The following is a 57,671-nucleotide window of genomic DNA, read 5'->3' as shown; positions in this document are numbered from 1 at the left end:
CGGACCTTGTCCCAGCCGACCAGGCGTTTCGGCGGTTCATCCTTGGACGGCACGCCGAGGTAGACCTGCGGCGTTTCCGTGCCGGCGACGCGCCCGTCGTTGCGCACGGTGAACGCGACGTTGAGCGAGCCGTCCGGCTGCCGCGACACCGACAGCCCCGAGTATGCAAAGTGCGTGTACGACAGCCCGTGGCCGAACTCGAACAACGGCGCGATGTTGTGCGCGTCGTACCAGCGATAGCCCATGTTCAGCCGTTCCGCGTACAAGGGATCGTTGTCGAACCCGCCGTTTTGCACCCACGCCGGCGAGTCCTGATCGCGCGCCGGGAACGTCACGGGCAGCTTGCCGGACGGATTCACCGCGCCGAACAGCACGTTCGCGATCGCATTGCCGCCGCCTTCGCCCGGATACCACGCTTCGACGATCGCCGACACGCGATCCTTCCACGGCATCAACACCGGATTGCCGCTCTCGACCACGACGATCGTGTGCGGATTCGCGCGCGCGACCGCTTCGACGAGCGCATCCTGATTCGACGGATTCGCGAGGCGCAGACTCTGCAGATCGCCGAAGTCCTCGCCGGCCGGCTGCGCGACCACGACGATCGCCACGTCGGAATGGCCCGCGAGCGTCGCGGCCTGATCGATTTCCTGCTGCGTGTAGGCGCGGAACGGCGACTGCTGATCGCTGTTGCCCGCGAACGTCACGCGTGCGGACGGCGCGAGCGCGCGGATCGCCGCGACGATCGGCACGTCGACCTTCAGCCACGGATTGCGCCACCAGCTGCAACCGGTCGAGGATCCGAACACCAGCCCGCCGCAGCCGGCGAACGAACCGGTGACGGGGTCGCGCGTGTTGCCCGAGCCGCCGCCGGACAGCACGGCCGCATCGGCGTGCCCGCCGATCACCGCGATGCGCGACAGCGCGGACGCCACCAGCGGCAACTGGTTGCCGTCGTTCTTCAGCAGCACGATCGACTGCTCGGCGACCCGTTGCGCGAAGCGGTTCGCGGCCGCGAAATCGATCGTGCCGCCGGCCTTCGCTGGGTCATCCATCACGCCGACGCGGATCATCACGGCCAGCTTGCGGCGCACCATGTCGTCGAGGCGCGCGGTCGATACCGAGCCGTTCGCGATCGCCTGCTTGACGGCCTCGGGCGTCAGGTAGACGGTCGGCCCGACGTCCTCTTCCTCGTCGAGCCCGGCGTTGATCGCGGCGGCGGTGCTGTGCGCCGCGCCCCAGTCCGATTGCACCTGCCCCTGGAAGCCCCATTCGTTCTTCAGCACGTCGTTGAGCAAATGGTTGTTCTCGCACGCATACGTGCCGTTCAGGCGGTTGTAGCTGCACATCACGCTGCCGGGTTGTCCGCGTTTCGCGGCGATTTCGAACGGCAGCAGATAGAGCTCGCGCAGCGTGCGCTCATCCATCTGCGTGTTGCCGCCCATCCGGCCATGCTCCTGTTCGTTGCCTGCGTAGTGCTTGATCGTCGCGATCACCTTGTGCTGCTGCGTCGCGATCGTGCGTTCCGCGAGCAGCTCGCCGGCAAGCATCGGGTCTTCGCCGAGATACTCGAAGAGCCGGCCGCCGCGCGGCTCGCGGGCGAGATTCGTGCCGCCGCCGAGGCCCATGCCGAACCCTTGCGCGCGCAACTGAATCGCGACCTGCTTGCCGAAGTCGTACGACAGCCGGCGGTCCCAGCTCGCGGCGAGCGCGATCGTCGCGGGGAACGTCGTGCTCGGCTGCGACGTGCTGCCGGAGCCCGTTGCCGAGTCGACCATGTTCAGGTCGGGAATGCCGAGCCGCGGCACGCCCTGGATATAACCGGCGCCGCCGCCCGGCACCTTCGACATCTCGTACTGGGAATGGATGAACTGCAGCTTTTCGTCGAGCGTCATCTTGCGCACGAGCAGGTCGGCGCGCTGCTGCGCGGCCGACGACGCGAACGCGTCGGCTGCACTGCCCGGTGAATCGAAATCGGCGTTGGCCGCATAGACGCTGGTGCAGAGGGTCGCTGCCAGCACGGCGGCCGGCCAGAGTTTGTCCCGCATGTTGCTCTCCATGATCGTATTGCCGGTTGTTCGGATGATGTCTGGAGCTGCACACGTTCGATCGATTCGCATCGAACGCCTTCGGCCGGCGATGCACGGTGATTGCGCGTCGGCACGCCACGCCGGGCGGGGAATCGTTACGGCCGGTTGGGCGCGAACGGCACCGACGACGGCGACGCGGACCGTCGAACGCTGCCGAATCGTATGTAGCGATTCTCTGCAGCGACCAATCCTACGAATGTAGTTTGGCTACAGCATCGGTGTTTGTACCGATACGTACGATCTTTTTTTGACGCGGTCGTGCGGGGTCGCGAAAACGCGGTCATCGTTCCCGAGTGCCGCGATGCAGCGTCGTAACAACTACCTGCATTCCGGCGGTTGCGTCGAAAACGCTGCACATTGCCGCGCACTGAACCGGCCGCCGAAACGCCGTTGGTGCACTGCGACGAACGTAAGTGAGGTGGCTCACATACGCATCGCGCGGGACGGTATTCAATCGCGTGATGCCGCATCGCCGGGTGCGCGCCGGAGGGCGTGTTTTGAAAATGTAATGTGCCGTACCGAATGCGGCGGCATCGAATGGCCTAATCGCCGCGTGGGAGCAGGCCGAGTGCCAGGCCTGCGACGCCGATTCCGCGAGCGCGTAACGGCCAGGTGGCGCAGCACGAATCAAACAATTGCAAAGACCAAGCTCAACCCAGAGGCGCCTGCACGTCAGGTGATGCTCGACAGACACGCGCGGCCCGCTCGGGCATGCGGGTGTTTTCATATACGGGTGTATTCGTGGGAACCCAAATCGATACGCAAGGACGGAGCCGGCTACGGGGATACGGCTCAACGCGTCGCAACGTCAGTCGTTCCCGATCCGTCGAATGCGGCCGCCCGGGCATGCGTGTGCGCTGCGCGCGCACGCTGCGGCTGCGCCCGCCGATGTACGTGCAATGCTTTTCGCAGTCCGGCTGCTCGCCCCGAGGCGGAGCGCCGGCGCATCGGGCGTTCAGCGCGAGGACCGCATCATGATGCCGATTCAGTTCGACGGTTGTGTCGGCTGGCTTCACGCGGGCGATCGGTCGCATGGGATCGTGATCTGCGAGCCGCTCGGCCACGAGGCGTTGTGGCTTCACAAGCTCGTGCGCTCGCTCGCCGAGCGCCTCGCGGAGCGCGGCTTTCCGGTGCTGCGATTCCATTACCCGGCGAGCGGCGACTCGCTCGGCGACGAACACGATGCCGAACGCTTCGACCGCATGCTCGCGAGCGTCCGGCATGCGGTCGACGCACTGCGCGAGCGCGTCGCCGTCGATACGCTGTCCGTCGTCGGCATGCGCGCCGGTGCCACGTTGGCGTTGCTGGCCGCGGACGGCATTCCCGAATTGACCCGCTTCGTCGCGCTGGCGCCGGTGGTGCGCGGACGCGGCTATCTGCGCGAGCTGTCGCTCGTCGCACAAAGCTGGCTCGACAACGTATCGCCCGCGGTGCGCGACGCGGTTCGCGACGAACGGCCGCTGCGCGTGCTCGGCCATGTGTATCCCGAAGATCTCGTCGAGCGCCTGCGCAGCATCAATCTGAGCGAGTGCGTCGCAAGCGCGCGCGTGTTGCCCGCGCGCGCGTTACTCGTCGATGCGCCCTACGGCGACGGCTCCGCGCTCGCGGATGCGTTTGAGGCGCGCGGCGTGTCGGTGGAGATGCGCACCTGCGCCGACTGGGGCGGCATGATGCGCGAGCCGGTGTGGTCGCGGCTGCCCGCCGGCTTGCTCGACACGGTCGTGAACTGGATCGACGACGGCACCGACGGTGGCGTACGCGGGCCGCTACCCGGCGCCGGGCTGGGCGTGACGTTGACGGCGCAGAGCAGCGTCGAACGTATCGTCGCCGTCGAGCCGGCTCGAATGATCGGCGTGCTGTGCGAGCCGGCCGGCATGGTCCGGCGCGCTGCCGCACCGACGCTGCTGATCGCCAATACGGCGACCAATCCGCGTGTCGCCGACGGTCGCTTCGCGGTCCGGCTTGCGCGCTCGCTCGCGGCGGCGGGGATCAGCAGCCTGCGCATCGATTCGACCGGCGTCGGCGACAGCGGCCCGCGCGCGACGGACGATCAGTCGAACATTCCGTATTCGGATCAGGCGATCGCGGATGTCGTCACGGCGGCGCGCTGGCTGAACGCGCACGGGCATCGCGAGATCGTCGCGTTCGGCATCTGCTCCGGCGCGTATGCGTCGCTTCATGCGGCCGCGCGCGAGCAACTGGCCGGCGTGATCGCGGTGAATCTGCCGGCGTTCGTCTGGCCGCGCGGGCAAACGCTCGCCGATGCATTGAACAACCAGACGAATTCGATGCGCGGCTACTGGGCGTCGCTACGTTGCGGTCGCAAGCTGCGCCGGCTGCTGACCGAAGGACGCGACCTGCGGCCGGTGCTGCGTGCGATGTTCCGGTTCGCCGCGGGGGTCGCGACGGGGCCGCTCAAGCGTGTCGGCGAACATCTCGGCTGGCGGCCCGGCAAGGACACGCCGCGCGGCATGCTGCGCGACATGTCGGCGCGCGGCATCCGCACGCATCTGGTCTACGGCACTTTCGACCCGGGCGTCGACGTGCTCGTCCGCCACTTCGGTCCTGCGGCGCATGCGTTCGCGCATCTGCCGAACGTGTCCGTCGACATGAAGGACGCGCTCGATCATTCGTTGCACGGCGATGTCGCCGCGCAGTACGTCGTGACGCGCTGCGCGACGCTGCTGTCCGGCTGGGATGCGCCGGCCGAACTCGCCATGCCCGCGCAGCCCGAGCACGCACCGCTGTAGCGCGCTTACGGCACGTTCGCGCGGCATGCGGCGATCGCATCGTCGCAGCCGCCCGTACGCTTCGCGAGCCGCATCGCCGCAGCACGGCGCCTGCCGCCAACGTAACCGGACGAACAGATCGCGCGCGTCGGCGGCCGTATCCTGACGCTGTCGAATTTTCATGCGAGCCTGTTCGCAGGCGCAGCCGCGACCCCGCCCAGGAATGACAATGAAGCAAGCGTGCCGGAAACATCGGAAGTGGAAAGGCCGTCACGGCGAGCGCGCGATGCGCGCGCGCTTCGACGCGTCGGCGCACGACGCGGCCTCGCGCGCCCGGCATTGCGGCGGCCGGGGGCGAGCGTGATGCGCGTGCTGGTGATCAACGACTTCGCGCGCAAGGGCGGCGCGGAGGAGGTGTACCGGCTGTCCGCCGACGTGCTGCGCGCACGCGACGGCGTCGCAGTCGAGACGTTCGATCAGCAGGCGGTGCCCGAGCTGGCCGGCAGCGCGCGCGCGCATGCGTGGTCGCCTGCCGCCGCCCGCGCGCTCGACGCGCTGCTCGACCGGTTTCGCCCGCAACGCATCCTCGTGCACAACTACCACAACCTGTTGTCGAGCGCGATCCTGCCCGTGCTCGCGCGCTACAAGCGCCACGCAGATTGCGGCCTGTTCATGACCGCGCACGACTACCACCTGCTGTTCTACAACCCGAGCCTGCTCGTCTACTCGCGCGGCCGCGCGCAGCCGTTGTCGATCGAACGATTGCGCAGCCGCCGGCGCATCGCGATGACGGCCAGCCCGCGCGGCTTCGTCCACGACGTCGTGAAGAAGCTGCACTGGCATGCGGTCGATACGCTGTTCGATCCGCTTGGGCTGTTCGACGAGATTCTGTGTCCGAGTCCGTTCATGCGCGATCTGATCGCGCAGCGCGGTCGCGCCCGCGCGACGCTCGTGCGCAACCCGATCGATTCGACGCTGGTGCCGCGTCCGCCGAAACCGCCGCGCGGCGAGCGGCTCGATCTCGCCTTCGTCGGCCGCGTGGACTGGGACAAGGGCCTCGCGCCGTTCCTCGCGCTGATGAGCGGGCCGGCCGGCGATGCGATCGCGTCGCTGACCGTCTACGGCGACGGAACGGAGCGCGGCGAGCTGGAGCGGCAATACGCGGCGCTCGTCGAATCGGGGCGGTTGCGTTTCGCCGGCCGCGTCGACCATGCCACGCTGTTTGCCGCGCTCCCGCTCCATGACGCGCTGATCTTGCCGTCGATCTGGGCCGAGAATGCGCCGCTCGTGATCGTCGAGGCTGCGATGCTCGGCTTGCCGGCGCTCGTCCACGACATCGGCAGCCTGTCGACGTTCGGCGACGAGATCGGCCACAAGATTCTCTACCGCAACACGCCCGACGGCTTCGCGCGTGCGCTCGCCGAATTGCGCACGCATCTCGCTATCGCCGATCGTCGCTACGACTGGTCGCCTTACTCGGTCGAGTGCTACGCCGCGTCGCTGTGTGCGGTGCTCGGCATCGACGCGCACGCACCGCGCGCGTGTGCGCCTTGACGGTCGGCACACCGTTCTCTCACCGCCTGAAAGCCCGATGACCGCTGTTCGAAAAAACTTTGCGTTGTTGTTCGCGCTGCAAATCTCGACGTATGTCGTGCCGCTCGTGACGCTGCCGCTGCTGACGCGCGTGCTCGGGCCGCAGCAGTATGGGCGGCTGTCGTTCGTCCTCGCGGTCACCACGTATTTCATCAATCTGGCCAATTACAGCTTCGACCTGACGGCGACGCCGCGCGTCGCGCTCGCGAACGGCAAGCTGGAGCGCTCGCGCATCTTCTGGGCGACCGTCAGCGCGCAATGGGCGATCACGGTCGCCGGGTTCGCGGTGCTGCTCGCGTTGACGCTGCTCGTCCCGCATTTCGCGGCGGAACGCACGGCGCTGCTGATCGGGTTCGGGATGGCGGTCGGCGCGGCGCTGACGCCCGGCTGGTACTTTCAGGGCATCCAGAAGTTGAGCGTCTACAGCGTCACGGTGGTCGTGTACCGCGCATGCAGCGTCGTCGCGTTCTTCGCCTGGGTGCGCACGCCGGACGATCTGCTGCACGCGGTCGCGATCAATGCGGCGGTGCCGGTGCTGTGCGGCGTGACGTTGCTCGCGTACCTGTTCCTGCGGCGCGAGGTCGACAGCGTGCGCGTCGGCGTGGCCGATATCGCCGCCGCGCTGAAAGGCGGCTCGCAGGTGTTTCTCGCATCGACGTCGATCTCGTTCTACGCGTCGACCAACACCGTGTTGCTGAGCATCGTCTCGGGCAGTGTCGCGGCCGGCTATTTTGCCGCCGGCGACAAGCTGATCCGCGCCGCGGTCGGGCTGCTGCAACCGCTGAGGGCCGCCACCTATCCGCACGTCACGTACTTGATGCACCACGCGCGCGACGACGCGTTCGCGTTCCTGCGCAAGCTGATCGTGCTGCAGGGCGCGCTGGTGCTGGCGATGTCGGCGACGATCTACGTATGCGCGCCGTTCGTCGTCAGGATGCTGTACGGCGATGCGTTCGCGCCGACGGTCGGCGTGCTGCGCTGCCTCGCGCTGGTGCCGTTCATGGCCTGCATGACCGACCTGTTCGGCGTTCAGACGATGCTGCCGATGGGCATGAAGCGCACTTTCAGCATCATCCTGATTTCGTCCGGCGCGCTGAACGTGACGCTGCTGCCGCCGCTCGCGATGCTGTTCGCGGAACGCGGTGCGGCCATCGCGGTGCTGATCGCCGAATCGGCCGTGGCGGTCGCGCTCGCATACGTGCTGTGCCGCGAACGCGTGGGCCTGCTGAACCTGTCGGCGCGTTCGGGATGACGCGATCATGCGCGGGGTGGGGTGGTAGGGAGAGCGGTGAGGGTGTGACGCGCCGGATCTCCACGCGGCCTCGGTGCTGCGCCGGAAAGGCGGCGCGCACTGCCGCCGCCTTCCCGCGAACCGCCGCCTACTTCGTGATGAGCGCGCCGGTCAACCCGGCGCTGATGGCCGGCAGCAGCAGGTTCAGCACGCGGCTCGCGCGGACCAGTCCGGTATTGTCGACGTAGACGATGTCCTTCGACGCGAGCGGAAACTGGTTCGCGAGCAGCATCGAAACGGGTGATTCGAGGTCGAGGTGATAGATGACCGGCGGGCTGTCGGCATCCTTGCGCAGCACGAATACCTGTCCGGCGTTCGACGTCTGCTGATTCAACTGGCCGGCCTCGGACAGCGCCGCGCTCAACGTGAGCGTGCCGTCGCGCTGCGGCGGCACGGCCAGCGGCTTGTTCACTTCGCCCATCACGTACACGGGATTGTCGTCGCGCGCGGCCACGTGCAGCAGGTCGCCCGGCTGCAGCATGATCGCGGCGGGGCTGCGGCCGGTCTTCGTCATCTGCGCGACGTTGACCGGATAAATCGTGTCGTTGCGCGTGATCGTCACGCGGCTCTGGTCGGCGCTCGGCGCAAAGCCGCCCGCGCGATTGACGGCTTCGACGAGCGTCATCGGGATGTCGTTGATCGCCTGCGAGCCCGGCGCGCGCACTTCGCCGTCCACATAGATCTGCTCCGCGCGGAACGACGCGACGCGCACGGTCACCTGCGGCTTGATGAACACCTTGCGGAGTTCGGCGTCGAGCTCGCGCTGCACCTGCGCGGCCGTCTTGCCGGCCGCGTGAATCGGCTGCGGCACGAAGGGAAACTGCACGTTGCCGTCGCTGTCGACGACGAAGCCGGGCGCTGCGTCAGACGGCCTGGTATTCGGCGTCGGCTGGCCGACCGCGGCCGCGAATTCGGGGTGATCCCAGACGGTGATCTGCAGCACGTCGCCGGGGCCGAGCTTGTAGCCGCTCGGCTTGCCGAGCAGATTGCCGGGGATCGGCGCGGCGGTATGACCTTTCTGGGCCGCATGGATCTGGCCGATCAGCGTCAGATCGATCTGCTTGACCGCGACCTTCATGTCGCTCGTCACGTCGCCGTTGTCGGCCGTCGTGACCGGCAACGCGGCCGGCGCGATCATGTGCTGGCCCGGCGCCATTGCGCAGGCGGACAGCAGCGCGGCAAGCGCCACGGCGAGCGCGACGCGCGTCTGTCGCAGCGGCGCATCGTTGCGCGTCGGCGCGAGCGTATCGGATAGCGAGTGGTTGTTCATGTCGTCATTCGCGATGGTAGACAGAAGAGCATTGCGCGACGTCTCTCAAGTGCTGCGTCGCTTCGGTTCGAAGCGACGCAGCACGGACGCCGACGCGACACGATGTTGCCCGGCGCGCGATCGGCCATTCGGCTTGCCGGCCGGCCATGACCCGGATTCGAATCAAGCGGGCGATTGCACGTCGTTTGATAAAGACCGTTAAATCGAGGTGAAGCGACGGACGAACGAGATGGAATCGCGCGCTCGTGAAACGGCACCGGTTCTTGATGTCATCGCTTGCGCGCACGTTTAACAACAGGCCACCCAACATAGCATGAGACCGGTCGGCGACCCAGTGGTCGGCGCACTGAGTGGCCATTAATGTAAGCCATCGCACTTAGTGGGCGGCGGGTTTAACGCATAGTGGCTCGGGTAAACAGAATCAATGGCGTTTCGTGGGCGGTGGCCGGCGCGTGCATGCTTCGCCGGCCCGCCATCCGGTGCGGCGCAGGCGCGCCGGCGGGCCGTGCCCGGACGAGCCGCGCGGCACGGACGGCCATGCGCGTACCGTCGCCACCCGCCTGTGTGGGCAGCAATTTGGGAGCATATGCATGACATTGGATAGAGCCGCATCTAATGAATACCGGGACGGAGCGGGCAGTATTTCCCGCGACGCGCCGCGGTTTGCGCTGACCGAATTGCTGGAGAACGTGCTCGATTATCGTTATGCATTTATTTCGGTCTTTCTGGGCTGTTTTTTATTGGCATTGATTTATGCCGTTTCGGCTGCGCCGGTTTACTCCGTCGATACGCTGATTCAGGTTCAGGAAAACAAACATAGCGCGTTGGGCGCGCTTTCCGAAATATCGAACGCACTCGACATTCAGAACTCTGCGGTAATCGGCGAAATCGACGTCGCGCGTTCGCGCACGGTCGTCACGCAAGCCATCGAAGAAACTGTCGCGCAGGCCGAGGCGACCGTCGGCAACCGGATTCCGCTCGTCGGCGGGTTCGTCGAATCGGTGTTGCCGAAGGACGCGGACGGGCTCGTCATCGCGCCGTTCAGTACGCCGTTCTTCGCCTGGGGCGGTGAGCGCATCGAATTCCACAGGTTCGACGTACCGGAATCGCAGATCGACAAGAAGCTGGAGCTCGATTATCTGGCCGGCAACCGGTTCTCGCTGAAGGACAGCGACGGACAGGAAGTGCTGAAGGGCGTAATCGGCAAGCCGAGCGAAGCGAACGGCTATCGCGTCGACATCGCGCGCATCGTCGCGCGCGCCGGTACGGAATTCCGCGTACGGCGGGTGACGACAGCCGAGCGCCTCGATTCGGTCCTGACGAAGCTGGCGGGCGCGGAAACGAAGCGGCAGTCGGGGGTCATGCAGCTCAGCCTCGAAAGCCGTGACCCGGTGTCCGCCGCGCGGCTGCTCAATGCGATCGCCGCCGCTTATCTCGACGTGAACGCAAGGCGGCGTTCCGAGGACGCCGAGCACAGCCTCGCGTTCCTCGAGACGCAACTGCCGGTGGTGAAGGCCCGCCTGGAGCAGGCGGAGCAGGCGCTGAATTCGTTTCGCAACGCGCAGGGCTCGATCGATTCGCAGGGCGACGTGAGGTTGCTGATCGATCAACTGGCGCTCGTCGACAAGGCGCGGCTCGAGGCCAAGCTCGAGTATCAGGACTTGTCGTCGAAGTACGTGGCCGGGCAGCCTCAGCTGACCGCCGTCGTCAACAAGCTGAAGACGCTCGATCAGCAGTCGGCCGAGTTGAAAGACAAGGTCGCGCATCTGCCTTCTCAGCAGCAGACCTATCTGCGGCTCGCCCGCGATGTCGAGGTCAACAACCAGCTGTACGTGGGCTTGCTGAACAACACCCAGCAGCTGCAGATCGCGAAAGCAGGCACGGTCGGCAATGCGTCGATCGTCGACAAGGCGGTTCCGACCGACAAGCCGATTCGCCCGAAGCGGATGCTCGTGCTCGCACTGGGCGCCGCGGTGGGCCTGATCCTGGGCGCCGCGGCCGCGCAAGGCTACGCGTGGTTCTTCCGGCGCGTGCGCGATCCGAAGCATCTCGAGGCGGCGGTCGGCGTCCCGATGCTCGGCATACTGCCGTCGTTGCCGCAGCCGGTCGATGGCGATGCACTCGGTCGCCCGGCGTCGGTCGCCGTCAGGGACGACCCCGACACGCCGCTCGCCGAAGCGCTCGCCAATCTCGCGTTGCTGCTGCGTTGCAAGACGGGCGTCGAGCACGGCCGCTCGAAGACGGTGCTGATCACGTCCCCGGAGCCGGGGCAGGGCAAGTCGATGATCGCCGCGAACCTGGCGTGCCTGTTCGCGGAAGACGGCCTCAAGACGTTGCTGCTGCGCGCCGACGCGCGGCAATCCGGCATCGAGCACGCGCTGCGGGTGAAGGCGGACCGAGGCTTGTCGGACGTACTGAAGCAATCGCTGGATCCCGAGCGGGCGATTCGCCGCGTCGACGAGAACCTCGACGTGCTGCCGGCCGGAACCCACGCGCAGCCCGCGCGCAATTTGTACGGCGCCGACAAGCTCGACGCGCTGCTCGCACGACTGCGCAGTCAATACGACATGATCGTCGTCGACGCGCCGCTGACCCGTCCGGCCGCCAACGTCGCCATGTTGGCGCGGTTCGCCGACATCACGCTGATGGTCGCGCGGCAGGGCTCGATCGGCAGCGCCGACGTTGCGGAAGCGGTCGAGAACCTGCAACGGATCGGCGCGAAGGTCGACGGCCTCGTATTCAACGGTTTCGATCCTTCGCCGCTTCGCTACGGTTATTACGCGAACGCGTATCGCGATGCGAAGGGGCCGCGCGCGCAGCCGGACCGTCGCGACGTTGCGGCCGAGACGTTCCTGTTCAGGGCATGGACGCGCGTAAGAAAGGAACTGCTCGGCAAGGCTGCGTGACGGCGATCGCCACGGAGCGTGACACATGACCGATCGCAACGGGATGGACCGCGCGCGGCAGCCGGGCGCGCCTTACCGGCCGCAACGCGCGGCGCCGACGGTCGAACGCAACTTCGGGTTGCAGCAGCATGAATCAGCATGAGCCATGCATGAGCCAGCATGAATAGAACCACGGGAACGATGGGCGGCGGCCGCGGCGTCGCTTCTGCGAGCGGCGTGATGTTGCTGACGCTGTTCGCGCTCGCGCTGCTGTTCAATGCGGCGATGCCGGCGCTCGGCCTGAAAGAATCGAGCGCGCTGTGCACGCTGCTGTTGGCGACGGCGGCGCTGGTCGGCCTGGTCAGGTCGCGGCCGGTGTTCGCGGTGTCGATGCTGTACGTGCTCGCGATCGGCATGACCGCGTTCCTCGCCGGCGTGGGGCTCGAGAACGGCGGCTATCTGACGGAAACGGACGTGATCGGCGACACGACCGGCGCGTTCAGCCGGCTGCTGTCGTTCTATGTGATTTTCGTGGTCTGTGCGCTCGTTGCGTTCGACCGGTTCCTGGACGAGCGTCCGGTGCGCGTACCGATCAAGGCGCGGATCACGTTGCAGCCGCACAGCATCGCGATCGGATTCGTGCTCGCGTCGACGATCATCGCGATCGGCGTGCTCGCCGGGCTGACGTCCGGGTTCTCGCTGTTTTCCGGCATCAACCGCTATGCGCTGCGCAACGACTCGTCGAACGGGACGATGTTCAACCTGTTCCTGAACAACCAGTCGTTCATGGGCTTCCTGCTGGGCACGATCGCGACTAGCCCCGACAAGCGCATCCGGGCGGCCGCGATCCTGACGATGGCGGTCGATCTCGCGCTCAACGTGATGCACGGCGAGCAGTTCATGGCCGTGCTGCACATCGGGCTGTGCTCGCTCGCGCCGTTCATCGCGATCCATGCGATGAACGGCAAGCCGGTCGTGCGTTATCTGGGCATCGGCGCGGGCCTCGCGCTGTTGCTCGGCGCCGTGTCGATCATCTACTCGTATCGCGGTCAAGGGCTGGAAGTGGCTGACATGCTGTCGTCGCGCTTCCTGCTGCAAGGGCAGCCGTGGTACGTGGTCGACAACGACGCCCATATGTTCACCGCGCCACGGCTCGGCGGCACCGATGCGTTCTGGCGTTTCGTGAGTTCGCTGCGCTCGTGGACCATGCCGACCTTCTTCGACGAATCCGAGCCGAGCGGCTTGCGCGATCTGATGATGTCGTACACCGAGCCGAGCGTGCTGCGCGCGTACATGTTCGACGACGTCACGTTCACGATGGGGAACATGGCCGTGCCCGTGTACTGGTTCGGCTATGCGGGCGGCGCGCTGTTCGTCGCGATGACGGGGCTGGTGTATGGCGCGCTCGGCGCGCTGCAGATCCTCGTCGCGATGCGCGGCGGCGTCGTGATGCTGTGGCTCATCGCCAAGGTGTTCTCCTATGCGACGTTCGCGGTTCAGCAGGGCGAGTACTGGATGATGTTCGGCTCGCGCACGGCGTTTTACGCGTTGCTCGCGCTGATCTGGTGGTATTGCGTCGACGCGAGACATGCGCACGCCAGGTGAAGCACGGCGGGCGATGCCGGACGTCGCCGCCGCGCTCGTGTCGTCGTCGTCGCCACGCGGCGTGGCGCGACGAAGTTTTCAAAGCACGCTCGGCCGTGGCACGCAGGTGATCCGCCTGCGAACGGGGCGGGCGATTCCGTCTGCGTTGTCGGTGATCGGCGCCGGATGTTCCGATTCCCGTACGGGCAGCCCCGTGTGTTGAGCCGTCACCATTCCAGTCATGTCAACAGCGAAAGATCCGGAGCGATTTCAGCATATCGACGCGATGCGCGCGATTGCGGTGATCCTCGTCATATGGACGCATTACGCGGAGCGGTTCGTCGAGCTGGCCGGCTCGCAGCGGGCGCTCGACGCGCTGCAGCGGTCGGTGAACTTCGGCCGGATCGGCGTCGTGATCTTCTTCGCGATCAGCGGCATGCTGATTCCGACCAGCCTGCACGGCGACCTCGGCCCGGGCACGAAGCGGTTCGTCATTCGGCGCTTCTTCCGGCTGTATCCCGCGTATTGGCTCGCATTGCCGGCCGGCTACTTCGTTCACTGGGTACTGTTCGACAAGACCATGGACGCGCACGGGATGCTGGCGAACGTGACGATGATCCCGGCTGCGTTCGGCGCGAGCCTGATCCTGCCGCATGGCTGGACGCTCGAGACCGAGCTGTATTTCTATGTCGTGTGCCTGCTTCTGTTCTGGTGCGGCTGGCTGCATCGGATGCTGCATTTGTGTGTCGTCACGGTCGCGCTGTGTGCGCTGTTCGCGTCGACGGTCGCGCTGCACGTGTTCCCGGCGGAGATGCTCAGTCAGTACAAGACGATGCCGTATCACCTCGGCATCATGTTCTGGGGCGCCTGTTTCCGCCAGGCCTATGACGCTCCGTCGAAACTGCTGCGTCTGCGGCTGGCCGCAAGCGGGCCGTTGTCCCGGCTGTCGATGACGTACCGGGCGGCGCTCGCGTACGTGACGATAGCGGTGGTCGGCGTCGCGCTCGCGGGCGCGATCGACGACTGGCGGCATCACAACGCGTTTCATCTGCCGATCTCGCTCGCATACATGATCGGCATCGCGGCGTTCGCGATGCTGGCGACTGTGCTCAAACTGCGCAACCGTCCGCTCGCGTGGATCGGCAAGATCAGTTACTCGGTCTATCTGTTGCACAGCCTTCCGCTGTTTGCGGCGTTCTGGTTGTGCCAGCGCTTTCATCTGGTCGGATGGCCGCTCGGCGTTTACATGATCGTGCCGCTGCTGCCGTTGATTCCGTTGTCGTGGGCCGGTTACCTGCTGTGCGAAGCGCCGTTCGTGAAGCTCGCGCATGCACTCACGTCGCGGCGCGCGAGCGGTGTGCTCGCGACCGGCGAAGCGAATGGCTGAGCGGATCGAATGGCGGATTCGTTGAGGCGTCGGTTGAGCGGCGCTCGATCGTCTCGCCGACCGCCACGCGCGGCCGCTATGGAGAAACGTTTCGATATGCGCAGACCGGGATGCTTGTCTCGCGTGCTGGCCGGCATGACGCTGGCCGGCGCGCTCGGTGCACCGGCGCACGCGGACGATGTGTCGCGCGCGCCGGCACGCAGCGCGCGTCCCGCCGACAGCGCCAACGTTTACGTTCGTCCCGCGCCGAATGCGACCGACCAGGCGGACGAGCTGCAACGCGCGCTGGACGCGCTGCGGCCCGGTCAGCGATTGACGTTCGTGCCGGGGCGTTATGTCGTCGGCCGTTCGCTCGTCGTGCGGCAGCCGCACGTCCTGGTATCGGGTTACGGCGCGACGCTGAGCGCAACCGATGCCGCCGATCAGACGATCGAGCTGCGCGGCGACGGCACGACGCTCGCCGGCTTCCGCCTGAGCGGAACGGGCGCGACGCGCCTCGATACACCGGCGTCGACCAAGGTCGAAGTCACCGGGCGCGACGTGCAGGTGCTCGACAACGTGATCGACGGCGGCGCCAGCGCGGGCATCTTCGTGTTCGGCGGCGCGGACGTCGCGATCGTCGACAATCGCGTACTGTCCACGCTCGCGGACGGCATCCACATCACGCACGGCGCGCGCAACGTGCTGGTGCGGCACAACGTCGTGCGCGACACCGGCGACGACATGATCGCCGTGGTCAGCTACGCCGCCGACGGCGCGTTGAGCCGCAACGTGCTCATCACCGGCAACGTCCTTGAAGGCAACGCCTGGGGCCGCGGGATCACGGTGGTCGGCGGCGCCGACGTGACGATCTCGGACAACGTCGTGCACGACGTGCAGGTGAGCGCCGGCATCCTCGTCGCGCAGGAGGACAGTTACCACACCTATGGCGCGTCCAACGTCCGCATCGAGCGCAACGTGATCGCATCGATCCAGACCGCGAGCGGGCGCAGCGATCCGCGGCCGCTCACGCAGCAGGCGGCGATCGACGTCAGCACGTGGTCGGGCACGGTGACGCGCGTGGCCGTGATCGGCAACCGCGTGTCGCACGCGCGGTTCGACGGCATTCGGCTGTGGGGCAACGTGTCGGGTGTTCAGCTTGCCGACAACCGCTTGTCGGAGATCGGCGGGATGCCGGTGCGGGTCGGTCCGGGACGCGATTGCACGGCCGCCGACGCGACGGCCGCACCGTGTGCGGGCGCACTGCGATCACGAGCGATCGCGCCTGACGTGGTTGGCGCGAACGTCGCGCTGCTGCCGCATGTGCGCACAGTCGCCAAGCGCAACTGACGGCGGCAAGCACGGGTCGAGCGCCAGCGCGTAAGCACCGCTCGACCGCGCGCCGCTCACGGCGCGCGGTATCGCCGCCGCGCTATGCCTGCTCCGCAGGCAGCGCGTCGACCGGCCGGCCGTACTGATCGTCGAACCGCACGATATCGTCCTCGCCGAGATAGTCGCCCGATTGCACCTCGATGATCTCGAGCGGAATCCTGCCGGGATTCTCCAGGCGATGCACTTCGCCGACTGCGATGTACGTCGATTCGTTCTCGCTGAGCAGAAACGTCTCGCTGCCGCGCGTGACGCGTGCGGTGCCGCGCACGACGATCCAGTGTTCGGCGCGGTGATAGTGCATCTGCAGCGACAGGCGCTTGCCCGGCTCGACGACGATCCGCTTCACCTGGAACCGTTCGCCGAGGTCGATCGAATCGTAGTGTCCCCACGGCCGCTGCACCTTGCGGTGCTCGATCGCCTGCGGCCGCCGGTCGTTCTTCAGCCGCGCGACGATGTTCTTCACGCGCTGCACGTCGTGCTTGTTCGCGACCAGCACGGCGTCGGGCGTTTCGATCACGACCACGTCCCTCATGCCGACGCACGCGACGAGCCGCCCTTCGGAGCGCACGAAACTGTCCTGCGTGTCCTCGAACACGATCGGGCCGCGCGCGACGTTGCCGTGATCGTCCTTCGGCATGATTTCCCAGATCGCGTCCCAGGTGCCGACGTCCGACCAGCCGGCCGCGAGCGGCACGACGATCCCTTCGATGCCGAGCTCGCCGTGTTCGGGCAAGCGCTCCATGACCGCATAGTCGATCGAATCGGACGGGCATGCGTCGAACGCGGCCGCATCGATCCGGAAGAACGGATCTTCGGCGATACCCGCGCGCCATGCCGCCTCGCAAGACGCATGAATCGCGGGCGCGAGCGCGCGGATCGCCTTCAACCAGACCGACGCGCGCGTGACGAAGATCCCGCTGTTCCACCAGTAATCGCCCGATTGCAGATAGCGCTCGGCGAGCGCCTCGTCGGGCTTCTCGACGAAACGCCCGATCGAATAGCCGCCCTGGCTACCGTGGCAGCCGTTGCGCGGCGCGCCGACCTGGATGTAGCCGTAGCCCGTTTCCGCGCGGCGCGGCAACACGCCGAGCGTGACGATCGCGCCTTCCTCTGCGTAACGCGCCGCGCGTGCGATCGCGTCCTGGAACGCGCCGACGTCGACGATCACGTGATCGGCCGGCATCACCGCGAGCACCGGATCGTCCGCGAACGCGCTCGCGTCGAGCGCGGCGAGCGTGAGCGCGGGCGCCGTGTTGCGCGGCGCCGGCTCGAGCAGGATGCGCGCCGGCGCGGCACGGTCGGTCACCTGCGCAGCGCTGAGCGTCCGATGCTGTTCGCTACAGACGAGCAGCAGCGTGTCGTCGAGCGACGCGTTCGCGATGCCGTTCAGGCGACGCGCGGTCGCCGACAGCGGCGATTCGTTCGACGTCAGCTCGATCAGCTGCTTCGGAAACTGCTCGCGCGACAGCGGCCAGAGGCGCGTGCCGGAGCCGCCGGCGAGGATCACGGGAAGGATGCGCGGCAGCGCGGGATCGGGGACTTGGCGAAGGGTGCGGATCATCGGTTGGCTCCGGAATCGGCGGCCAGTCGGCCATGAGCGCGGCCGTCGGCGCGCGCCTCTTCGTTGCGGTCGCGCTGCACCGACACCGCGCGAGACAGCAGCTGACGCAGCGCGCCGGCAGCGCGTTGCGCCGGGCGGATCATGCCGACGAACGGCGCGCCCTGATGGAGAAACGGACCGTAAGCCTTGCGGAATCCGAACTGCTTGTAGAACGCCTGCCGCGCGGCGGGCACGTGCGTGCGCAGCGCGGCATCGGGCCACGCGGCGTGCGCGGCGGTCAGCGCGCGTTCGAGCAGATGCTCGAGCGTATCGTCGTCGCGACACGCCTCGCTCGTCAGCACCTTGTCGATCACGACGTCGGGATCGATGTCGTCGCCGGGCAGGATGCGCGCGTAGGCCGCGACTTCGGCCGCGTCGCCGTGGCGCTGCGTCGCGTAGACGTGCAGTGCGCCGGCGTCCTTGCCGTCGATGTCCAGATGCGTATGCGCATCCTCGACCACCAGCACGGCGTTGCGCGCGCGCAGGATTGCGTAGAGATCGACGGCGCTCAGATGTTCGAATTCACAACAATGCCATTCCATGATGCGGTCCTCGCGTGAAGCATTCAACACGCAGTGCCGCACGGGCCGTGCGGCGCGTGCGGTGCGGCAACGTCGATGATCCGGATGCGCCGTATGCCGGTCTGTTCGAAAGCGTACTGACGCTACGTATACGTGCAGGAGCGCGCAGCGCGAACGGCGCAGTGTGCGGCAGCACACATCGGCCGCGCTGCTCCCTTCGGATAATTGCTGCAGACGGCCGGCGCACGAACCGTGTGGCCGGCTCATGGCGAACGTGAAGGAAGAACCAGGGGCCGCACTTGAAGATAGCGATCGTTCACGACTGGCTGGTGTCGCCCGGCGGCGCCGAGCGCGTGCTGGCACATATGATCGACTGCTTTCCGCAGGCCGACCTCTATAGCCTCGTCGACTTCCTCGACGATCGCGAGTGCCTGCGCGGCCGCGCGGTACGCACGTCGTTCATCCAGAAGCTGCCGTTCGCGCGCACGCGCTATCGCAGCTATCTGCCGTTGTTTCCGCTGGCGATCGAACAGTTCGACCTGTCTGACTACGACGTCGTGCTGTCGAGCTCGTATGCGGTCGCGAAGGGCGTGCTGAGCGGCCCCGACCAGTTCCATGCGAGCTACGTGCATTCGCCGGTGCGCTACGCGTGGGATCTGCAGCATCAGTATCTGAACGAAGCCGGCCTCGCGCACGGCGCGAAGTCGGCGCTCGCGCGCGCGTTGCTGCACTACATCCGCAACTGGGATGCGCGCTCGGCGAACGGCGTCGATCGCGTGGCCGCGAATTCGCGCTTCATCGCGCGGCGCATCCGCAAGACCTATCGGCGTGACGCGACGGTGATCTATCCACCGGTCGACGTCGAGCATCTCGCGTTGCGCACCGACAAGGAGGCGTTCTACCTGACCGCGTCGCGGCTGGTGCCGTACAAGCGGATCGACCTGATCGTCGAGGCGTTTTCGCGGACGCCGGAGCGGCGTCTCGTGGTGATCGGCGACGGGCCGGAGATGGCGAAGATCCGCGCACTGGCCGGCCCGAACGTCACGCTGCTCGGCTATCAGCCGTTCGACGTGCTGCACGACCACCTGCAGCGCGCGCGCGCCTTCGTGTTCGCGGCCGAAGAGGATTTCGGCATCTCGCCGGTCGAGGCGCAGGCCTGCGGCACGCCCGTGATCGCATACGGCAAGGGCGGCGTGCGCGAGTCGGTGCGCGCGTGGCCGGGCGCGGGCGCTACCGGCCTGTTCTTTCGCACGCAGTCGGTCGACGCGCTGCTCGACGCGCTCGCGCGCTTCGAGGCGCTGCCGCGCGGCTCGATCAGCCCGCACGCATGTCGCGCGAATGCGGAGCTGTTCGGCGCGGCGCGCTTCCGGCGCGAGCTGACGCGCTTCGTGCTGGACGGCCATGCCGCGTTGCTGGACGAGATGGCCGGCGCTCCCGGCCTTGCCGATCTGGCCCAGCACGACGACGTGGCGGTCGACGGCCTCGCGCGCGACGGGCAGGCTGGGCGGCCCGCGGCGCTGGGGAGGGTCTGAGCGGCCGGGCGGCGGAGGCGATACGACGTGTAACAGTCGTGCGCGCTGCGCGCCGCCTGGCCTCGAAGCGGCGGCCCGGCCACGCCGGCAATTATGTGACGTGAGGGCGATGGTGGCGGTCGTTCTTGGGTATTTCGACAAAAATCGCGGATAATCCGCGGCGCGTAGGTTGCGAAAATGTGGTATTCGCCACTAAACCTCTCGATTGTTCATGGATAATCAAAACTGGTGATCGAAAGTCGGCTGGAGGCGGCGTGCCGGCGCGGTTACCGCCGGATTCAGCATTATCTTTTGGTAACACGACCGTCCGGCGACCGGGTGTAAATTCGGGGCGGATGCAACGAGGCGGCCAGTCCGGGAGCGATATGGCGGCCGGCGGTTCGGTATCGAGCACGGCTGTCGTGTACGACTCGACGCGACTGCAAGCGGAAATTCCGTTTACCGGCGTGCCCATTGGTAATGGCGCGTCGCATGTAAGCCGGGACGTCGTGGCTTCGCGGCCGCACGTTCCTCTTCAAGTTCGATGAAAACGAGGCCGGATGACATTCGGCTCGACCTCCGGGGGTTCTCGCCGTGTGCAGTTTCGATCTTCGCCAAGGCTGCGGCAACGCAGCGCGGACCGGTGGCTATGCGCCGCCGCCCGGAGCGCACGCGAACGATTCGCGGAGAGGAGAAAGTGATGGTGCGCTATGAATATCCCAATAACGCGCGATAAAAGTGCCGGCGAAGGGAGGGCCAACGGGCAGCGTCCGCTGATCTACTGGACCCAGTCGCCGTCCGTCATGCTTCGCAAGGAACTGACGCGGCGCAACTGGAAGGTCACGGTAGTCGCGAACGCGAGCCAGTTGCGCGACACCTCCGGCGAAATCACCTGCGGCATCCTCGACCTGAGCGGCGGCCATGCCGACGCGATCGGCAGCATCGCGTCCACCTGTGCGTCGATGCGCGGCGTCGTGTGGGTCGCGCTCGTCGAGACCGGCCAGACGGCGTCGGCGAACGTGCGCGCGCTGTTGCGCGACTATTGCTTCGACTACATCACGTTGCCCGCGTCGCACCAAAGGATCGCGGATACCGTCGGCCATGCGTACGGCATGGAATGTCTGTTCGCGCGCGATCGTGAGCGGCTCGAATCGCAGGAAAACGGGATCGTCGGCACCTGCAGCGCGATGCTGAGGCTGTTCGACACGGTGCGGCGTTTCGCGCGCACCGACGCACCGGTGTTCGTGTTCGGCGAGACCGGCACCGGCAAGGAGCTGACGGCGGTCGCGATCCATCGTCATTCGGAACGCCGCAACGGCCCGTTCGTCGCGGTCAATTGCGGCGCGATTCCGCCGCACCTGTTGCAGTCGGAGCTGTTCGGCTATGAGCGCGGCGCGTTTACCGGCGCGAACGCGCGCAAGGTCGGCTACGTCGAAGCTGCGAACGGCGGCACGCTACTGCTCGACGAAATCGGCGACCTGCCGCACGAGAGCCAGGCCAGCCTGCTGCGATTCCTGCAGGAGCGCTCGATTCATCGGCTCGGCGGCAGCGATCCGGTGCCGGTCGACGTCCGCATCGTGTCCGCGACGCACGTCGACCTGCGCGAAGCGATGGAGGAAGGGCGGTTCCGCGCGGATCTGTTTCATCGCCTCTGCGTGATGCGGATCGACCAGCCGCCGCTGCGCGCGCGCGGCAAGGACATCGAGCTGCTCGCGCATCACATGCTCGAGCGCTTTCGCAGCGACGCGCGCCATCGCGTGCGCGGCTTCTCGAGCGATGCGATCACCGCGCTCTACAAGCATGACTGGCCCGGCAACGTCCGCGAGCTGATCAACCGCGTGAGACGCGCGGTCGTGATGACGGAAGGCCGTTTGATCACCGCGCACGATCTCGAGCTCGAATATTGCCTCGATGCGGCGTCGCCGTCCGTGGCCGACATCCGCAAGTCGATCGAGCGCGAAGCGATCGAAACCGCGCTGCTGCGCACGCGGGGGCGCGTCGCCGCGTCCGCGCGGGAGCTCGGCGTGTCGCGCGCGACGCTGTATCGCTGGATGGAAGCGTACGGCATCGAGCGGCCGCGCGGCACGGGCTCGTCCGACTGACGCGCGACGGCCGCCGCTGCAGCGGGCGGTTCATTTCTCTCGGCGTCAGACGGCCAACGCTGCGCGTACCGTTCGCGCGGCGTTGACCGCGCGAATGTCGACGCTCGGCGGCGCGTCGTCGATGCGCGGTGTGCCGATAGGTTGCGGGATCAGCGCGACGCGCGCGGTCGCGCCGGGCGCGAGATGGAACCAGTCGTCGAGCGGCATGAAGCCCGGTGCATCGATCTGCACGTGACGCGCGACGTGGCGCGTGTCGATGTCGACGTGCCACGCGTCGCCGGCGCGCGACACGCGCGCTTCGATGCCCGGATCGCGTCGCGCGAACACGGCCGGATGCGTGCGCGACGGAAAGTGGAACGCCTGCGACAGCAGCGCGCCGTCGTCGCCGCGCAGCGACGCGACGACGGTGTCGTGCTCGCACGGTCCGAAGCGATACGCGTAGGTCCAGTCGAAGAAGCGCCCGAGCAATTCGGCCGAGCCGAGCCGCACCGCATCGTGCGCGGCGAGTCGAACCTGCCCGCCGCAGCGCGCGACCGGCGTGCGGCCGTCGCGCAACGCCACCAGCTCGACGCTCGCCGTCAGCGGCGCCGGGCGTTCGTTGATCACATGCACGTCGAGGCCGTTCAGTCCTTCGTCGACCACGACGATCTGCACCGGCTGCAGCACCTGGCGCAGTGCATACCATCCCGATTTCGGCAGATGCGCGGCATCGAGCAAGCCCCATCCGGCGCCCGGCATCACGTCCTGGAACTGCCACACGAGCGCGCCCGCGCAGCGCGAGCCGCTGCGTCGCCACTCGGAGAACGTCTCGCGCATCACGTCGGCGATCACCGCGCGCGACAGTTCGAAGTAGCGCGCCGGGTCTTCGCGCCGCAGGCGCTCGGGCGCCACGTCGTACAGCGTGCGCAGATAGTGGTCGCGGACGTCGTCGAAGTCCCACGACGCGCCGGGATCGCGCGGGACGGCCGCCTTCCATCGCGGTTCGTGCGGATGCGGCCGGCCGATGCGCTCCAGCGTCGCATCGCACGGCACGTTCGCGAAGGCGAGGCATTCGCTCGCGAACCGCACGTCGGCGCGCCGCGCATCGTCGAGCGGGCGCAGGTACGCGCCGACGCCGTAGTAGTGCGACACGCGCTCGCGCGGCACGAACGGCAGGACGCCGCCGTCGGGCGAATCGGAGACGTACGGTACGTCGGGCCGCCATGCCGCGGCGCGGGCGGCGAGACGCTCGGCCGTCAATTCGACGGCGCGTTGTTTCGGGCCGAGCCCCGACATCGCCGCCTGTTGCGCGATCTCGCTGCCGCCGCACAGCACCGCAAGCGACGGCGATGCGCGGCGCCGCGCGAGGAACTGGTCGGCTTCCGCGTCGACGGCGTCGGCGAACGCGCGATCGTCGAGCGCGTAGTCGAAGTTCGCGAACATGAAGTCCTGCCAGACCATCAGCCCGAGCCGGTCGCACCAGGCGTGAAAGGCGTCGGCTTCGTAGGTCATCGTGCCGCCGACCCGAATCATGTTGAAGCCCGCGTCGCGCGCGAGGCCGAGCAGGCGCGCGTAGGTCGCATCGTCCGCATGCAGCGCGAGCGGCGCCGCGCTGCTCCAGCATGCGCCGCGCGCGAACACGGGCGTGCCGTTCACGCGCAGCCCGAAGCCGTTGCCGTCGTCGCCCGCGTGCTGCTCGATCGTGCGAAACCCGGTTGCACCGAGCACGATGCGCTCGGCGCCGACATGCAGCGCGATGTCGTACAGCACCGGTTCGCCGTGCGTGTGCGGCCACCAGAGCCGCACGTTCGGCACGGCGACGGTCGCAAGCAGCCGGTCGGCGCCGGCGCGTTCGAGCGTCGCGTGGTGCTCGCCGCAGGACAGCCTGGCCGCGAACGCGTCGGGCAGCGGTGCGGCGAACGTGAGCTCGGCGTCGAGCCAGCCGGTGTCGCCGTCGACGCGCGCATGCAGGTCGCAATGCGCGGGCACGGTGCCCTCGGCCGGGTCGAGCACGTCGACGGGCCGCCACGGACCGGTCGGCACGTGATGCGGAAACCAGCCGGGCATGTGTCCGAGCAGCGACGTGCGTACCGTGCGCAGCGTCGCCGGCTCCGCGAGCCGCGTGCGCCAGCGTGCGCGCCGCGCCGCGCGTGCGGTGCGCAGGTGCGGCGCGAGCGCGCGAAAACAGACGAACAACGTGTGCTGGCCGGCGAGCGTCACGCGCACGTCGTGCGTGACGAACATGCTGTCCGAGTGCAGGATCGGCGTGTCGTCGAGCCACGCTTGCGCGAGCGTCGCGAGACCGTGAAAGCGCAGCAGGCGCGCGCCGTGCCCGCGCAGCTCGACGCGATACCAGTGGTCGCGCTCGTCGAGCGACGCGGCCTCGTCGAGACGGCCCGCGACGGCGAGCGCCTGCGCGACGGTGCCCGGCACCGGCGCCGCGATCCACCCGGCGCCGGCCGGAAGATCGGACGGCGCGGGCGCCGCGCCCGCGGGCGTCGCGAGCATCGACCACGCCGGCATTGCCGACGCGCGCGTCACCGCGTCGCCGGCACGGCGGCCGCTTCGCAGCGAACGGGCGCCACCAGGTGCCGCAGCGGCGGGCTGATCTGCTGCGCGCATGCGATCAGGTCGGTATAGGCCGCTTCGATCGCGTCGAGCGGCGCATCGCCGCGCTCCTCCTTGCCGCGCGAGCAGGCACGCGCAAGCCGGAATTCGAGCACCATCGACTCCGCCGCGATGCGCTCGCACGCCGCGCGTATGTCGGCGAACGGGCCGATGCAGCCGCTCGCCTGCAGCCAGCGCGCGTAATGACCGAACAGCTCGAAGTTCGCGCCGAGCTGCCGCACCGAATTGAACGAGTACCCGTGGAAGCGCTCGAGCGGCGACGCGGCGAGCGACTTCGCATCGGCCTGCAACTGGCGGCGGAACGCCGCCACCGGATTGACCAGCGGCAGGCGCCGCAGATGCCGCTGCAAGGCGGCGAGCGACACGTCGCACAGCACACGCTCGTCGAGCGGCGCGAAACGCCGCTTCGCGCACTCGACGTACGGCGGCAACGGCATCGGCGAGCTGCCGCCGACGAGCCCGTCGTAGTCGATCTCCTCGGCCACGTAATAGCCGCTGTTGTGGAAGTAGCCGAGCTGGCGGCGCGCGCGGTCGATCGCGTCGATGCCGATCGTCGTCTTCGTATGCTGCGTGCGATAGGCGCTGCCGCGCGTATCGGGCAGGAACCACGCGTCGACCTCGACGATCATCAGATGGCCGCGCGCGACCTGCGTCTCGATGTGCTGGGCGAGCGGCTCGTAGATCGAGTGTTCCTGCACGACGATGCCGTACAGTCGTTCCAGCTCGTCGTGCGGAAACTTGAAGAACGTGAACTGGTCGCCCTCGAAGTCCATCGCGATCGTAAACGGCAGCGCCGCGTACGGATTGAGCCCCCACCAGCGCAGCACCTCGAGCCACATGTCGACGTAGCAGTTGGTCTGCTTCCAGACCATCTCCTGACTGTGCAGCGGGTGCGGCCGGTAGTGGCGCGCGCGATGACGCACGTCGTCGAACGACGCATCCTCGCCGTCGCGTGACACGAAGCTCATCGCGTGCCCCACAGCGCGTCGCGCACGTCGGCCGGCCACGCGTCGAGGTCGAAGCCGTGATGGCGGAACAGCGCGAGCGTGAGGCGCTCGAGGCCGAAGCCGACGCAGCCCGTGTGCGCGACGTCGCCGCTCGCGGTGCGGATGTCCCACAGCAGCCCGAAGTGGTCCATGTGGTAATTGAAGCTCAGGCAGGCGGTCTGACGGCCGTCGTGCTCGATCGGGATCAGCAGCTCGAACTTGAGGTTCTGCTCGCGCTGGCTGTCGGCGACGATCTTGCCGCCGCGTCCGAAGAACGGGTCGTTCGCGAGATCGATTTCGTTCGGCAGGCGCAGCGCGTCGATCATCCGCGTACCGCGCTCCATCCAGGTGCGGCGGAACGCGACGATCTGCTCGGGCGTGCCGATTCGCACGTACTCGCGCATCCGGAACAACTGCATGCGGGTCGGGTCGAGCGACGGTTCGTGGCGGAAGCAGTATGAGAACACGTCGACGATGCGTCCGTCGTCGGGCAGCGCCCCGGCGCGCGCGACGACCGGATAGACCGGATAGCAGGCGGCCGGCGTCATCACGACGTAGGTCGGCTTCTGGCTTTCGGTCCAGTCTTCGCCGCGATCGAGGCATTGCAGCACGCGCTGGTGCCGCTGTTCGTCGCCGCAGAACGCGTGAACGCTGCCCGCGAGTTGCGGGAAGCTCTTCATGTATTCGCTGCGCTCGAACTCGGTGCGGCTCATCGCCGGCGGGAAGCGCAGGACCTCCGCATGCTGATCGGCGCCGAGGCGCGTGACGAATGCGTCGAGCGCTTCGACGACGCGCTCGAACCGCTCGCTGCGGCCGAACAGGCCCTGGATGCCGGTCGACACCAGCAGTCCGGCGTCCACCAGCTCGTCGCGCAGCGGGTTCACGCCGGCGCGGTCGAGCGGCGCGTCGGCGGGCGCGGCGGGCGCGGCGGCGGAGCCGGCCGAAGTCACGGAGAGGCGATCGTTCACGAGAGTTTCTCCAGCGTCGACGGACGCAAGGCGAGCAGCAGGTTCGAAGTGTTGGCGGCGATGCGGTCGTTGCTGATCATCAGCGGCGCGGCCTGCAGGTCGCGCAGATGGCGGCCGACGCTGTACGGTGTGCCGTTCTTGTAGCCGGCCATCCCGCAGATCATCATGGCCTGCTGCACGACTTCGAGCGCGGCCGTCGATACGTAAGTCTTCAGCGTGTTGACCTCGGCGGCCCACGCCATGCCGGCCGACCACGAACGCGCCGACGCGCAGCCGTAGAGGCGCAGCACGCTGTCGACGCGCGCCTGCATCGCCTGCATCAGGTCCAGCGATTCGGCGATCCGTCGTGCCGCGGGCGACGGCGCGCCGTCGGACTGACGCGCCTGCGCGCGGAAGAACTGATGCGCGCGCTGGAACGCGTCGCCGGCCACGCCGATCCACACGGCGGCCCACAGGATGTGCGACACCGGCACCATCGTCTGTTCGGCGATCTGCGCGAACGGCACCGGCGCGCACTGGACCGTCGCGCCTTGCGCCTCCAGCACGAAGCCGTTGCTGCAGGTGCCGCGCAAGCCGAGCGTGTCCCATTCGTTGCGGCGCGTGAGCGTATAGCCGTCGCGCAGCAGCGTCACGAGCACCTGTTCGGACGCCGGTGCGTCGGCGTCGCGGCGTGCGGTCGCGAGGATGCCGTCCGCGTAGTCGCCGTACGAGATCGCCGGCGCCGCTTTGCGCAGCCTGAACTCGCCGCCGTTCGTCTCGAGCGCGCACTGGCTCGTGCGCAGGTTGCCGCCGACGCCGTCTTCGGACGTCGCCGATGCAAGCAGCCATTGATGGCGCACGAGCTGCTGCAGGAACAGCCGATGCCATCCCTGGTCGGCCGCGTGATCGACGATGCAGGCAACCTGGATCTGGTGCATCGCGAACACCATCGCCGACGACGCACAGGCGCGGCCGAGAATCGAGCAGGCCGATGCGACGTCGGCGAGCGATGCGCCGGCGCCGCCCAGATGGGTCGGCACCATCGCGCCGAGCAGGCGGCGGGCGCGCATCGCCTCGATGGCCTCGACGGGGCAACGGGCGTCGCGATCGACCGCATCCGCGTGTTGCGCGGCGACCTGCGCGACGGCGAGGGCGGCCTCGTCGAGCCGATACGCTTCGTCGGGGGGCGCGAGTTCGGGAAGGAGCGCGCTCATGCGGAATGCTCGGAGCGTTGGAGGCTGGCGACCGCGTCCGCGAGCGCGTCGACGCTGCGGAACAGGTTGCGGTTCAGCATCTCGTCGGGGATCTCGACGTTGAAGTGCTTCTCGATCGCGAGCATCAGCTGGATCGTGTCGAGCGACGAGAGGCCCGCGTCGTAAAGATCGTCCCCGTCGCCGATCGAATCGATCGCGGCTTCGAGATTGGCGACGTGCTTCAGGATGGTTCTGATTTCGTTTTTCACGTGCTGCTCCGGCGTGCGTGGTGTCGTCCGCTCGGGCGAACGCGCGCAGCGCGCTGACATCCCCCCGGCAGTCCGGCATCAGTAGACCATCCGCATGCACGACGTTCTGTTCGCCACCCTACAGTCGGCTGAACGCGATCGACCGGGCGCGCCGAAATGCCGAATCGGTCAAGTGCGCGCGGCGGTCGTCACGCCCGAGTCGGCCGACAGGATCCGGTTGATCTCGTCGCGCACGATCGCGCGGCAGCCGCACGACATCTTCTCGAGGCCGCCGAGATTCGCGAGCACGATCGAGCTTCGATACTGGCGGATCAGGCCGAGCTTCTGGACTTCGCCCGCCGCGTCGGTGACCGTCTCGCGCCGCACGCCGAGCATCTGCGCGAGCATGCTGTGGGTCACTTGGATCTCGATGCTGCGCGAGCGGTCGTACGCGAGCAGGAACCATCTGCACAACTGGTGCTTGAGCACATGGTGGCGGCTGCAGAACGTGATCTGCGACACCTGCGCCATCAGCAGCCGCACGCACACGAACACCAGATGGCGAATCACCGGGGACGCGTCGAACGCGCGCGCGAACACGCGCCGGTCGAGCCGATAGACGAAGCCGTCGCGGCATGCGACCGCGCGGCACGGCATGCTGCCGCTGCCGCCGATCACGTCGTCGCACACGATGCTCTCGCTGCCGATCTCGGCCACTTCCAGCGTCATGCCGCCCGACGATACGTACTGCAACGAAACGGCCGTCGTGACGGGTAGATAGACGGCGCTCAGCATTTCGCCGGGTTCGCACAGCACCTGACCGGATCTCAGGTGAACCAGCTGCAGGTGAGCGACCAGCGCCGCGCGTTCGTCGCGGTCGAGCGCCGCGATGAACCGGTTCGCGTCGAAGCTGTGGGAGAGCTCGATCATGCCGCTCGGGGCGGCGACGGCGTCATTGGCCTGAAGAGTCACGGCGCATCCTCATAGGGTGGGCAATCGACTTCGTGCCGTGTATCCGCGCGGATTCGGCACGAACGTTCGATTTCTGTTCGTCGGAATTGGAATGTCTATGGCTAAAAAAGCTAGCACGCAATTGAATTCCCTCAATTGCGTATTACGTCACTTCACAAAGTTTGACGCTTCGGACGTCGGTAAGGAACTGTCATATGGAGCCCAAGATTTGGTTATCCATAATTTGCCCGTCGCGCACGAATTGGGATGCTCGCTCCGGAATGAAGTACCGATCGTGAATCAATTGAGCGTCGCTTCGCATGCTACAGGAAAAAATATAAAAGGCGTTGAACATTGTTTGACAATTGAGATATTGACTTGAAGTTCAACAATAGAATCAATGTGTTGCGATATGTATGTGCGCTAGGTTACAAGCCCGTAAATCAAGCGATCGAATCAATTTTGAGACAGTTTCAAACGACCTTTCGAGTCGCGTGATGGCCGCCTGCGGGTCGCCCGGACATCATGGAATCAAATGAAAACGCGTCGTAAGTATTTGACCGGCAAGCCGTCGCGGAAGCGCGTCGGCCACCCGGCCGCGCGCGGCGCTTATTGATCAGTCGAATCACCTGCCGCGTCCGCGACGCGTGGGGGTGTCCGGAAATGAGACATTTTTTGAAGTTTCAGTGCGATTAATCCGTCGTTCTAATGCGGTCGTCATTCATATATTAAGGATGGACGGGTATTGGCACGTAAATCGCTTATTCGAGCGGGCGTGTCGAAACGGGATTGCCGATTTCCGGAGGCGGTGGAAAGCCGAGGGTCGATCGGAGCGAGGGTTGTGGGCCTCAACCTGCGTCGCCGTCGATGCGCATCGCGATAACGAGCTTCGCTGCCGCGGCTGCGCGCGGCGCGGACAATAAAAGGAATACAGCCATGCTTCATCTTCACTCGAGTTACTCCGCCAATGCCATTCTGGATGCGCTGCCGGAGGACACCCTTCATGCGATCGCACCGCACCTCGAACTGGTCAGGATCAAGGCCGGGATGCTCGATCGCGTCGGCGAACCGATGCGTCATCTGCACTTTCCGACGACGGCGATGATGTCGGTTCAGCACCTGATGGAGGACGGTGCGATGGTGGAGGTGGCGGTGGTCGGCCGCGAAGGCGCGGTCGGTCTCGCGACGCTCGTCGGCGGCGTGGCCGTGTCGAGCCGCGTCGAAGTGCGCGCCGCCGGCATGGCGTATCGCGTGCCGACCTGCGTGATGCGCGCGGAATTCGAACGGTCCGCGGCGACCTATCGCCTGATGCTGAACTACAGCCAGGCCACGATGGCGCAGATCTCGCGCAGCGCGCTGTGCAACCGGCATCACTCGGTCAGCGAGCAATTGAGCCGCTGGCTGCTGCTCGCGCACGACCGCATCGACGGCGACGAGCTGGCCGTCACGCAGCAGACGATCGCGAACATGCTCGGCGTGCGGCGCGAAGGCGTGACCGAAGCGGCCGGCGACCTGCAGGAAGCCGGGCTGATCCGGCAGCGCCGCGGCCGTATCACGGTGCTCGACCGCCATGGTCTCGAACATCACGCGTGCGAATGCTACGACCTGATTCGCGCCGACTATCGGCGCCTGCTCGGCACGCGCACGAATGCAACGCCCGCGCCGCTGCGCGCGCGCATGCCGGAACTGCAGAGCCGTTATCCGGCGCACGGTGCGTGACGATGCAGTCGATGTCCGGAGGAGCGAATGCGTTGCGGCGTGCCGCGATCGCGGCGGCCGACGTTGCGCTCGTGCTGGCCGGGGCGCTTGCCGCGCAGCAGGCGGCCGGCCTCGGATGGCGCGACCTGTCCGATGCGCAGCACGGCTCGATCGCGCTGTTGTGCGTGCTGACGGTCGCGTTGCTGCCGCGCTACGTGCGGACCGTGCGCAATGGGGTGGCCGTGCCGGACGGCCCGCACGTGCTCACGCGCACGGCGCTGGCGCTGGTGTGCGCGAGCGCGCTCACGGTGGCCGGCACGATGTGGCTGATGAATCGCAGCGCAACGGTGAACACCCGCTGGATCGTGCGCACGGTGCTCGCCGGCGACGCCGCCGTGCTGATCGGCCGCGCGATGCTGCTCGCGTTCGTGCTGACGCGCGACGACTCGCACGTGCACCGGCGCCGCGTCGCCGTCGTCGGTGCGACCGCATACGGGCGCGTGGCGGTCGAGCGGATGCAGCTGACGCCGGGCGGGCCGTTCGTCGCCGCATGCGTTTTCGACGACGAAGCGCCGGCCAATGCGGCAGGCATCGGCGGCGTGCCGGTGATCGGCGATTGGGATACCTTGCGCGACATGATCCGCGGCGCACGGATCGACGAGGTGTGGCTCACGCTGCCGATGTCGCATGAGTGGCGGATCCAGCGCATCGTGCGCGAGCTGCGCGACGAATTCGTGCAGTTGCGGCTGTTGCCCGACGTGCGGCAGATGGCCGTGGTCGAGCGCTCCGCGACCGACGTGCTCGGCATGCCGGCGATCAATCTGGCGACCACGCCGCGCGCCGCGCCCGAGCTGTGGGCCAAGTTCGCGTTCGACCGGCTGTTCGCGCTCGGCGTGCTGATTCCGTTGCTGCCGCTGCTGTCGGTGCTGGCGCTCGCCGTCAAGCTGTCGTCGCCCGGGCCGGTGTTGTTCAGGCAGCGCCGCAAGGGCGTCGACGGCCGCGAATTCGACATCCTCAAGTTCCGGACCATGCGCGTGCACCGCGTACAGCCGGGCGTCATCCGGCAGGCGTCGCGCCACGACGCGCGTATCACGCGCGTCGGCGCATTCCTGCGCCGCACGTCGCTCGACGAGCTCCCGCAATTCTTCAACGTGCTGTGCGGGCAGATGTCGGTCGTCGGGCCGCGTCCGCACGCGGTCGAGCACGACGACTTCTACCGGCAGCTGATCGACTGCTACATGTACCGCTATCGCGTGCGGCCCGGCATCACCGGATGGGCGCAGGTGAACGGCTATCGCGGCGAGACGCGCAAGGTCGAGGCGATGGAGGCGCGCGTGAAGTTCGATCTCTTCTACATGCAGAACTGGAGCTTCGCGTTCGACATGAAGATCATCGTGCTGACGATCGTGCGCGGCTTCATCGGCCGCAACGCATTCTGACGCCTCGAAAATCCGCCCGGAACCGCGGCGTTGTGAGAGCGAACGTACCGACCGGCGCGCGCGCGGCGCACACACTGGCCGTATAGCGGCATCCCGCCCGGCGGGATGTCCGGCGGCGCGCTGGTGCGCCGCCGCCATCGGAACAGTCACGATCATGTCAACGTCGATTCGGGAGCGCAACGGGGCCGTGCTGCAGGACGCCCGCACGGAGCGGGGCATCGGTGCGGCAGCGCATGCCGCGCGCGCGCGCGGCCTCGTCATCAACGGAAAATTCACGGCCCAGCGCATGACGGGCGTGCAGCGCACCGCGTACGAGCTGACCTGCGAGCTCGCGCGGATCACCGACGATGCGCCGTCGCTGATCGTGCCGCCCGATCACGACCCGGCCGCGTTGCCGGCCGGCGCGCGCGCGCAGCCGTCGACGCACCTGCGCGGCACGCTGTGGGAACAGTGGGCGCTGCCGCGCACGACGCGCGGCCGGACCTTGCTGAGCCTGTGCAACATCGGCCCGTTGTTCAAGCGCGATCAGCTGGTCATGATTCACGACGCGGCGATTTTCGACCTGCCCGACGGCTATTCGCTCGCGTTCCGGCTGTGGTACCGCTTCGCGTTCTGGATGATCAAGCGACGCGCGCGCCACCTCGTGACGGTGTCGCATTTCTCGCGCGCGCGGCTGGCCGCAAGGTTGCGCATATCGCCGGCGCGCGTGTCGGTCGTGCCGAATGCGGTCGATCATATCGACCGGATCGACGCCGACCCCGGCGTGCTGTCGCGATTGAACCTCGAACCCGACCGCTATGTGCTGTTCGTCGGCTCGCTCGCGCCTGGCAAGAATCTCGTGCGCGCGCTTGCCGCGATCGTGCTGATGCGCGAGTCGCACCCGACGTTGCGCTTCGTGATCGCGGGCGGCGCCAACGCGAAGATATTCGGCGTGCGAGAGGCCGGCCTGCGCGAAGACGACCCTTGTGTCACATGGGCCGGCTACGTGACAGACGGGGAACTGAAGGCGCTGTATGCGAACGCCGGCGCGTTCGTGTTTCCGTCGCTGTACGAAGGCTTCGGTTTGCCGCCGCTCGAGGCGATGCGATGCGGTTGCCCGGTCATCGCGTCACACGAGGGATCGCTGCCGGAGGTGTGCGGCGGCGCGGCGCTGTTCTGCGACGCGTATTCGCCGCCCGATATCGCGGCGGCGATCGCGTGCGTGATGGACGATGCCGAACTGCGGGATCGACTACGCGTACTGGGTCGCGAACACGCGCAGCGATACAGCTGGCAGCGCTCGGCGCGGGCTTTGCTCGAGATCCTGCGGGCGGATGCGGTGACGTGATGCAGCTGCGGTGCGGCGCGCTCGTGGGTGGATCACACGGTGCGCTGGGAATTCGCCGAGACCGATAGCCATCCGAATGATCGACGTGACGTGACGTGACGTGTTGCGTTGCGAACCGCCGAGCGTCGGCATAGAAGGCCGACGCGTTCGCCTCAGCCGTCCTCGCTCGACCGCCCGCTCGCCGGCAGCACGGCGGGCGCGCCTGCGGGGCGCGCGTCGGGCGCGGCTTGCGGGCCCGATGGCTGCACCGCGTGCTGCACCGTCGGCACGACCACGGTCGGGACGAAGACCGCGAGTGCCACCCAGACCACGACGCCGAACAGCATGACGTTCTCCCGCAGAGCCGCGGATATACCGCACATGCTGTCAATCTATGTCGCAAGTTTCTGCAGGGAATTGATTGACCTCAACGGCGGGAGCGTCATACGAATGGCGCGCATCGGCCCGTCGCCTCCGGCCCCGGTTTCCGTGCAACGCGCGCGGTTGCAGATGCAGGTCAACACGTCCGCGTTCAATGGGTTTATGCTGCGTCGAACGTCCGGCGCTTCGAGCGCCCGGGCGCACCTCCGGGCGCGGCATACGGGGCAATCCGGCCCGCCGTGACCGGCGACCGCCGCGCGACGTGCAGCGTCGCGCGGAACCCGGAACAGGAGACACGGCGATGGCGCTCGACCCCCAACAACGGCAGACGTTGCAGCAGCGGCTGACGGAAAGCGAACAGGCGTTGCGCGCGGAGATTCGGACGAGCGAGGATCAGCGCGCGTCGACCTCCTATGCGGACCTCGCCGGCGCCGCGCCGGACGAAGGAGACGAGGCCAACGCCGATCTGTTCGTCGACGTGGATCACGCACTGATCGGGATGAAGCTGGCCGAGCTGCGTGCGATCGACCGCGCGCAGCAGCGCATGCGCGACGGCAGCTACGGCGAATGCGTCGATTGCGACGCCGCGGTCGGCTATGAACGTCTGCTCGCGCGGCCGACGGCCGAGCGTTGCACGCATTGCCAGTCCGTATACGAGCGCCGTTACGCCACGACACCGCGCGCATCGCTGTGACGTCGGTGGCCGATGGCGGCGAAGAGGGCGACCGCCGGCACCCGGTTGCGTCGCCCGATTCCGCAATCAACCCAGCATGTCTTCAGCAGGGACGTACGGCAGCCCGAGCGCGAACGCGACGGCCTCGTAGGTGATGTGTCCGTCGCATACGTTCAGGCCCGCGCGCAGATGCGGGTCGTCGGTCATCGCGCGTTTCCAGCCCTTGTCGGCGAGCGCGAGCGCATGGCCGAGCGTCGCGTTGTTCAACGCGAACGTCGACGTGCGCGCGACCGCTCCCGGCATGTTCGCGACGCAGTAATGCACGACGCCGTCGACCACGAAGGTCGGCTGCGCATGCGTCGTCGCATGTGACGTCTCGAAACAGCCGCCCTGATCGATCGCGACGTCGACGACGACGGCGCCCGTGCGCATCGTCGCGATCATGTCGCGCGTGACGAGCCGCGGCGCCGACGCGCCCGGCACGAGCACCGCGCCGATCACCACGTCGGCGTCGCGCACGGCTTCTTCGACGGTGTGCGTGTTCGAGCAGACGGTCGAGATCCGGTTCGCGAACACGAGATCGAGCTGGCGCAGCCGCGCGACGTTGGTGTCGAGGACGGTGACGCGGGCGCCCATGCCGACCGCCATCTGCAATGCGCCGGTGCCCACGACGCCCGCGCCGAGCACGACCACGTGCGCGGCCGGCACGCCCGGCACACCGGCCATCAGCACGCCGCGGCCGCCACGCGGGCTCTCCAGGCAGGCGGCCGCGACCTGCATCGACATGCGCCCCGCGACCTCGCTCATCGGCGCGAGCAGCGGCAGTCCGCCGCCGACGCCGGTCACGGTTTCGTACGCGATGCAGACCGCGCCCGACTTCACGAGCGCGGCCGCCTGTTCGGGATCGGGGGCGAGGTGCAGGTACGTGTACAGCATCTGCCCGCGGCGCAGCATCGCGCATTCCGCCGGTTGCGGCTCCTTCACCTTGACGATCAGGTCGGCGCGCGCGAAGACGTCGCGCGCGTCGTCGCAGAGCGCGGCGCCGGCGGCCGCGTAGTCGTCGTCGAGCAGGCCGATCGCCGTGCCCGCACCGCGCTGCACGAGCACGCGATGGCCGTGGCGCACCAGCTCGCGTGCGCCGGCCGGAGTGAGGCCGACGCGATATTCATGGTTCTTGATTTCCTTCGGCACGCCGATCAGCATGAGTCGTCTCCATGATCTTTCGTCATCGCGGTCGTGCCGGGCGCGCGGCGGTTGCGCATGCACCGGCGCGATTGCGCGATTGCAATCAAAGGGTAGTGGTGGCCGGTGGGAAGTCAAGTGCCGGCCCCGCGCGCGCGGATGCGCACCGCATCGCAGCATGCGCGTGTCCGCGTGTCCGATTGCGACCGGACGCCACACTGCAGGCCGCGCGCGATTTCGGTATCGTCTCGGGGGCACGCGCAGGCGCGCGCGTGCGGGCAGGTCCATGCCCGACCGATACACGACCACACGACGACCAGATGAGACAGGGGACCCTACCGACATGACCGGCGCGTACTTCAGCGTGCCGACGCTTTGTGCGATCGCACTCGTTCACGTCTACTGGGCGCTCGGTGGACAGCGCGGCAAGCGCGCGGCCATTCCGGAGCAGGACGGTGTCCCGCTGTTGCGTCCGACCCGGCGCGGCACGCTCGCAGTCGCGGCGGCGCTGCTGTGCGGCGCCGGCGCGGTCGCGTCGCGCGCGGGCTGGTTGGGGCCGAAGGTTCTGCCCGGCGCGACCGCGTTCGCGATCGTTGCGTTCGCACTCATTTTCGCGGTTCGGGCGGTCGGCGATTTCCGATACGTCGGCTTCTTCAAGCGTGTCCGCGGGTCGCGCTTCGCGCGCATGGACACGCTGTGTTATTCGCCGCTTTGCGTGGCGCTGGCGCTGGCTTTCGCGTCGATGTACTGGGCGAGGTGAGCGGCGCGCGCGCCGGGTCGACCGGAGCCATCCGGCTGGCGCGCTCCTGCCTGCCGCCCGCCGTCTCGCGCTGCGGCGGCCGGCGATCGCGCCGCGCCATTTTTCAACTGTTGCGCTTCGCGATGCAATGGCATGCCTCGAACTCATTTTGCAATGGAACCGGTTCCATTTATAATGCGCAGCACGTCGCTTGCCCCTGACGAGGGCCGTGCGCGTCGCGCTTGCCGGTGGCGGGCGTGGCGTTCGAGGTAATTCGGGGGAAGGGCGATGAGGGCGGATGACGGCAATAGTCGTGCGTTTGCCCGACGATAGCCCGCGAAGAGGCCGACCATGCGCGGCGGCCCGCAGCCGGCACGCCGCGCGCGGGCATTGACGCACCGCGTGCGGCGTCCGGCCGATGCCGGACGCGCCGAGGTTCGCAGTGTTGCCAATCCAGGACGGCCGGCCGCACGCGGCATGGCTGCCGTGCCGGGCATGCCGCATGCGGAACGCGCCTTCCCGGATCTCGCCCCCAACGATCAACATCCCGACCATGTCCACGCCCACCGACAAATCCAACTCGCGGCGCCGCTTCCTGCGCACGTCGGTCGCCCTCGTGCCGATCGCCTCGGTCGCAGGCTGCGATCTGCGCTCGCCGCCATCTTCCGGCCGCCCGTCCGGCGCGGCCTCCGCGGCATCGGCGAGCGCCGAACGCGCGCCGTACAAGCCGACCTTCTTCGACGCGAAGGAGTGGGCGTTCGTCCAGGCCGCCGTCGACCGTCTGATTCCGGCCGATGCGGAAGGCCCCGGCGCGCTGGAGACTGGCGTGCCGGAGTTCATCGACCGGCAGATGGAAACGCCGTATGCGCACGGCGCGACCTGGTACATGCAGGGGCCGTTCCAGCAGGGCGTGCCCGAGCTCGGCTACCAGCTGAAGCTCGTGCCGCGCGACATCTACCGGCTCGGCATCGCGGCCGTCAACCGCTATTGCGAGAAGGCGCACGGCAAGGCCTTCGCCGATCTCGACGCGCCCACGCGCGATAGCGTGCTCGGCGCGCTCGAGAAGGGCGCGACGCCGATCGACGACGTGCCGTCCGCGGTGTTCTTCGGCCAGTTGCTGCAGAACACGCGCGAAGGGTATTTCTGCGATCCGGTGCACGGCGGCAATCGCGACATGGCCGCGTGGAAGATGATCGGTTTTCCGGGCGCGCGCGCCGACTTCATGGACTTCGTCAACCAGAACGGCAAGCCGTATCCGTACGGCCCAGTTTCGATCAACGGGGAGCGCACCTGATGGCCGCAGAACACAAGCCGCACGTCGATGCGGTGATCGTCGGCTTCGGCTGGACCGGCGCGATCCTCGCGAAGGAACTGACCGAAGCGGGGCTGAACGTGGTCGCGCTGGAGCGCGGCGAGTATCGCGACACCTATCCGGACGGCGCGTACCCGAACACGATCGACGAACTGACCTACAACGTGCGCAAGAAGCTGTTCCTCGACCTGTCGAAGACGACCGTGTCGATCCGGCACGGCGTGCAGGACACCGCGCTGCCGTACCGGCAGCTGGCGGCGTTCCTGCCGGGCGAGGGCGTCGGCGGCGCGGGGCTGCACTGGTCGGGCGTGCACTTCCGGATCACGCCCGAAGAACTGCGGCTGCGCAGCCACTACGAAGAACGCTACGGCAAGAAGTTCATCCCGGACGGGATGACGATCCAGGACACGGGCGTCAGCTACGACGAGCTCGAACCGTACTTCGATTTTGCGGAGAAGGTGTTCGGCACGTCGGGGCAGGCGTACCAGGTCGGCGGCAAGGTGGTCGGCGACGGCAACGTGTTCGAGGCGAACCGCAGCGACCACTTTCCGCTGCCCGCGCAGCTCAATACCTATTCGGCACAGCGCTTCTTCGATGCCGCGAAGTCGCTCGGGCTGCATCCGTACCGGTTGCCGTCGGCCAACACGTCGGGGCCGTACACGAACCCGTACGGCGTGCAGATGGGGCCGTGCAACTTCTGCGGCTATTGCAGCGGCTACGCGTGCTACATGTACTCGAAGGCGTCGCCGAACCTGAACATCCTGCCCGCGCTGCGGCAGACGCCGAACTTCGAGCTGCGCTCGAAGTGCCACGTGCTGCGCGTGGATCTCGACGACACGAAAAAACGCGCGACCGGCGTCACCTACGTCGATCCGGCCGGCCGCGAGATTCACCAGCCGGCGGATCTCGTGATCGTCGCGGCGTTCCAGTATCACAACGTGCACCTGCTGCTGCTGTCGGGCATCGGCAAGCCGTACGATCCGATCTCGGGCGAGGGCGTCGTCGGCCGCAATTTCGCGTATCAGAACCTGTCGACCATCAAGGCGTACTTCGACAAGGACACGTACACGAATCCGTTCGTCGGCGCGGGCGGCAACGGCGTCGCGGTGGACGACTTCAATGCGGACAACTTCGACCACGGGCCGCTCGGCTTCGTCGGCGGCTCGCCGCTGTGGGTGAACCAGGCGGGCGTGAAGCCGGTCAGCGGCATCGCGACGCCGCCCGGCACGCCGCAGTGGGGCTCGGCGTGGAAGAAGGCCGTGAAGGAAAGCTACGCGCACACGATCTCGATGGATGCGCACGGCACCAACATGTCGTACCGCGACGTCTACCTGGACCTCGATCCGACCTATCGCGACTCGTACGGCCAGCCGCTGCTGCGCATGACGTTCGACTGGAAGGACAACGACATCAGGATGGCGCAGTACGTGACCGGGCAGATGAAGAAAATCGCGGAAGCCATGGGGCCGAAGGCGATCGGCGTGTCGACGCGCGAATTCGGCAAGCACTTCGATACGCGTGCGTACCAGACCACCCATCTGGTCGGCGGCGCGATCATGGGCACCGATCCGAAGACGAGCGTGCTGAACCGCTACCTGCAGTGCTGGGACGTGCACAACGTGTTCGTGATGGGCGCGTCGGCGCTGCCGCAAGGCATCGGCTACAACCCGACCGGGATCGTCGCCGCGCTGGCCTACTGGTCGGCGCGTGCGATCCGCGAGCAGTACCTGAAAAATCCCGCCCCGCTGGTGACCGCATGAACCGCACGATGAACCCTCGCAACGCGGCGCGCCGCGTGTTTCCGCTGCGGCGCGCCGCGTTGCTCGGCGCTGCATGGGCGGCGATCGGCGTCGCGGGTGCGCCGGCTGTCGCGCAACCTGTCTCTCAATCGGTCGCGCCAGCGCCCACCGCAACCCACGCCGCGCAATCGGCGGACGCCGACCTCGTCAAGCGCGGCGCGTACCTCGCGCGCGCCGGCGACTGCGTCGCGTGCCACACCGCGAGCGGCGGCAAGCCGTTCGCAGGCGGGCTGAAATTCGACACGCCGATCGGCGCGATCTATTCGACCAACATCACGCCCGACCGGAACACGGGCGTCGGCGGCTGGACGCTCGACGACTTCGCGCGGGCAGTGCGCGAGGGCGTGCGCAAGAACGGCGACACGATGTACCCGGCGATGCCGTATCCGTCGTACTCGCGCCTGTCCGACGACGACGTGAAGGCGCTGTACGCGTACTTCATGCACGGCGTCGCGCCGGTCGAGCAGCAGAACCGCGCGGTCGACATCGTGTGGCCGCTGTCGATGCGCTGGCCGCTGGGGTTCTGGCGCAAGATGTTCGCGCCGGCGCCGAAGCCGTTCGATGCGGCGCAGTACGCCGATCCGGTCGTCGCGCGCGGCGCGTATCTCGTGCAGGGCCTCGGCCATTGCGGCGCCTGCCATACGCCGCGCGCGGCGACGATGCAGGAGCGCGCGCTGACCGACGCCGGCGGTCTGGATTTCCTGGCCGGCGGCGCGGCGATCGACGGCTGGGTGCCGACGAGCCTGCGCGGCGAGCCGCGCACCGGGCTCGGCACGTGGAGCGAGACCGAGATCGTGCGGTTCCTGAAGACCGGCCGCACGCTCCGCACCGCGGCGTTCGGCGGGATGACGGACGTGGTCGGCCACAGCATGCAGCACCTGAGCGACGACGACCTGACCGCGATCGCGCGCTATCTGAAGACGTTGCCGCCGCGCGTGCAGGGCGAGCAGCCGCACGTGTACGACGCGGCCGCCGCCACCGCGCTGCGCGCCGGCGATGCGAGCAAGCCCGGTGCGGCCGTCTATCGCGACAACTGCATGGCATGCCACCGCAGCGACGGCCACGGCTACACGCGCGTATTCCCGGCGCTGGCCGGCAACCCGGTGGTGCAGGGCGACGATCCGACGTCGCTGATTCACGTGGTGCTCGAGGGCAGCGCGCTGCAAGGCACGCATACCGCGCCGTCGACGTTCACGATGCCGCCGTTCGGCTGGCGCCTGTCGGACCAGGAAGTCGCGGACGTGTCCAACTTCGTTCGCACCAGTTGGGGCAATTCCGGCACGCCGATCACGGCCGAGCAGGTCGCGAAGCTGCGCAAGCGCGTGCCGTCGACGCGACCGGAGCCGCCGCCCGGCGCACGCTTCCCGCAGGCGTCGCGCTGACGCGCGCGGCGGTTGCGCTGCGGTTGCGCGCCGGCATTCGCCGGTATTCGCCGCCGTGCGTCGGCGTGCGTCGGCGTGCGGCGGCGACGACGGGCCGGCCGCCGCCGTTCGCAGCACCGCACTGCCACGCCGCCATGGCGCGCCAGGCCGCGAATTTTTCGCGGCGGCGCGCCATTTCCTTGTCCCATCCCGTATCCTTTGGTTTTTGAGCCTTACTAAATAGTTACAAGACCTTGGGAGAGGGGATGCCACATGACGTCAGCCTGATTGCACTGCTCGCGGCCGGTTTCGGGCTCGCGATGGTCTTCGGTTATCTCGCGTCGCTGCTCAGGATGCCGCCGCTGGTCGGCTATCTGCTCGCCGGCATCGTCATCGGCCCCGGCACGCCGGGGTTCGTCGGCGATCTGTCGCTCGCGCAGCAGCTCGCCGAAGTCGGCGTGATGCTGCTGATGTTCGGCGTCGGTCTGCACTTTTCGCTGCGCGACCTGCTCGCGGTGCGCAAGATCGCGCTGCCCGGCGCGGTCGTGCAGATCACCGTCGCGACGCTGCTCGGCGGCGCGCTCGCGCTCGCGTGGGGCTGGAGCGTCGGCGCGGCGCTGGTGTTCGGCCTCGCGCTGTCGGTGGCGAGTACGGTCGTGCTGCTGCGTGCGCTGGAAGGGCGCGGGCTCGTCGAGACGGTCAACGGGCGCATCGCGGTCGGCTGGCTCGTCGTCGAGGATCTCGTGATGGTGCTGGTGCTCGTGCTGCTGCCGCCGGTCGCGGGCCTGCTCGGCGGCACGCCGCCCGGCGATGCGCAGGTGGCGGGCGGCGGCGTCTGGAGCACGCTCGGCGTCACGATGCTGAAGGTGGCGGCGTTCATCGCGCTGATGCTCGTGGTCGGCAAGCGCGTGTTCCCGCGCATCCTGTGGCTCGTCGCGCGCACCGGGTCGCGCGAGCTGTTCACGCTGTGCATGATCGCCGCGGCGGTCGGCATCGCGTTCGGCGCCGCGAAGCTGTTCGACGTCTCGTTCGCGCTCGGCGCGTTCTTCGCCGGCATGATGATGCGCGAATCGGAATTCAGCCGGCGCGCGGCCGACGAGACGCTGCCGCTGCGCGACGCGTTTTCGGTGCTGTTCTTCATTTCGGTCGGGATGCTGTTCGACCCGAAGGTGCTGATCGAACAGCCGCTGCACGTGATCGAGGTCGCGGCGATCGTGCTGATCGGCAAGACGCTGGCGGCCGTCGCGCTGGTGATCGCGTTCCGGTATCCGCTGAACACCGCGCTCACGGTCGGCGCGGGGCTCGCGCAGATCGGCGAGTTCTCGTTCATCCTCGCGGGTCTCGGCCGTGCGCTCGGCTTGCTGTCGGCCGAGGGGCAGAGCCTGATACTCGCGGTCGCGCTGATCTCGATCGCGATGAACACGCTGCTGTTCGCGATGATCGATCCGGCGCTCGCATGGATTCGCAAGCATTCCGCGTTCGCGCGCAGGCTCGAGGCGCGCGACGATCCGCTCGCCGCGCTGCCGATGTCGACGCCGCAGACGCACCTGACCGGGCAGGTCGTGATCGTCGGCTACGGCAAGGTCGGTACGCGCATCGCGCATGCGCTGGACGAGCGCGGGATAGCGTATGTGGTGGTCGAGCAGAACCGCGAGCTCGTCGAGAAACTGCGCGCGGACGGCGTCGCGGCCGTGTCGGGCGACGCGATCGAGCCGGTGGTGCTCGTGCAGGCGCACATCGCGCGCGCGGGGATGCTGGTCGTCGCGCTGCCCGACGTGTTCGACGTGCGGCAGATCGTCGAGATTTCGCGCACGCTGAATCCGGCGCTCGAGGTCGTGTTGTGCACGAACAGCAGCGACGAGGCCGGCCTGCTGTCGAGCGAGGGCGTCGGCACGGTGTTCATGAGCGAGAGCGAACTCGCGCGCGCGATGACCGAACACGTGCTCGGCAGAATGGCCAGGCCTGCGGCGGTTGCGCATTGAGGGGCGTGGCGTTGGGCGGCGTGTGTCTTGCTGCTCGTGGCTCGCCGTTCGTAGCTCGCTGCTCGTAGCTCGTAGCTCGTGGATCGCGGATCGCGGATCGCGGATCGCGGATCGCGGATCGTGGCGAACGGCGAACGGCGAGCGGCGAAGGGCGAAGGGCGAAGGGCGAAGGGCGAAGGGCGAAGGGCGAAGGGCGAAGGGCGTGCGGCCGGGCGGCAGCACATGGCACAGGATCGTGCGGCGCGGGACGCGGGCCGTCTGCGGGCGCGGCGTCGGCAATGCGGCCAGCATCCGAAGCCCGAGCGCAACGCGTTCGACGCGGAGCGTCGCGCTGGCACGCTCTCGCCGCCGCGCCAGCCGGCTTCAGCCCGCCGCGGCGTCGGTCCGGGAGCTCACGCGCGGTCCGGCGTCCGCCGTCACCGGCGCCGTCGCTTTCCGCGCGGTTGACGTCTTCGGCGGCGCGGCCGAGTCGGCTGCCGCGGCCGTCTTTTGCCGCGCCGCTGCGCGGTTCGGCGCATTGGGTGCATCGGGCGCCGTCTCGAACGGCGCATCCGGCGGCACGCCGAGCAACTGCAGCGAGCCGCTCGTGATCGACGAGAACACCGGGCCGGCCACCGTGCCGCCGTAATAGCCCTTGCCGCGCGGCTCGTCGATCATCACCGCGACGATCAGGCGCGGGTTGCTCATCGGCGCCATCCCCGCGAACAACGCGCGATATTTCCCCTTCGCATAGCCCGTGCCCACCTGCTTGCGCGCGGTTCCGGTCTTGCCGCCGATCCGGTAGCCGTCGACGCGCGCGCGGCGCCCCGTGCCGCCCTCGCTGACGGCCAGCTCGAGCATCGAGCGGATGGCCGCCGCGGTTTGCGGCGACGTCACGCGATGGCCGCGATGCGCATCGGCCGTGTGCGGGTCGGTGCCGTTCTTCAGTAGCGACACCGGATGCAGCGTCCCGTCGCCCGCATACGCGGTGTACGTCTGCGCGATCTGCAGCAGCGACATCGACAGCCCGTAGCCGTAGGCCATCGTCGCCTGCTCGATCGGCCGCCAGCGCTTGTAGCCGCGCAGGCGGCCCGACGCGACGCCGGGGAACGTCAACTCGGGCGCACGGCCGATCCCGTACTCCTGGTACTTGTTCCAGATCGTCTCGGCGGGCAGATTCAGCGCGAGCTTTGCGAGCGCGACGTTGCTCGACTTCTGCAGCGCCTGCGCGACCGTCAGCGAGCCGTGGTTCGACGTGTCGTGGATCACGGCCGGGCCGATCCTGTAGGTGCCCGGCGACGTGTTGACGATCGTGTTCGGCGTGACCTTGCGTTCGTCGATCGACAGCGCGACGACCAGCGGCTTGATCGTCGAGCCCGGCTCGAACGTGTCGATCACCGCGCGGTTGCGCAATTGCTGACCGGTCAGCCGCGCACGGTCGTTCGGATCGAAGGTCGGGTAGTTCGCGAGCGCGAGGATCTCGCCGTTCTGCGCGTCCAGCACGACGACGCTGCCGGCCACCGCGTTGTTCTCGATCACCGCCGCCTTGAGCTGGCTGAAGGCGAGCTGCTGAATGCGCCGGTCGATCGTCAGCTCGATCGTCGCGCCGTGCTGCGCGGGCACCAGCGGGCGCGTGTCGGAGACGATGCGGCCGAGCCGGTCGCGGATCACCTCGCGCTGGCCCGACGTGCCCGACAGCCGCGCGTTGGCCGCGAGCTCGACGCCTTCCTGGCCCTTGTCCTCGACGTTCGTGAAGCCGACCACGTGCGCGGCCGATTCGCCTTCCGGATAGAAGCGCTTCGAATCGGCGATCTGCGTGATGCCGTCGAGCGCCAGCTTGTCGAGCCGGCTCGCGGTGTCGGCGTCGACCTGCCGCTTCAGCAGCACGAACGTACGATCATTGCGCAGCCGGCGCTTCACCTCGGCGAGCGGCATGTCGAGTAGCTTCGCGATCTGCGGATAGTCGATTTCGGCGACCTGCTTCGGGTTCGCCCAGATCTCGTAGGTCGACAGGCTGACGGCGAGCATCGCGCCGTTGCGATCGACGATGCGTCCGCGCATCGCATCGAGCTCGATCGTGCGCTGGTAGCGTTTCTGGCCTTCGCCGACGTAGAAGTCCTGATTCGCGACCTGCACCCAGAATGCGCGTCCGATCAGCGCGGCGAAGCCGGCGGACACCATGATCACGACGAACTTCGAGCGCCACATCGGCAAGCGCGACGCCAGCATCGGATGCTTGGTCGCGGCGGAATACGGGTCGGCGGGGTGGGTTTTCTTCTTTGCGCTCATGCAAGGGCCGGGTCGGGCCGCCGGGCGGCGGCAGGTCAGTCTGAATAATGTGATTGTAATAAATGAGTAAGCATCGCGTGGGGAAAGTGTGAGCCGCCGGCCGGCCGCTGCTGGCCGCGCAGCACAAGCAACGAGGACGACGGAAAAGAATGGACGCGCTCCGTGGCCGCGCGCGAGCCGCGACCCGCGAACCCGCGACACGTGCGCCGGCCGTTATTGCCGAGCTGGGCGGATTTACCCGTCCCCGATTAGTTTTCTCGCGCCAAAAGAAAAAGCGCCTCGTCGAGAGGCGCCTTATTGATGAATATCGAAATTAATATCGCGTATCGCGAAATGGGAATATCCCTAAAACCGCAGACGATTGCCGTCAAAAAAACTAACGCGCGACGGAAATAAATTCCTCGTATTCCGGCTCCGCGGTGGAACGATCGACCGCCTGCAGCCGCCAGGCTCCGTCGGGATGCTCGCCGGCGAGCACCGCAGGGCCTTGATCGCGCTGCATCGCGCTGAACGACAGGCCCTTCAGCTGACATACGGCGTTGCCGCTGTCCGCCGCGCACAGTGCCATCGCGCCTTCGACGTGGCGCACCTTGCCCCAGCTCGGAAGATCGATCCCCTCGTGTGCCTCGCGCGACCACAGCCCTTCCTCCGTGTCCACCCACAGCACTGCGTAAGCGTGGCGGGTTGCCGAGTCGCTGCCATTAATACGAATAGTGAGGCGCATTGGATCCTCTCCTGAAGAAAATCACACGTTCGACCGTTTTGGTTTGACCAGTCTAGATAGACTGTGGTGAAACGCAAGTGATAATCCTCAATAAATCGAATTGCGTGCATTCGTATACGCCATGAAACGACGTCTGACGATCGGCCGAGATCCGAATCTCGCCGGCAAAGACCCGCCGTAGCGCGATCCGTGCGTCGCGGCGGCAAATCGAGTGGCTCCGGACATGCGACGACTCGGATCGACCGGCGTCGAAGTGTCGCGCCGGCGCCGTCACGACATACCCCGACATACGCATACAAATCCTCACACTTTCACGAAACTTTCAGGACAGACATCCGGACGATCGGGCCCCACACTGCCGGTTTCCGATCCTCTGTCGCGGACGCCCCTCCGTGGCGTCCCACGGCCTTCCACGCCGAGACGCGTTCGACGCATATCCCTGCGGCAGCGCAACGGGATCGGGAGCCCCGGGACCCATGCCAGTCCCGGCCGGCCGGGCGCGAGGCGCATCCCGTGAACCGGGGCCGCGCGGCGCCGCGCCGATTTTTCGAAGGAGACTATCGTGCTGATCTGGAAAACCGCGCTATCGCTCAACTGGCGCACGAGCCTCGTCTCGCCCGCTAGCGCACCGGTCGCGGCGGCCAACGTCGGACGGCTGGTGCTGACCGGCGCGACCGGCTTCATCGGCAGCAGCGTGCTGACGGCGCTCGTCAATGCCGGGCTGCTCGAACGCATCGTCTGCGTGGTGCGCGCGGACGACCGCGGCCACGCGCTCGCGCGGCTGCGCGAAGCCGCGCTGCGCGCGGGGCTCGCGCCGTACTGGGCGTCGCGTCTGAGCGACGCGAACGTCGCGCTCGGCGCACTCGGCGACGTGTGGCAGCGCGCCGACGCGCCGCGTCTGGCCGGCGCGACGCACGTGATCCATTGTGCGGGCCATGCGTCGCCGGCCGGCGGCGCGCATCTGCAGGCCGACCTCGCCGATTCGGTCGGCTTCGCCGCGCGCTTCGCGGATGCGCCGCAGCTGCAGCGTTTCGTCCACATCGGCACCGCCTACGCGCATGCGGGCCGCGGCGGCCTCGTGCATGAGGAGTCGCGCAGCGCGGGCGAAGCCGCGCAGGCCGCCCACGCGCTGCCCGGCGCGGTGCTCGCCGCCGACTACCTGCGCGCGAAGGCGGAAACCGAGCAGCGGCTGCGCGGGCTCGGGTTGCCGCTGGTGGTCGTGCGGCCGTCGCACGTCGTCGGCCATACGGTGCTGGGCACGCGGCCCGCGCCGAATTCGTTCTGGACCTTCCGCGTCGCGCATGCGGCGCGCCGCTTCACGGCGCGGCCGATGACGCGCATCGACATCGTGTCGGTCGACGACGTCGCGCGCGCGACGATGCTGCTCGCCGTGAAGCCGACGCTGATGCACGACGTGTACCACGTGTCGGCCGGTGACGAGGCGCCGCAGGTCGCGCAGATCGTGCGCGCAATGGACGAGGCGGCCGGCATGACGGCCGCGCCGCGCTACGCGGCCTGTGCGCCGGCCGAATTGCCGCTGGTGGTGCGCGACGTGCTGGGGCGGCGCGATGCGGCGCTGGAGCGCGTGATCGGCCGCGCGTTGCAGCGCTGCGCGGAGTTTGCGACGGTCGATCGCGTGTTCGACAACAGCCGCGTGCGCGACGAGATCGATTTCGAGCCGCTGCCGTTCGTCGATTACGTCGAGGAATGCATGCGCACGTCGCGCGGTGTCGCGGTAACCGAACTGGTGCGCGGCACGCCGCACTGATCGTTCGCGCCGTTCGCGCGCTTCGCTCGGGCCGCGCCAGCGGCCCGTCGCGGATCGGCCGCGGCGCGCCGCCCGGCGTGCGTCACGGCGCGTTGCCGAGTTCGATCAGCCGGTCGAGTGCGCGATAGATGTCGTCGAGGCCGTCCGCGCCGAACCGTGCTTCGAGCAGACGATACTGCTCGTCGATGCGCGGCCCGATTTCCGATACCAGCTTCCTGCTTTGCGGCGTCAGGCTCACCAGCAACCGGCGCTGATCCTCCTGCGCGCGCGTGCGCGTGATCAGGCCGTCGCGCTCCATCCGCTCCAGCACGCCGGTCAGGCTCGGACTCAGGATGCAGCAGCGCCGCGCGATCTGTCCCGCCTCGAGCGCGTGCGCCGGTTCGCCGTCGAGCACGCGGACGATCCGCCATTGCTGTTCGGTCAGCGCGAATTCCTTGAGAATCGGGCGGAACATGCCCATCAGCGTCTCGCGTGCCTCGAGCAGCAGCATGGCCAGGTTGCGATGGTCTAGCGTACGGTTCATCGGCGTGGAGAGTGGGCGGGTACGCGGCAATCTTAACAGCGGCCGGAGATGAATTTCGCGTATCAGGGTAATCGAGGTTGTGGGCCGTCCATGCCGTACTTAAGATATTAATTATCGACGATGCGCCGCGACGCGCGGCAGGGGAACGACGCATGGAGCTGTCTTGCAGGACCGCCGGGGCGCCGCCGCTGCCGGTCGCGATCGGCACCGTGTACGGCGCGCTGCTGAACCAGCGCAGCGCGCTCGACGCGCTCGGCGACGCCGTTCATGCGCCGCCCTATGGCCGGCCGCCGCAGGCGCCGGTTCTATACATCAAGCCGGCCAATACGCACGCATGCGACGGCGCGGCGGTCGTCGTGCCGGCCGGCGTCGAGGCGCTGGAAATCGGCGCGTCGGTGGCCGTCGTGTTCTCGCGGCGCGCGACGCGCGTGCCGGCCGAGCATGCGTTCGATTACCTGCACGGCTTCACGCTCGCGAGCGACGTGTCGATTCCGCATCCCGACTATTACCGGCCCGCGGTGCGCTTCAAGTGCCGCGACGGCTTTTGCCCGCTGGGCCCGGCGATCGTGTCGGCGCACGCGCTCGCGCTCGCCGATGCGGACGCGATCGCGCTGAGCGTGAAGATCGACGGTGCCACGGCCGCCGCCGCCTCGACCGCCACGCTGATTCGCCCGGTGCGCGAACTGATCGCCGACGTGACGGCCTTCATGTCGTTCGACGCGGGCGACGTGCTGCTGCTCGGCGTCGCCGGCGGCGCACCGCGTGCGCGCGCGGGCAGCGCGATCGAGATCGCCGCGGCCGGCCTCGGCACGTTGCGGCATACGCTGATCGCGGAGCCTGCGCAATGAAGACCGCACGCGTGATCTACAACGGCGCCGTGCATGCGGCCGAGCCGGCCGACGACGGCGCGATCCGGCTCGATACCGGCCGCGTGCTCGCCGAAGCAGCCGTGACGTGGCTGCCGCCCGTCGTGCCGCGCACGACCTTCGCACTCGGGCTCAATTATGCGGACCACGCGAAGGAACTCGCGTTCGACGCGCCGAGCGAGCCGCTGATCTTCCTGAAAGGACCGAACACGTTCATCGGCCATCGCGCGCACACGGTGCGCCCGACGGACGCGACGCACATGCACTACGAGTGCGAGCTGGCCGTCGTGATCGGCCGGCCCGCGCGCCGCGTGAGCCGCGCGCAGGCCATCGACTGCGTCGCCGGCTACACGGTGGCGAACGACTACGCGATCCGCGACTACCTCGAAAACTATTACCGCCCGAACCTGCGCGTGAAGAACCGCGACACCTGCACGCCGCTCGGGCCGTGGCTCGTGAGCCGCGACGAGATCGGCGACGCCGGCGACCTCACGCTGCGCACGACGGTCAACGGCGTGGAGACGCAGCGCGGCAGCACGCGCGACATGATCTTCGACGTGCCGGCGCTGATCGAGCACATCAGCGGCTTCATGACGCTGTCGCCGGGCGACCTGATTCTCACCGGCACGCCGCAAGGGCTCGCGGACACCCAGCCCGGCGACGAAGTGGTGACCGAAATCGAACGGATCGGCCGGCTGGTGAACACGATCGTCGGCGAAGCGGACTACTATCGCGCCGGCTGAGCCGGTCGCGCGAGGAGCACTGATGACCATCAAGCACTGGATCGACGGCCGCGAAGTCGCGAGCCGCGACACCTTCACGACGCTGAACCCGGCAACCGGCGACGTGATCGCCGACGTCGCGTCGGGCGGCGACGCCGAAGTCGATGCGGCGGTGCGCGCGGCGAAGGCGGCGTTTCCGAAGTGGGCGAACACGCCGGCCCGGGAGCGCGCGAAGCTGATGTGCAGGCTCGCTGAATTGATCGAGAAGCACGTGCCGATGCTCGCGGCGCTCGAGACGCAGGACACCGGCCTGCCGATCGCCCAGACGAGCAAGCAGCTGATTCCGCGCGCGGCCGAGAACTTCAACTTCTTCGCGCAGGTGTGCGTGCAGATGAACGGCCGCACGTATCCGGTCGACGATCAGATGCTCAACTACACGCTGTACCAGCCGGTCGGCGTGTGCGCGCTGGTGTCGCCGTGGAACGTGCCGTTCATGACCGCGACGTGGAAGACGGCGCCATGTCTCGCGCTCGGCAACACCGCCGTGCTGAAGATGTCGGAGCTGTCGCCGCTGACCGCCGACCAGCTCGGGCGTCTCGCGCTCGAAGCCGGCATTCCGCCGGGCGTGCTGAACGTCGTGCACGGCTACGGCGCGACCGCCGGAGACGCATTGGTGCGCCATCCGGACGTGCGCGCGGTGTCGTTCACCGGCGGCACGGTCACCGGCAAGCGCATCATGGAGCGCGCGGGCCTGAAGAAGTATTCGATGGAGCTCGGCGGCAAGTCGCCGGTGCTGATCTTCGACGATGCCGATTTCGACCGCGCGCTCGACGCGTCGCTGTTCACGATCTTCTCGATCAACGGCGAGCGCTGCACGGCCGGCTCGCGCATCTTCGTGCAGCGCACGATCTACGACCGCTTCGTGCAGGCGTTCGCGCAGCGCGCGAACCGGCTGGTGGTGGGCGACCCGGCCGATCCGGCGACGCAGCTCGGCGCGATGATCACGCGCCAGCACTGGGAGAAGGTGACCGGCTATATCCGCCTCGGCGAGCAGGAGGGCGCGCGCGTCGTCGCGGGCGGCGCGCAAGCGCCGGCGGGCCTCGCCGCCCATCTGCGCAGCGGCAACTTCGTGCGGCCGACCGTGTTCGCCGACGTCGACAACCGGATGCGCATCGCGCAGGAGGAGATCTTCGGGCCGGTCGCGTGCCTGATTCCGTTCGACGACGAGGACGACGGGTTGCGGCTCGCCAACGAGACCAGCTACGGCCTGGCGTCCTACCTCTGGACCCAGGACGTCGGCAAGGTGCATCGGCTCGCGCGCGGGATCGAGGCCGGGATGGTGTTCGTCAACAGCCAGAACGTGCGCGACCTGCGCCAGCCGTTCGGCGGCGTGAAGGAGTCGGGCACCGGCCGCGAGGGCGGCGAGTACAGCTTCGAGGTGTTCGCCGAGATCAAGAACGTCTGCATCTCGATGGGCTCGCATCACATTCCGCGCTGGGGCGTGTGACCGGCCGCCGCGCGCCCCGGTTCGCCGCGCCAGAACAGGAGACTTCACGATGGGCAAACTGTCCCTCGCCGCGAAGGTCACGCACGTGCCGTCGATGTACCTGTCCGAGTTGCCGGGCCGGCATCACGGCTGTCGCGACGCGGCGATTCGCGGCCACCGGCTGATCGGCGAGCGCTGCCGCGCGCTCGGCGTCGACACGATCGTCGTGGCGGACGTGCACTGGCTCGTCAACGCCGGCTATCACGTGAACTGCAACGCGCGATTCGCCGGCACGTACACCAGCAACGAGTTGCCGCATTTCATCCGCGACATGCAGTACGCGTATCCGGGCAACCCGGCACTCGGCCGCCTGATCGCGCAGACGGCCAGCGCGCGCGGCATCGCGACGCGCGCGCACGAGATCGACAGCCTCGAGCTCGAATACGGAACGCTCGTGCCGATGCGCTACATGAACGCCGACCAGCACTTCAAGGTCGTGTCGATCGCCGGCTGGTGCATGTGGCACACGCTCGACGAGAGCCGGCGCTTCGGCGAGGCGCTGCTCGAAGCGATCGGCAACAGCGATTCGAACGTCGCGTTCCTCGCTAGCGGTTCGCTGTCGCATCGCTTCAACGACAACGGCAGCCCCGAGGAATCGATCCACACGATCAGCCGCGAATTCTTCCGGCAGGTCGATCTGCGCGTGATCGAGCTGTGGAAGCAGGGCGACTTCAGCACGTTCTGCGCGATGCTGCCCGAATACAACGTCCATTGTCACGGCGAAGGCGGCATGCACGACACGGCGATGCTGCTCGGCCTGCTCGGCTGGGACCGCTACGACCGGCCGGTCGAGATCGTCACCGACTACTTCGCGAGCTCGGGCACCGGGCAGATCAACGCGATCTTCCCGCTCGACTGAGCGCCGCATTTTCCATCAGGAGCATTGCCATGCCACACATCGTCGTCGAATACACCGCGAACATCCGCGACGACGCGCACGTTCCCGCGCTGCTGCGCACCATCAACGCGACGCTGATCGCGCAGGGCGGCGTGTTTCCGACGGGCGGCATCCGCTCGCGCGCGATCGAGCTGCACGACTACTGCGTCGCCGACGGCAGGCACGACGACGCGTTCGTGCACGTGACGCTGAAGATCGCCGCGGGACGCAGCGACGCCACCAAAAAGGCCGCGTGCGATGCGCTGTTCGCAGCGATCACCGCGCACTTCGCGCCGTTGTACGCGACGCGCTACCTTGCGCTGTCTATGGAGCTGATCGAGTTCAGCGAAACCGGCTCGTACAAGCAAAACAACATCCACGCCCGCTATCAGCGGGCCGGTTGAACCCCGCTCCCGAACCGACCATGCTCGAACCCGCCCTCATCGACCAGCTCGCGCGGCGTTTGCACGACGCCGAGCGCGAGCGCAAGCAGATTCGCCAGATTTCGCTCGACCATCCGGACATCACGATCGATGACGCGTACGCGATCCAGCGCGCGTGGGTGGCGCTCAAGCTCGCCGAAGGCCGCACGCTGAAGGGCCACAAGATCGGCCTCACGTCGAAGGCGATGCAGAGCGCTTCGCAGATCGACGAGCCCGATTACGGCGCGCTGCTCGACGACATGTTCTTCGACGACGGCGGCACGATCCCGACCGGCCGCTTCATCGTGCCGCGCGTCGAGGTCGAGCTCGCGTTCGTGCTCGGCAAGCGGCTCGGCGGCCCGCGCTGCACGATCTTCGACGTGTACGACGCGGTCGATTACGTGGTGCCGGCGCTCGAGATCATCGACGCGCGCAGCCAGTCGATCGATCCCGCGACGCAGCGGCCGCGCAAGGTGTTCGACACGATCGCCGACAACGCCGCGAACGCGGGCGTCGTGATCGGCGGCCGGCCGGTGCGGCCGCACGACCTCGACCTGCGCTGGGTCGCGGCGATCATGTCGCGCAACGGCGCGGTCGAGGAGACGGGCGTCGCGGCCGGCGTGCTGAATCATCCGGCCAACGGCGTCGCGTGGCTCGCGAACCGGCTGGCGCGTTTCGACGTCGCGCTGGAGCCCGGCCAGATCGTGCTCGGCGGATCGTTTACGCGGCCCTGCGCGGCGCGGCCGGGCGACACGTTCAGCGTCGATTACGGCCCGCTCGGCACGATCCAGTGCCACTTCGCGTGACGGGAGGGCAGGCGATGCAGATGCCGTCGAATGGCTTCAAGGCCGCGCTCGCCCGCGGCGATGCGCAGATCGGGCTGTGGCTCGGCCTCGCGAATCCGTACAGCGCGGAAGTGGTTGCGGGCGCCGGTTTCGACTGGCTGCTGATCGACGGCGAACATGCGCCGAACACGGTGCCGACGATCCTCGCGCAGTTGCAGGCGATCGCGCCGTATCCGTCGCATCCGGTCGTGCGCGTGCCGTCGAACGATCCGGTGATCGTCAAGCAGGTGCTCGATCTCGGCGCGCAGACGCTGCTCGTGCCGATGGTGCAGAGCGCCGACGAAGCGCGCGCGGCGGTGGCGGCGACGCGTTATCCGCCGCACGGGATGCGCGGCGTCGGCAGCGCGCTCGCCCGCGCGTCGCGCTGGAACCGGATCGGCGACTATCTGCAGCGGGCGAACGACGCGATGGCGGTGCTGGTGCAGGTCGAGACGCGCGCCGGGCTCGATGCGATCGACGCGATCGCGCGGGTGGACGGCGTCGACGGCGTATTCATCGGCCCGGCCGATCTGGCCGCCGATCTCGGGCATCTGGGCAATCCCGCGCATCCGGACGTGCAGGCGGCGATCGACGGCGCGCTCGCGGCGATCAAGCGTGCCGGCAAAGCGCCGGGCATTCTCAGCGCCGATGCGGCGGCTGCGCGGCGCTATCTGCGCGCGGGCGCGTCGTTCGTCGCGGTGGGCGTCGATACGACGCTGCTCGCGCGCAGCGCGGAACGGCTGGCCGCGCAGTTCAGGAACACGGGCGGCGACGCTTCGACGAACGGCGACGCAACGTATTGACGACGCGGGCGGTGGCGCGGTGGGGCGATGAAGCGTCGAGCCGCCGCGTGCCGGCATTCGGGAACCCGCGCCGGATCGCGCCCGCCTCGCCCGCCCGCTATGCCGCCCCGCGCACTGCGCTGCCCGCGACCGGATATTTTCCCGGCGTCGTGCCGGTCGCGCGGCGGAACATGTCGATGAAGGCGCTCACGTTGTCGTACCCGAGATCGAGCGCGATCGTCGTCACCGGCGCGCCGTCGGCGATTTTCTCGAGCGCGCGCAGCAGCCGCGCCTGCTGACGCCATTGCGCGAACGTGAGCCCCGTTTCGGCCACGAAGCGGCGGCTCATCGTCCGCGCGCCGATGCCGGCCCATTCGGCCCATTCCTCGAGGCGCCTGTTGTCCGCGAGATTGGCGGCCAGCGCGTCGGTAATGCGCGCGAGCCGCGGCTCCTGCGGCCGGATCAGGCCGAGCGATTCCGCCGGCGCCGCGGCGATCTCGTCGAGGATCACGTCGGCGATGCGCGTCTGCGCCGCGTCGAGCGCCGCGCCGTCCCAGCTCGCCGCACGCTGCACGGCCTCGCGCAACAGCGGCGTGGTGCGGATCGCGCGCGGCGCGGCGGGCAGCGACGCGCACCGCGCGGGCGCGATGAACGCCGACCAGCCGGCGATCGGACCGAACGAGTGCAGCGAATGCCGGAAGTGCGGCGGAATCCACACCGCATGGATCGCGGGGACGACCCATTGCTGATCGTCGAGGCCGATCGACACCAGCCCGCTCAGCGTGCCGACGAGCTGGCCGCGCGAGTGCGCATGCGATGGCGTCACGCGCGGGTCGCGCTGCGTGAGCAGCGCGGCGGCGACGAACGGGCCGTCGTCGGACGCGATCAGATGAGCAGGAAGCAAGGGATCGGGCATGGCCGGATTTCAGTATCGAATGGCTTTTATACCGGAGATTGGCCGGCGCTGCACGCGTACATTGGGCGCATCGACAACCCAAGGGAGTGCTGCACGATGCGAGCCGAACAGGTCCTTCCCGACCATGCCGACCAGATCGACGCGTGCGGAACGACGATCCGCAAGGGCACGGTCGCGGCGTTTCTGATCAATGCGCGCGTGCTGGCCGACCCGCATGCGGAGCCGGCCGAGCGCGCGCGTGCGGAAGCGGACACGATCGCCGCGTTGCCGGCGTTGCGCGCGCTCGGCCTGTTCGACGTGCTGGAGGTGCGCGACGCCGCGCTGCGCGCGTGGCTCGCCGCCCGATGACCGGCGCGCCACCTTGGCCGCCATCCCGATTCAAGGAGTGAACATGAAAGCTGCAGTCGTCACGGGCGCCGGCGAGCGTCCGGTGTATATGGAGTTCGACGCGCCGCGCGCGCTGCCCGGCCATCGGCTGGTGGACGTGGCGGCATCTGCGCTGAGCCGCCTCGCGCAGGGGCGGGCGGCGGGCACGCATTATTCGTCGAGCGGTCGCTATCCGTTCGTCGTCGGCGTCGATGGCGTCGGACGCACGGACGACGGCCGGCGCGTGTACTTCTTCGGCGCGCCCGCTCCGTTCGGCGCGATGGCCGAACGCACGATCGTGCCCGACGACCGCTGGGTGCCGCTGCCGGACGATCTCGACGACGTCTCGGCGGCGGCGCTCGCGATCCCCGGCATGTCGTCGTGGGCCGCGCTGACCGAACGCGCGCGGCTTGCCGCCGGCGAGACGGTGCTCGTGAACGGCGCGACCGGCACCTCGGGCCGGCTCGCCGTGCGGATCGCGAAGTATCTGGGCGCCGCGAAGGTGATCGCGACCGGGCGCGATCCGGCTGCGCTCGATGCGCTGCTGGACGCCGGCGCGGATGCGGTCGTGTCGCTGCGGCAGGACGACGCCGAGCTGGTGCGCGCGCTGGAGCCGCATTTTCGCGCCGGCGTGGACGTCGTGCTCGACTATCTGTGGGGCGGCAGCGCCCGCGCGGCGCTCGTCGCCGCGGCGAATGCGACGGACGAAGGGCGCCGGCTGCGTTTCGTGCAGATCGGCTCGATCGGCGGCGCCGACGTCTCGCTGCCGGGCGCCGTGCTGCGCGCGACGGCGATCGAGCTGATGGGCAGCGGCCTCGGCAGCGTGCCGATGCCGCGTCTGCTCGCGGCGATCCGCGGCGTGTTCGACGCGGCCGCGCCGGCGGCGCTGTCGATCGACACGCGCACCGTGCCGCTTGCCGCGGTCGGCGAGCATTGGGCCGATACGGACAGCCGGACGCGCACGGTGTTCGTGATGCGCGATCGATAAAGCGGGGGCACAGCGTGCATCGAACGCGCCCCGGCCGTCGAGTGCTCGCACCGGCACCGGCATCGACGCCGGCGCCCGCGGCGCGTCTCGCCTTCGCGCCGCGCCGCGGGCCGGATCCGCGTCAGAAGCGCTGCTGAATCCCCGCCGTCACGCCGACCTGCGTCGTCCCGTATCCGGCGACATCGCGCGACACGCCGACCTTCTCGCCATGCTGCGCGATCGCGAACGCGCCGGCCGCATACAGCACCGTGCGCTTCGACAGCGCGTAGTTCGCGCGCACCGACACCAGCGTCGGATCGGCGTCGCTGCCGCCCTTGATGTTCTGGTGATAGACGGCGGCGATCATCGAGAACGTCGGCGTGAACTGGTACGTGCCGCCGACCCACATCATGTCGCTCAACTGGTTCGCGGCGCGCGTATGGTAGGTGCGGCGGTAGTTGCGATAGCCGGCCATCGTTTTCAGGCTGCCGAAGTCGTAGCTGACGCCCGCGTGTATGCCCTGAACGTAGTTGATGGTATCGGTGGGCGCGACGCTGTCGGCCGCGCCGTTCTGCCGGTCGAACGTGACGACCGCCGCGAACGGGCCGGCCTCGTAGCCGAGCGCGAAGTCGTACTTCGAACTGGTCTTCACGCTGCCCGGCACGTTGCCGAAGCCGTACAGCGCGCCGAACCGGAAGCCGCCGAACTCGCCGTCGTAGCGCACGGCGTTCGACGCGCGCGTGAACAGCCCGTCCTTGCGCGCGCCCGTCGCCATCGACGACGTCGCCCACGAGTAGTTCTGCGCGTAGCCCATCGGGTCGAACGGCAGCATGTAGTCGTAGGTGACGGTGAAGTTGCGCCCGAGCGATACCTCGCCCCATTTGCCTTTCAGGCCGACGGTCGCGCGGCGCGCGAAGATCGCGTCGGGGCCGTCGTCCGACGCGCCGTTCGCGAGGTCGATCCCGCTTTCGAGGCGGAACACGGCCTTCAGCCCGCCGCCGAGATCCTCGACGCCGCGCAGGCCCCAGCGCGACGTGTTCTTGTTGCCCGACTTGAGCTTGAACGAATCGCCGCCGTCCGGCGCCGCGTGATTCGCGTATTCGATGCCGGCGTCCATGATCCCGTACAGCGTGACCGACGACTGCGCGTGCACGGCGCCGGCCGCGACGCCGACCGCGAGGGCCGGCACGCTCACGCGGGCGGTGCGGGCGAAACGTTGAACGCATGACTTCATTGACGGTGTCTCCTGGTTCGTTATGGGTTCGGTGAAACGGATGCGCGGCGCGCAGCGGCACGCGGCGCACGCCGGGGAGCGCGCGCCGCATGCGGGTTGAAACGGGGTGGAGCGGGGTGGAACGGGTG

Annotated in this window: 45 protein-coding genes (1 of these 45 running past the window's edge); 28 read left to right on the top strand and 17 right to left on the bottom strand. The window is 68.2% G+C overall.

The features are described 5' to 3' along the window. Nucleotides 1-2,048, bottom strand: the 5' portion of a protein-coding gene (locus C3Y15_RS16160) for a glycoside hydrolase family 3 C-terminal domain-containing protein (protein ID WP_069246602.1). It extends 154 nt beyond the left edge of the window; 2,048 of the gene's 2,202 nt are visible here — the first part of the coding sequence; it begins with the start codon at nucleotides 2,046-2,048; its stop codon lies beyond the left edge, outside the window. Between the two features lie 1,016 nt (nucleotides 2,049-3,064). On the opposite strand from C3Y15_RS16160, the gene C3Y15_RS16150 reads away from it, so the two are divergent. The 3 genes from C3Y15_RS16150 (at nucleotide 3,065) to C3Y15_RS16140 (ending at nucleotide 7,664) form a co-directional block, all read left to right on the top strand. Continuing rightward, nucleotides 3,065-4,840, top strand: coding sequence for an alpha/beta hydrolase (locus tag C3Y15_RS16150; protein WP_069240616.1), 1,776 nt, complete (start codon nucleotides 3,065-3,067; stop codon nucleotides 4,838-4,840). A 342-nt stretch (nucleotides 4,841-5,182) separates the two neighbouring features. Continuing rightward, nucleotides 5,183-6,373, top strand: a complete 1,191-nt coding sequence (locus C3Y15_RS16145; RefSeq protein WP_041494151.1) for a glycosyltransferase family 4 protein — start codon at nucleotides 5,183-5,185, stop codon at nucleotides 6,371-6,373. A 37-nt stretch (nucleotides 6,374-6,410) separates the two neighbouring features. Continuing rightward, nucleotides 6,411-7,664 carry a flippase gene (locus C3Y15_RS16140; protein WP_014725014.1) on the top strand — a complete coding sequence of 418 codons (1,254 nt, stop codon included), beginning with the start codon at nucleotides 6,411-6,413 and terminating at the stop codon, nucleotides 7,662-7,664. A gap of 127 nt (nucleotides 7,665-7,791) precedes the next feature. Here the strand turns inward: C3Y15_RS16140 and C3Y15_RS16135 are convergent, their stop codons facing one another. Further along, nucleotides 7,792-8,973, bottom strand: coding sequence for a polysaccharide biosynthesis/export family protein (locus C3Y15_RS16135; protein ID WP_069240142.1), 1,182 nt, complete (start codon nucleotides 8,971-8,973; stop codon nucleotides 7,792-7,794). A 590-nt stretch (nucleotides 8,974-9,563) separates the two neighbouring features. Between C3Y15_RS16135 and C3Y15_RS16130 the strand changes: the two genes are divergently transcribed. The 4 genes from C3Y15_RS16130 (at nucleotide 9,564) to C3Y15_RS16115 (ending at nucleotide 16,158) form a co-directional block, all read left to right on the top strand. Beyond that, nucleotides 9,564-11,879 carry a GNVR domain-containing protein gene (locus C3Y15_RS16130; protein WP_060044452.1) on the top strand — a complete coding sequence of 772 codons (2,316 nt, stop codon included), beginning with the start codon at nucleotides 9,564-9,566 and terminating at the stop codon, nucleotides 11,877-11,879. Between the two features lie 159 nt (nucleotides 11,880-12,038). Beyond that, on the top strand, nucleotides 12,039-13,463 hold the full coding sequence (locus tag C3Y15_RS16125; protein ID WP_069240143.1) for a DUF6418 domain-containing protein: 1,425 nt from the start codon (nucleotides 12,039-12,041) through the stop codon (nucleotides 13,461-13,463). 220 nt (nucleotides 13,464-13,683) lie between these two features. Beyond that, on the top strand, nucleotides 13,684-14,829 hold the full coding sequence (locus C3Y15_RS16120) for an acyltransferase (protein ID WP_059474300.1): 1,146 nt from the start codon (nucleotides 13,684-13,686) through the stop codon (nucleotides 14,827-14,829). A 96-nt stretch (nucleotides 14,830-14,925) separates the two neighbouring features. Next, nucleotides 14,926-16,158, top strand: a complete 1,233-nt coding sequence (locus C3Y15_RS16115; RefSeq protein WP_059604727.1) for a right-handed parallel beta-helix repeat-containing protein — start codon at nucleotides 14,926-14,928, stop codon at nucleotides 16,156-16,158. 82 nt (nucleotides 16,159-16,240) lie between these two features. Here C3Y15_RS16115 and C3Y15_RS16110 read toward each other — a convergent pair whose 3' ends face one another. Together C3Y15_RS16110 and C3Y15_RS16105 are read right to left on the bottom strand one after the other, a co-directional pair. Next, nucleotides 16,241-17,761, bottom strand: a complete 1,521-nt coding sequence (locus tag C3Y15_RS16110; protein WP_011882060.1) for a mannose-1-phosphate guanylyltransferase/mannose-6-phosphate isomerase — start codon at nucleotides 17,759-17,761, stop codon at nucleotides 16,241-16,243. After that, nucleotides 17,758-18,342, bottom strand: a complete 585-nt coding sequence (locus C3Y15_RS16105) for a drug:proton antiporter (protein WP_045578069.1) — start codon at nucleotides 18,340-18,342, stop codon at nucleotides 17,758-17,760. The genes C3Y15_RS16110 and C3Y15_RS16105 overlap by 4 nt, the downstream gene beginning before the upstream one ends. Before the next feature lie 278 nt (nucleotides 18,343-18,620). On the opposite strand from C3Y15_RS16105, the gene C3Y15_RS16100 reads away from it, so the two are divergent. Together C3Y15_RS16100 and C3Y15_RS16095 are read left to right on the top strand one after the other, a co-directional pair. Beyond that, nucleotides 18,621-19,853, top strand: a complete 1,233-nt coding sequence (locus tag C3Y15_RS16100) for a glycosyltransferase family 4 protein (protein WP_034193476.1) — start codon at nucleotides 18,621-18,623, stop codon at nucleotides 19,851-19,853. Nucleotides 19,854-20,542: 689 nt separating this feature from the next. Then, nucleotides 20,543-21,934, top strand: a complete 1,392-nt coding sequence (locus C3Y15_RS16095) for a sigma-54 dependent transcriptional regulator (RefSeq protein ID WP_011882064.1) — start codon at nucleotides 20,543-20,545, stop codon at nucleotides 21,932-21,934. A gap of 45 nt (nucleotides 21,935-21,979) precedes the next feature. Here the strand turns inward: C3Y15_RS16095 and C3Y15_RS16090 are convergent, their stop codons facing one another. From C3Y15_RS16090 to C3Y15_RS16065, 6 genes are all read right to left on the bottom strand, one after another. Further along, nucleotides 21,980-24,421: a glycoside hydrolase family 2 protein gene (locus C3Y15_RS16090; protein ID WP_224056172.1), complete on the bottom strand. Its 2,442-nt coding sequence runs from the start codon at nucleotides 24,419-24,421 to the stop codon at nucleotides 21,980-21,982. Between the two features lie 29 nt (nucleotides 24,422-24,450). Next, nucleotides 24,451-25,509, bottom strand: a complete 1,059-nt coding sequence (locus C3Y15_RS16085; protein WP_069240617.1) for a DUF1839 family protein — start codon at nucleotides 25,507-25,509, stop codon at nucleotides 24,451-24,453. Beyond that, nucleotides 25,506-26,495, bottom strand: a complete 990-nt coding sequence (locus C3Y15_RS16080; protein WP_060122400.1) for an amino acid--[acyl-carrier-protein] ligase — start codon at nucleotides 26,493-26,495, stop codon at nucleotides 25,506-25,508. Before C3Y15_RS16080 ends, C3Y15_RS16085 begins: the two co-directional genes overlap by 4 nt. Then, nucleotides 26,492-27,688 (bottom strand): acyl-CoA dehydrogenase family protein, encoded by a 1,197-nt coding sequence (locus C3Y15_RS16075; RefSeq protein ID WP_014725002.1) that lies wholly within the window; start codon nucleotides 27,686-27,688, stop codon nucleotides 26,492-26,494. The genes C3Y15_RS16080 and C3Y15_RS16075 overlap by 4 nt, the downstream gene beginning before the upstream one ends. Further along, nucleotides 27,685-27,936: an acyl carrier protein gene (locus tag C3Y15_RS16070; RefSeq protein ID WP_011882069.1), complete on the bottom strand. Its 252-nt coding sequence runs from the start codon at nucleotides 27,934-27,936 to the stop codon at nucleotides 27,685-27,687. The genes C3Y15_RS16075 and C3Y15_RS16070 overlap by 4 nt, the downstream gene beginning before the upstream one ends. A 168-nt stretch (nucleotides 27,937-28,104) precedes the next feature. Continuing rightward, nucleotides 28,105-28,845 carry a Crp/Fnr family transcriptional regulator gene (locus tag C3Y15_RS16065; RefSeq protein WP_124259685.1) on the bottom strand — a complete coding sequence of 247 codons (741 nt, stop codon included), beginning with the start codon at nucleotides 28,843-28,845 and terminating at the stop codon, nucleotides 28,105-28,107. A 957-nt stretch (nucleotides 28,846-29,802) separates the two neighbouring features. Here C3Y15_RS16065 and C3Y15_RS16060 point away from each other — a divergent pair. From C3Y15_RS16060 to C3Y15_RS16050, 3 genes are all read left to right on the top strand, one after another. Continuing rightward, nucleotides 29,803-30,585, top strand: coding sequence for a helix-turn-helix domain-containing protein (locus C3Y15_RS16060; RefSeq protein WP_011882072.1), 783 nt, complete (start codon nucleotides 29,803-29,805; stop codon nucleotides 30,583-30,585). 11 nt (nucleotides 30,586-30,596) lie between these two features. Then, complete coding sequence (locus C3Y15_RS16055) at nucleotides 30,597-32,003, top strand: undecaprenyl-phosphate glucose phosphotransferase (protein ID WP_034193551.1); 1,407 nt, start codon at nucleotides 30,597-30,599, stop codon at nucleotides 32,001-32,003. A 154-nt stretch (nucleotides 32,004-32,157) separates the two neighbouring features. Then, complete coding sequence (locus C3Y15_RS16050; RefSeq protein ID WP_069240145.1) at nucleotides 32,158-33,330, top strand: glycosyltransferase family 1 protein; 1,173 nt, start codon at nucleotides 32,158-32,160, stop codon at nucleotides 33,328-33,330. Between the two features lie 152 nt (nucleotides 33,331-33,482). On the opposite strand, the gene C3Y15_RS31755 is transcribed toward C3Y15_RS16050, so the two are convergent. After that, the gene (locus C3Y15_RS31755; RefSeq protein WP_164716064.1) at nucleotides 33,483-33,656 is read right to left on the bottom strand and encodes a hypothetical protein; all 174 of its coding nucleotides are present in this window, start codon (nucleotides 33,654-33,656) and stop codon (nucleotides 33,483-33,485) included. Between the two features lie 335 nt (nucleotides 33,657-33,991). Between C3Y15_RS31755 and C3Y15_RS16045 the strand changes: the two genes are divergently transcribed. Next, nucleotides 33,992-34,384, top strand: coding sequence for a TraR/DksA family transcriptional regulator (locus tag C3Y15_RS16045; protein WP_011882075.1), 393 nt, complete (start codon nucleotides 33,992-33,994; stop codon nucleotides 34,382-34,384). 66 nt (nucleotides 34,385-34,450) lie between these two features. On the opposite strand, the gene ald is transcribed toward C3Y15_RS16045, so the two are convergent. Then, nucleotides 34,451-35,566: an alanine dehydrogenase gene (gene ald / locus C3Y15_RS16040; protein WP_046428493.1), complete on the bottom strand. Its 1,116-nt coding sequence runs from the start codon at nucleotides 35,564-35,566 to the stop codon at nucleotides 34,451-34,453. A 322-nt stretch (nucleotides 35,567-35,888) separates the two neighbouring features. On the opposite strand from ald, the gene C3Y15_RS16035 reads away from it, so the two are divergent. The 5 genes from C3Y15_RS16035 to C3Y15_RS16015 all read left to right on the top strand — a co-directional run bounded on the left by C3Y15_RS16035 (nucleotide 35,889) and on the right by C3Y15_RS16015 (nucleotide 42,738). After that, entirely contained in the window at nucleotides 35,889-36,305 is a 417-nt protein-coding gene (locus tag C3Y15_RS16035; protein WP_011882077.1) for a DUF3995 domain-containing protein, read from the top strand. Between the two features lie 532 nt (nucleotides 36,306-36,837). Next, nucleotides 36,838-37,578 carry a gluconate 2-dehydrogenase subunit 3 family protein gene (locus C3Y15_RS16030; protein ID WP_034193480.1) on the top strand — a complete coding sequence of 247 codons (741 nt, stop codon included), beginning with the start codon at nucleotides 36,838-36,840 and terminating at the stop codon, nucleotides 37,576-37,578. Next, nucleotides 37,578-39,356 (top strand): GMC family oxidoreductase, encoded by a 1,779-nt coding sequence (locus C3Y15_RS16025; protein WP_059461089.1) that lies wholly within the window; start codon nucleotides 37,578-37,580, stop codon nucleotides 39,354-39,356. The genes C3Y15_RS16030 and C3Y15_RS16025 overlap by 1 nt, the downstream gene beginning before the upstream one ends. Then, entirely contained in the window at nucleotides 39,353-40,777 is a 1,425-nt protein-coding gene (locus C3Y15_RS16020) for a cytochrome c (RefSeq protein WP_045578067.1), read from the top strand. The genes C3Y15_RS16025 and C3Y15_RS16020 overlap by 4 nt, the downstream gene beginning before the upstream one ends. Before the next feature lie 245 nt (nucleotides 40,778-41,022). Continuing rightward, a complete protein-coding gene (locus C3Y15_RS16015) occupies nucleotides 41,023-42,738 on the top strand; it encodes a cation:proton antiporter (RefSeq protein WP_069246504.1) in 1,716 nt (571 codons plus the stop codon). Nucleotides 42,739-43,101: 363 nt separating this feature from the next. On the opposite strand, the gene C3Y15_RS16005 is transcribed toward C3Y15_RS16015, so the two are convergent. Continuing rightward, a complete protein-coding gene (locus C3Y15_RS16005) occupies nucleotides 43,102-45,006 on the bottom strand; it encodes a penicillin-binding protein 2 (RefSeq protein WP_034193483.1) in 1,905 nt (634 codons plus the stop codon). Nucleotides 45,007-45,382: 376 nt separating this feature from the next. Beyond that, nucleotides 45,383-45,730, bottom strand: a complete 348-nt coding sequence (locus tag C3Y15_RS16000) for a DUF3564 family protein (protein ID WP_034193484.1) — start codon at nucleotides 45,728-45,730, stop codon at nucleotides 45,383-45,385. A 562-nt stretch (nucleotides 45,731-46,292) separates the two neighbouring features. On the opposite strand from C3Y15_RS16000, the gene C3Y15_RS15995 reads away from it, so the two are divergent. Beyond that, on the top strand, nucleotides 46,293-47,498 hold the full coding sequence (locus tag C3Y15_RS15995) for an SDR family oxidoreductase (protein WP_014724990.1): 1,206 nt from the start codon (nucleotides 46,293-46,295) through the stop codon (nucleotides 47,496-47,498). An 82-nt stretch (nucleotides 47,499-47,580) separates the two neighbouring features. Here C3Y15_RS15995 and hpaR read toward each other — a convergent pair whose 3' ends face one another. After that, nucleotides 47,581-48,021: a homoprotocatechuate degradation operon regulator HpaR gene (hpaR, locus tag C3Y15_RS15990; protein ID WP_011882085.1), complete on the bottom strand. Its 441-nt coding sequence runs from the start codon at nucleotides 48,019-48,021 to the stop codon at nucleotides 47,581-47,583. A 152-nt stretch (nucleotides 48,022-48,173) separates the two neighbouring features. On the opposite strand from hpaR, the gene C3Y15_RS15985 reads away from it, so the two are divergent. From C3Y15_RS15985 to hpaI, 7 genes are read left to right on the top strand one after another with little or no spacing between them, the layout of a single operon-like run. Next, nucleotides 48,174-48,869: a fumarylacetoacetate hydrolase family protein gene (locus C3Y15_RS15985; RefSeq protein ID WP_059559552.1), complete on the top strand. Its 696-nt coding sequence runs from the start codon at nucleotides 48,174-48,176 to the stop codon at nucleotides 48,867-48,869. After that, nucleotides 48,866-49,630, top strand: a complete 765-nt coding sequence (locus tag C3Y15_RS15980; protein ID WP_045578061.1) for a fumarylacetoacetate hydrolase family protein — start codon at nucleotides 48,866-48,868, stop codon at nucleotides 49,628-49,630. The genes C3Y15_RS15985 and C3Y15_RS15980 overlap by 4 nt, the downstream gene beginning before the upstream one ends. 22 nt (nucleotides 49,631-49,652) lie before the next feature. Further along, the gene (gene hpaE / locus C3Y15_RS15975) at nucleotides 49,653-51,116 is read left to right on the top strand and encodes a 5-carboxymethyl-2-hydroxymuconate semialdehyde dehydrogenase (RefSeq protein WP_069246503.1); all 1,464 of its coding nucleotides are present in this window, start codon (nucleotides 49,653-49,655) and stop codon (nucleotides 51,114-51,116) included. A 49-nt stretch (nucleotides 51,117-51,165) separates the two neighbouring features. Continuing rightward, on the top strand, nucleotides 51,166-52,014 hold the full coding sequence (hpaD, locus tag C3Y15_RS15970; protein WP_011882089.1) for a 3,4-dihydroxyphenylacetate 2,3-dioxygenase: 849 nt from the start codon (nucleotides 51,166-51,168) through the stop codon (nucleotides 52,012-52,014). 29 nt (nucleotides 52,015-52,043) lie between these two features. Beyond that, nucleotides 52,044-52,436, top strand: a complete 393-nt coding sequence (locus C3Y15_RS15965) for a 5-carboxymethyl-2-hydroxymuconate Delta-isomerase (protein ID WP_069246502.1) — start codon at nucleotides 52,044-52,046, stop codon at nucleotides 52,434-52,436. A 20-nt stretch (nucleotides 52,437-52,456) separates the two neighbouring features. Continuing rightward, nucleotides 52,457-53,260: a 2-oxo-hept-4-ene-1,7-dioate hydratase gene (hpaH, locus tag C3Y15_RS15960; protein WP_045578059.1), complete on the top strand. Its 804-nt coding sequence runs from the start codon at nucleotides 52,457-52,459 to the stop codon at nucleotides 53,258-53,260. Nucleotides 53,261-53,274: 14 nt separating this feature from the next. Continuing rightward, nucleotides 53,275-54,081, top strand: coding sequence for a 4-hydroxy-2-oxoheptanedioate aldolase (gene hpaI / locus C3Y15_RS15955; RefSeq protein WP_011882092.1), 807 nt, complete (start codon nucleotides 53,275-53,277; stop codon nucleotides 54,079-54,081). Nucleotides 54,082-54,178: 97 nt separating this feature from the next. Here the strand turns inward: hpaI and C3Y15_RS15950 are convergent, their stop codons facing one another. Next, entirely contained in the window at nucleotides 54,179-54,976 is a 798-nt protein-coding gene (locus C3Y15_RS15950; RefSeq protein ID WP_060093090.1) for a helix-turn-helix transcriptional regulator, read from the bottom strand. A 96-nt stretch (nucleotides 54,977-55,072) separates the two neighbouring features. On the opposite strand from C3Y15_RS15950, the gene C3Y15_RS15945 reads away from it, so the two are divergent. Further along, nucleotides 55,073-55,324 carry a hypothetical protein gene (locus C3Y15_RS15945; RefSeq protein WP_014724983.1) on the top strand — a complete coding sequence of 84 codons (252 nt, stop codon included), beginning with the start codon at nucleotides 55,073-55,075 and terminating at the stop codon, nucleotides 55,322-55,324. A 43-nt stretch (nucleotides 55,325-55,367) separates the two neighbouring features. Next, nucleotides 55,368-56,330 (top strand): zinc-binding alcohol dehydrogenase family protein, encoded by a 963-nt coding sequence (locus tag C3Y15_RS15940; protein ID WP_059460176.1) that lies wholly within the window; start codon nucleotides 55,368-55,370, stop codon nucleotides 56,328-56,330. Nucleotides 56,331-56,451: 121 nt separating this feature from the next. Here the strand turns inward: C3Y15_RS15940 and C3Y15_RS15935 are convergent, their stop codons facing one another. Then, nucleotides 56,452-57,543 carry a porin gene (locus C3Y15_RS15935; RefSeq protein WP_059895017.1) on the bottom strand — a complete coding sequence of 364 codons (1,092 nt, stop codon included), beginning with the start codon at nucleotides 57,541-57,543 and terminating at the stop codon, nucleotides 56,452-56,454. Nucleotides 57,544-57,671 lie beyond the last annotated feature (128 nt).

Origin of the sequence: Burkholderia sp. B10, from assembly GCF_004368385.1 — a bacterium.
GTDB classification, from domain to species: Bacteria; Pseudomonadota; Gammaproteobacteria; order Burkholderiales; family Burkholderiaceae; genus Burkholderia; species Burkholderia vietnamiensis.
This window is presented reverse-complemented; position numbering and strand designations above follow the sequence as displayed.

Excerpts from the sequence above, each read along its gene's own strand:
- C3Y15_RS16150 (WP_069240616.1), top strand. The coding sequence starts at position 3,065 with ATGATGCCGATTCAGTTCGACGGTTGTGTCGGCTGGCTTCACGCGGGC.
- C3Y15_RS16145 (WP_041494151.1), top strand. The coding sequence starts at position 5,183 with ATGCGCGTGCTGGTGATCAACGACTTCGCGCGCAAGGGCGGCGCGGAG.
- C3Y15_RS16140 (WP_014725014.1), top strand. The coding sequence starts at position 6,411 with ATGACCGCTGTTCGAAAAAACTTTGCGTTGTTGTTCGCGCTGCAAATC.
- C3Y15_RS16135 (WP_069240142.1), bottom strand. The coding sequence starts at position 8,973 with ATGAACAACCACTCGCTATCCGATACGCTCGCGCCGACGCGCAACGAT.
- C3Y15_RS16130 (WP_060044452.1), top strand. The coding sequence starts at position 9,564 with ATGACATTGGATAGAGCCGCATCTAATGAATACCGGGACGGAGCGGGC.
- C3Y15_RS16125 (WP_069240143.1), top strand. The coding sequence starts at position 12,039 with ATGAATAGAACCACGGGAACGATGGGCGGCGGCCGCGGCGTCGCTTCT.
- C3Y15_RS16120 (WP_059474300.1), top strand. The coding sequence starts at position 13,684 with ATGTCAACAGCGAAAGATCCGGAGCGATTTCAGCATATCGACGCGATG.
- C3Y15_RS16115 (WP_059604727.1), top strand. The coding sequence starts at position 14,926 with ATGCGCAGACCGGGATGCTTGTCTCGCGTGCTGGCCGGCATGACGCTG.
- C3Y15_RS16110 (WP_011882060.1), bottom strand. The coding sequence starts at position 17,761 with ATGATCCGCACCCTTCGCCAAGTCCCCGATCCCGCGCTGCCGCGCATC.
- C3Y15_RS16105 (WP_045578069.1), bottom strand. The coding sequence starts at position 18,342 with ATGGAATGGCATTGTTGTGAATTCGAACATCTGAGCGCCGTCGATCTC.
- C3Y15_RS16095 (WP_011882064.1), top strand. The coding sequence starts at position 20,543 with ATGAATATCCCAATAACGCGCGATAAAAGTGCCGGCGAAGGGAGGGCC.
- C3Y15_RS16090 (WP_224056172.1), bottom strand. The coding sequence starts at position 24,421 with ATGCTCGCGACGCCCGCGGGCGCGGCGCCCGCGCCGTCCGATCTTCCG.
- C3Y15_RS16085 (WP_069240617.1), bottom strand. The coding sequence starts at position 25,509 with ATGAGCTTCGTGTCACGCGACGGCGAGGATGCGTCGTTCGACGACGTG.
- C3Y15_RS16075 (WP_014725002.1), bottom strand. The coding sequence starts at position 27,688 with ATGAGCGCGCTCCTTCCCGAACTCGCGCCCCCCGACGAAGCGTATCGG.
- C3Y15_RS16065 (WP_124259685.1), bottom strand. The coding sequence starts at position 28,845 with ATGATCGAGCTCTCCCACAGCTTCGACGCGAACCGGTTCATCGCGGCG.
- C3Y15_RS16060 (WP_011882072.1), top strand. The coding sequence starts at position 29,803 with ATGCTTCATCTTCACTCGAGTTACTCCGCCAATGCCATTCTGGATGCG.
- C3Y15_RS16055 (WP_034193551.1), top strand. The coding sequence starts at position 30,597 with ATGTCCGGAGGAGCGAATGCGTTGCGGCGTGCCGCGATCGCGGCGGCC.
- C3Y15_RS16050 (WP_069240145.1), top strand. The coding sequence starts at position 32,158 with ATGTCAACGTCGATTCGGGAGCGCAACGGGGCCGTGCTGCAGGACGCC.
- C3Y15_RS31755 (WP_164716064.1), bottom strand. The coding sequence starts at position 33,656 with ATGCTGTTCGGCGTCGTGGTCTGGGTGGCACTCGCGGTCTTCGTCCCG.
- C3Y15_RS16045 (WP_011882075.1), top strand. The coding sequence starts at position 33,992 with ATGGCGCTCGACCCCCAACAACGGCAGACGTTGCAGCAGCGGCTGACG.
- ald (WP_046428493.1), bottom strand. The coding sequence starts at position 35,566 with ATGCTGATCGGCGTGCCGAAGGAAATCAAGAACCATGAATATCGCGTC.
- C3Y15_RS16035 (WP_011882077.1), top strand. The coding sequence starts at position 35,889 with ATGACCGGCGCGTACTTCAGCGTGCCGACGCTTTGTGCGATCGCACTC.
- C3Y15_RS16030 (WP_034193480.1), top strand. The coding sequence starts at position 36,838 with ATGTCCACGCCCACCGACAAATCCAACTCGCGGCGCCGCTTCCTGCGC.
- C3Y15_RS16025 (WP_059461089.1), top strand. The coding sequence starts at position 37,578 with ATGGCCGCAGAACACAAGCCGCACGTCGATGCGGTGATCGTCGGCTTC.
- C3Y15_RS16020 (WP_045578067.1), top strand. The coding sequence starts at position 39,353 with ATGAACCGCACGATGAACCCTCGCAACGCGGCGCGCCGCGTGTTTCCG.
- C3Y15_RS16015 (WP_069246504.1), top strand. The coding sequence starts at position 41,023 with ATGCCACATGACGTCAGCCTGATTGCACTGCTCGCGGCCGGTTTCGGG.
- C3Y15_RS16005 (WP_034193483.1), bottom strand. The coding sequence starts at position 45,006 with ATGAGCGCAAAGAAGAAAACCCACCCCGCCGACCCGTATTCCGCCGCG.
- C3Y15_RS16000 (WP_034193484.1), bottom strand. The coding sequence starts at position 45,730 with ATGCGCCTCACTATTCGTATTAATGGCAGCGACTCGGCAACCCGCCAC.
- hpaR (WP_011882085.1), bottom strand. The coding sequence starts at position 48,021 with ATGAACCGTACGCTAGACCATCGCAACCTGGCCATGCTGCTGCTCGAG.
- C3Y15_RS15985 (WP_059559552.1), top strand. The coding sequence starts at position 48,174 with ATGGAGCTGTCTTGCAGGACCGCCGGGGCGCCGCCGCTGCCGGTCGCG.
- C3Y15_RS15980 (WP_045578061.1), top strand. The coding sequence starts at position 48,866 with ATGAAGACCGCACGCGTGATCTACAACGGCGCCGTGCATGCGGCCGAG.
- hpaE (WP_069246503.1), top strand. The coding sequence starts at position 49,653 with ATGACCATCAAGCACTGGATCGACGGCCGCGAAGTCGCGAGCCGCGAC.
- hpaD (WP_011882089.1), top strand. The coding sequence starts at position 51,166 with ATGGGCAAACTGTCCCTCGCCGCGAAGGTCACGCACGTGCCGTCGATG.
- C3Y15_RS15965 (WP_069246502.1), top strand. The coding sequence starts at position 52,044 with ATGCCACACATCGTCGTCGAATACACCGCGAACATCCGCGACGACGCG.
- hpaH (WP_045578059.1), top strand. The coding sequence starts at position 52,457 with ATGCTCGAACCCGCCCTCATCGACCAGCTCGCGCGGCGTTTGCACGAC.
- hpaI (WP_011882092.1), top strand. The coding sequence starts at position 53,275 with ATGCAGATGCCGTCGAATGGCTTCAAGGCCGCGCTCGCCCGCGGCGAT.
- C3Y15_RS15950 (WP_060093090.1), bottom strand. The coding sequence starts at position 54,976 with ATGCCCGATCCCTTGCTTCCTGCTCATCTGATCGCGTCCGACGACGGC.
- C3Y15_RS15945 (WP_014724983.1), top strand. The coding sequence starts at position 55,073 with ATGCGAGCCGAACAGGTCCTTCCCGACCATGCCGACCAGATCGACGCG.
- C3Y15_RS15940 (WP_059460176.1), top strand. The coding sequence starts at position 55,368 with ATGAAAGCTGCAGTCGTCACGGGCGCCGGCGAGCGTCCGGTGTATATG.
- C3Y15_RS15935 (WP_059895017.1), bottom strand. The coding sequence starts at position 57,543 with ATGAAGTCATGCGTTCAACGTTTCGCCCGCACCGCCCGCGTGAGCGTG.